General features: G+C 60.6%; 40 protein-coding genes, 1 pseudogene and 1 riboswitch (2 of these 42 cut by a window edge). Of the genes and pseudogenes, 26 read left to right on the plus strand and 15 right to left on the minus strand.

Annotation, left to right across the window (positions count from 1 at the left end):
* The 8 genes and pseudogenes from AC0JZ4_RS19965 to prpB all read left to right on the plus strand — a co-directional run.
* A protein-coding gene (locus tag AC0JZ4_RS19965) for an aminotransferase-like domain-containing protein (RefSeq protein ID WP_471888245.1) crosses the window boundary here: on the plus strand, window positions 1–814 show its 3' portion. It extends 590 nt beyond the left edge of the window; 814 of the gene's 1,404 nt are visible here — the last part of the coding sequence; its start codon lies beyond the left edge, outside the window; its stop codon occupies window positions 812–814.
* 377 nt (window positions 815–1,191) lie between these two features.
* Window positions 1,192–1,527, plus strand: a pseudogene (locus AC0JZ4_RS19970) (MBL fold metallo-hydrolase); the annotation flags it as partial.
* Window positions 1,528–1,886: 359 nt separating this feature from the next.
* Window positions 1,887–2,561 carry a response regulator gene (locus AC0JZ4_RS19975; protein WP_471888246.1) on the plus strand — a complete coding sequence of 225 codons (675 nt, stop codon included), beginning with the start codon at window positions 1,887–1,889 and terminating at the stop codon, window positions 2,559–2,561.
* Entirely contained in the window at window positions 2,558–3,952 is a 1,395-nt protein-coding gene (locus tag AC0JZ4_RS19980) for a sensor histidine kinase (protein ID WP_471888247.1), read from the plus strand. The genes AC0JZ4_RS19975 and AC0JZ4_RS19980 overlap by 4 nt, the downstream gene beginning before the upstream one ends.
* A gap of 79 nt (window positions 3,953–4,031) precedes the next feature.
* Entirely contained in the window at window positions 4,032–5,024 is a 993-nt protein-coding gene (locus AC0JZ4_RS19985; RefSeq protein WP_471888248.1) for a Bug family tripartite tricarboxylate transporter substrate binding protein, read from the plus strand.
* A 10-nt stretch (window positions 5,025–5,034) separates the two neighbouring features.
* A complete protein-coding gene (locus AC0JZ4_RS19990; RefSeq protein WP_471888249.1) occupies window positions 5,035–5,475 on the plus strand; it encodes a tripartite tricarboxylate transporter TctB family protein in 441 nt (146 codons plus the stop codon).
* Complete coding sequence (locus AC0JZ4_RS19995; protein WP_471888250.1) at window positions 5,475–7,004, plus strand: tripartite tricarboxylate transporter permease; 1,530 nt, start codon at window positions 5,475–5,477, stop codon at window positions 7,002–7,004. Before AC0JZ4_RS19990 ends, AC0JZ4_RS19995 begins: the two co-directional genes overlap by 1 nt.
* Window positions 7,005–7,011: 7 nt before the next feature.
* Entirely contained in the window at window positions 7,012–7,923 is a 912-nt protein-coding gene (prpB, locus tag AC0JZ4_RS20000) for a methylisocitrate lyase (protein WP_471888251.1), read from the plus strand.
* A gap of 200 nt (window positions 7,924–8,123) precedes the next feature.
* Here prpB and AC0JZ4_RS20005 read toward each other — a convergent pair whose 3' ends face one another.
* Window positions 8,124–8,849: an SDR family NAD(P)-dependent oxidoreductase gene (locus AC0JZ4_RS20005; RefSeq protein WP_471888252.1), complete on the minus strand. Its 726-nt coding sequence runs from the start codon at window positions 8,847–8,849 to the stop codon at window positions 8,124–8,126.
* Window positions 8,850–8,941: 92 nt separating this feature from the next.
* Complete coding sequence (locus AC0JZ4_RS20010) at window positions 8,942–9,484, minus strand: 2,4'-dihydroxyacetophenone dioxygenase family protein (RefSeq protein ID WP_471888253.1); 543 nt, start codon at window positions 9,482–9,484, stop codon at window positions 8,942–8,944.
* 212 nt (window positions 9,485–9,696) lie between these two features.
* On the opposite strand from AC0JZ4_RS20010, the gene AC0JZ4_RS20015 reads away from it, so the two are divergent.
* The 5 genes from AC0JZ4_RS20015 (at window position 9,697) to AC0JZ4_RS20035 (ending at window position 14,533) form a co-directional block, all read left to right on the plus strand.
* Window positions 9,697–10,413, plus strand: a complete 717-nt coding sequence (locus AC0JZ4_RS20015) for a FadR/GntR family transcriptional regulator (protein WP_471888254.1) — start codon at window positions 9,697–9,699, stop codon at window positions 10,411–10,413.
* Window positions 10,414–10,461: 48 nt separating this feature from the next.
* Complete coding sequence (locus AC0JZ4_RS20020; RefSeq protein ID WP_471888255.1) at window positions 10,462–11,418, plus strand: tripartite tricarboxylate transporter substrate binding protein; 957 nt, start codon at window positions 10,462–10,464, stop codon at window positions 11,416–11,418.
* Window positions 11,419–11,422: 4 nt separating this feature from the next.
* A complete protein-coding gene (locus tag AC0JZ4_RS20025; protein ID WP_471888256.1) occupies window positions 11,423–11,884 on the plus strand; it encodes a tripartite tricarboxylate transporter TctB family protein in 462 nt (153 codons plus the stop codon).
* Window positions 11,881–13,404, plus strand: a complete 1,524-nt coding sequence (locus tag AC0JZ4_RS20030) for a tripartite tricarboxylate transporter permease (protein WP_471888257.1) — start codon at window positions 11,881–11,883, stop codon at window positions 13,402–13,404. Before AC0JZ4_RS20025 ends, AC0JZ4_RS20030 begins: the two co-directional genes overlap by 4 nt.
* A 124-nt stretch (window positions 13,405–13,528) precedes the next feature.
* Window positions 13,529–14,533, plus strand: a complete 1,005-nt coding sequence (locus AC0JZ4_RS20035) for a zinc-dependent alcohol dehydrogenase (RefSeq protein WP_471888258.1) — start codon at window positions 13,529–13,531, stop codon at window positions 14,531–14,533.
* Between the two features lie 193 nt (window positions 14,534–14,726).
* On the opposite strand, the gene AC0JZ4_RS20040 is transcribed toward AC0JZ4_RS20035, so the two are convergent.
* The 5 genes from AC0JZ4_RS20040 to AC0JZ4_RS20060 all read right to left on the minus strand — a co-directional run bounded on the left by AC0JZ4_RS20040 (window position 14,727) and on the right by AC0JZ4_RS20060 (window position 20,423).
* On the minus strand, window positions 14,727–16,328 hold the full coding sequence (locus AC0JZ4_RS20040) for an ABC transporter ATP-binding protein (protein ID WP_471888259.1): 1,602 nt from the start codon (window positions 16,326–16,328) through the stop codon (window positions 14,727–14,729).
* Between the two features lies 1 nt (window position 16,329).
* Window positions 16,330–17,463, minus strand: coding sequence for an ABC transporter permease (locus AC0JZ4_RS20045; protein WP_471888260.1), 1,134 nt, complete (start codon window positions 17,461–17,463; stop codon window positions 16,330–16,332).
* The gene (gene oppB, locus AC0JZ4_RS20050) at window positions 17,456–18,379 is read right to left on the minus strand and encodes an oligopeptide ABC transporter permease OppB (protein ID WP_471888261.1); all 924 of its coding nucleotides are present in this window, start codon (window positions 18,377–18,379) and stop codon (window positions 17,456–17,458) included. Before oppB ends, AC0JZ4_RS20045 begins: the two co-directional genes overlap by 8 nt.
* Window positions 18,380–18,440: 61 nt before the next feature.
* Window positions 18,441–20,039, minus strand: a complete 1,599-nt coding sequence (locus tag AC0JZ4_RS20055) for a peptide ABC transporter substrate-binding protein (RefSeq protein ID WP_471888262.1) — start codon at window positions 20,037–20,039, stop codon at window positions 18,441–18,443.
* 84 nt (window positions 20,040–20,123) lie between these two features.
* Window positions 20,124–20,423: a hypothetical protein gene (locus AC0JZ4_RS20060; RefSeq protein WP_471888263.1), complete on the minus strand. Its 300-nt coding sequence runs from the start codon at window positions 20,421–20,423 to the stop codon at window positions 20,124–20,126.
* 199 nt (window positions 20,424–20,622) lie between these two features.
* Here AC0JZ4_RS20060 and AC0JZ4_RS20065 point away from each other — a divergent pair, with 199 nt between their 5' ends.
* On the plus strand, window positions 20,623–22,266 hold the full coding sequence (locus tag AC0JZ4_RS20065; protein ID WP_471888264.1) for an alpha/beta hydrolase: 1,644 nt from the start codon (window positions 20,623–20,625) through the stop codon (window positions 22,264–22,266).
* 613 nt (window positions 22,267–22,879) lie between these two features.
* Here AC0JZ4_RS20065 and ribB read toward each other — a convergent pair.
* The 6 genes from ribB to AC0JZ4_RS20095 form a co-directional block, all read right to left on the minus strand.
* Window positions 22,880–23,512: a 3,4-dihydroxy-2-butanone-4-phosphate synthase gene (ribB, locus tag AC0JZ4_RS20070; RefSeq protein WP_471888265.1), complete on the minus strand. Its 633-nt coding sequence runs from the start codon at window positions 23,510–23,512 to the stop codon at window positions 22,880–22,882.
* 112 nt (window positions 23,513–23,624) lie between these two features.
* Window positions 23,625–23,768, minus strand: a riboswitch (FMN riboswitch).
* 98 nt (window positions 23,769–23,866) lie between these two features.
* Window positions 23,867–24,676, minus strand: coding sequence for a DeoR/GlpR family DNA-binding transcription regulator (locus tag AC0JZ4_RS20075; protein ID WP_471888266.1), 810 nt, complete (start codon window positions 24,674–24,676; stop codon window positions 23,867–23,869).
* Between the two features lie 90 nt (window positions 24,677–24,766).
* The gene (locus AC0JZ4_RS20080) at window positions 24,767–25,849 is read right to left on the minus strand and encodes an ABC transporter permease (protein ID WP_471888267.1); all 1,083 of its coding nucleotides are present in this window, start codon (window positions 25,847–25,849) and stop codon (window positions 24,767–24,769) included.
* Window positions 25,846–27,405 (minus strand): sugar ABC transporter ATP-binding protein, encoded by a 1,560-nt coding sequence (locus tag AC0JZ4_RS20085; RefSeq protein ID WP_471888268.1) that lies wholly within the window; start codon window positions 27,403–27,405, stop codon window positions 25,846–25,848. Before AC0JZ4_RS20085 ends, AC0JZ4_RS20080 begins: the two co-directional genes overlap by 4 nt.
* Window positions 27,402–28,025 carry a DUF2291 family protein gene (locus tag AC0JZ4_RS20090; RefSeq protein ID WP_471888269.1) on the minus strand — a complete coding sequence of 208 codons (624 nt, stop codon included), beginning with the start codon at window positions 28,023–28,025 and terminating at the stop codon, window positions 27,402–27,404. The genes AC0JZ4_RS20085 and AC0JZ4_RS20090 overlap by 4 nt, the downstream gene beginning before the upstream one ends.
* 69 nt (window positions 28,026–28,094) lie before the next feature.
* The gene (locus AC0JZ4_RS20095; RefSeq protein ID WP_471888270.1) at window positions 28,095–29,036 is read right to left on the minus strand and encodes a substrate-binding domain-containing protein; all 942 of its coding nucleotides are present in this window, start codon (window positions 29,034–29,036) and stop codon (window positions 28,095–28,097) included.
* A gap of 303 nt (window positions 29,037–29,339) precedes the next feature.
* Here AC0JZ4_RS20095 and AC0JZ4_RS20100 point away from each other — a divergent pair, with 303 nt between their 5' ends.
* The 11 genes from AC0JZ4_RS20100 (at window position 29,340) to AC0JZ4_RS20150 (ending at window position 40,522) form a co-directional block, all read left to right on the plus strand.
* A complete protein-coding gene (locus tag AC0JZ4_RS20100; protein ID WP_471888271.1) occupies window positions 29,340–29,474 on the plus strand; it encodes a hypothetical protein in 135 nt (44 codons plus the stop codon).
* 41 nt (window positions 29,475–29,515) lie between these two features.
* Window positions 29,516–30,496: a sugar phosphate isomerase/epimerase family protein gene (locus AC0JZ4_RS20105; RefSeq protein WP_471888272.1), complete on the plus strand. Its 981-nt coding sequence runs from the start codon at window positions 29,516–29,518 to the stop codon at window positions 30,494–30,496.
* 41 nt (window positions 30,497–30,537) lie between these two features.
* Window positions 30,538–31,365, plus strand: a complete 828-nt coding sequence (locus AC0JZ4_RS20110) for a transketolase (RefSeq protein WP_471888273.1) — start codon at window positions 30,538–30,540, stop codon at window positions 31,363–31,365.
* Window positions 31,365–32,327, plus strand: a complete 963-nt coding sequence (locus AC0JZ4_RS20115; protein ID WP_471888274.1) for a transketolase family protein — start codon at window positions 31,365–31,367, stop codon at window positions 32,325–32,327. Before AC0JZ4_RS20110 ends, AC0JZ4_RS20115 begins: the two co-directional genes overlap by 1 nt.
* A complete protein-coding gene (locus tag AC0JZ4_RS20120; protein ID WP_471888275.1) occupies window positions 32,324–33,808 on the plus strand; it encodes an FGGY-family carbohydrate kinase in 1,485 nt (494 codons plus the stop codon). The genes AC0JZ4_RS20115 and AC0JZ4_RS20120 overlap by 4 nt, the downstream gene beginning before the upstream one ends.
* A 53-nt stretch (window positions 33,809–33,861) precedes the next feature.
* Window positions 33,862–34,614, plus strand: a complete 753-nt coding sequence (gene tpiA / locus AC0JZ4_RS20125) for a triose-phosphate isomerase (RefSeq protein ID WP_471888276.1) — start codon at window positions 33,862–33,864, stop codon at window positions 34,612–34,614.
* A 175-nt stretch (window positions 34,615–34,789) separates the two neighbouring features.
* Window positions 34,790–36,043 carry an ABC transporter substrate-binding protein gene (locus tag AC0JZ4_RS20130; RefSeq protein ID WP_471888277.1) on the plus strand — a complete coding sequence of 418 codons (1,254 nt, stop codon included), beginning with the start codon at window positions 34,790–34,792 and terminating at the stop codon, window positions 36,041–36,043.
* A 92-nt stretch (window positions 36,044–36,135) separates the two neighbouring features.
* The gene (locus AC0JZ4_RS20135; protein ID WP_471888278.1) at window positions 36,136–37,035 is read left to right on the plus strand and encodes a carbohydrate ABC transporter permease; all 900 of its coding nucleotides are present in this window, start codon (window positions 36,136–36,138) and stop codon (window positions 37,033–37,035) included.
* Window positions 37,032–37,907 (plus strand): carbohydrate ABC transporter permease, encoded by an 876-nt coding sequence (locus AC0JZ4_RS20140; protein ID WP_471888279.1) that lies wholly within the window; start codon window positions 37,032–37,034, stop codon window positions 37,905–37,907. The genes AC0JZ4_RS20135 and AC0JZ4_RS20140 overlap by 4 nt, the downstream gene beginning before the upstream one ends.
* A gap of 26 nt (window positions 37,908–37,933) precedes the next feature.
* Complete coding sequence (locus tag AC0JZ4_RS20145) at window positions 37,934–39,451, plus strand: DUF5060 domain-containing protein (RefSeq protein WP_471888280.1); 1,518 nt, start codon at window positions 37,934–37,936, stop codon at window positions 39,449–39,451.
* A gap of 12 nt (window positions 39,452–39,463) precedes the next feature.
* A complete protein-coding gene (locus AC0JZ4_RS20150; RefSeq protein ID WP_471888281.1) occupies window positions 39,464–40,522 on the plus strand; it encodes an ABC transporter ATP-binding protein in 1,059 nt (352 codons plus the stop codon).
* Between the two features lie 113 nt (window positions 40,523–40,635).
* Here AC0JZ4_RS20150 and AC0JZ4_RS20155 read toward each other — a convergent pair whose 3' ends face one another.
* On the minus strand, window positions 40,636–41,694 hold the full coding sequence (locus AC0JZ4_RS20155) for a porin (protein ID WP_471888282.1): 1,059 nt from the start codon (window positions 41,692–41,694) through the stop codon (window positions 40,636–40,638).
* Between the two features lie 664 nt (window positions 41,695–42,358).
* Window positions 42,359–43,084: a response regulator gene (locus AC0JZ4_RS20160; RefSeq protein WP_471888283.1), complete on the minus strand. Its 726-nt coding sequence runs from the start codon at window positions 43,082–43,084 to the stop codon at window positions 42,359–42,361.
* 973 nt (window positions 43,085–44,057) lie between these two features.
* On the opposite strand from AC0JZ4_RS20160, the gene AC0JZ4_RS20165 reads away from it, so the two are divergent.
* On the plus strand, window positions 44,058–57,671 hold the 5' portion of the coding sequence (locus tag AC0JZ4_RS20165) for a T1SS-143 repeat domain-containing protein (protein ID WP_471888284.1). 1,344 nt of this gene lie beyond the right edge of the window; only the first 13,614 of its 14,958 coding nucleotides appear in the window; its start codon is at window positions 44,058–44,060; its stop codon lies off the right edge, out of view.

Below are 57,671 nucleotides of genomic sequence, written 5' to 3' on the forward strand. Positions count from 1 at the left end.
CACCTATCCGGGCATGCGCTCGATCGCGGCACAATTGCGTCTGAACCTCGTTGGATTGCCGATGGATGACGAGGGGATCATTCCAGCCGCGTTCGCTGCAGCTTGTGAGGAGAAAAGGCCCAAGGCTCTCTACCTCAACCCGACCCTGCAGAACCCGACAACGCTGACGATCCCAGAACGACGTCGCGAGGAGATATGCGCAGTTGCGCGCAAATATCATGTGCCGTTGGTTGAAGATGATGCCTATGGCTTCATTCCATTGCACAGCCCGCCGCCACTTGCCGCCATGGCGCCGGATCTGACCTGGCATATCGGTGGACTGGCAAAAAGTATCGGTGCAGGCCTTCGCCTCGCTTATGTCGTTGCGCCGGATACAAAGGCGGCCTGGCCGTTTGCCAGTGCCATGCGCGCCAACAATGTCATGGCGTCGCCTCTGTCGGTGGCGCTTGCCACACGCTGGATCGATGACGGAACGGCTGACGGCATATTGCGGTTCATCCGTGCGGAGGCGGCAGCCCGCCAGGCGCTTGTCGCCGAGATCCTGCCCGCGGGCAGTTATCGCTCCGATCCGATCAGCTTCAACATATGGCTTCCGCTTGCAAACGGCTGGACCCGTTCGACCTTCGGCAGCCATATGCACAATGCGGGCATCGGTGTTGTTGCCAGCGATGCGTTCACCGTGGATGGCGTCCCCGAAGAGGCCGTACGTGTTTGTCTGGGCGGCGCGATCCGAAAGCCTGAACTGAAGGCCGCCCTGGAGTTCATGGCCCATGCGCTCGAAAGCGCGCCGGAAATGGCAGGGTCGTTTTTTTAAGCGTGGTTCATGCGCGGACGATGGGGAACAGCACACATGCGGCGATGAAAGAGAATTCTCTGAGCGATCGCTAGCTCGGTGCCGTACATTCCCCGATGCCTAGACCAAATCCCTGATAGGCCGGTTCCAGGCTGGGAAACAGCCTGCGCTCGACAATGATGTCGATGATCTCCGCAGCTTGGTTCTGCATCGTGACCACAAGCTCAGCGTCGATCTGACGCGTTCTCCGGCAGCCATTGATGAGGTCAAACTGAATAGCCCCGAGTTTCGTAGATACCCTCGAGTTAGATTTTCTGCTGCTTCTCAAACTCTACGGGTGACAGCATCTCGTTCCTGACGTGATTACGTTTCGGGCTGCAGAGCGTCTCGATATAGTCGCACACGTCCTAGTGCGCTCCATTCAGGCGATACTGGCACTGCCAAACGAAACCCGTCTGTTCACCGGGCACGATTATTGCCCCGGCGGACGCGAGGTTCTGTGGGAAAGCACGGTTGCGGAGCAGAAAAGGACCAACTCGCATGTGAGCGGCGTGACCCAGGACGAATTCGTGAGGCTGCGCGAAGCGCGGGACCGGACATTGCCGATGCCAAAGCTCATCCTTCATGCCCTGCAGGTGAATATTCGCGGAGGCGAACTGCCCAGTGCGGAACAATGCGGCCGCCGCTATCTCAAGATCCCGCTTGATGCCCTGCCGGGCGCAGTCTGGGGCTGAAGACGTCGAGCGAAAACATCATTGCCGCTCAGGCGATCGCGTCGATAGTGTCAGGATGCTGTCCGGACCGTCTCATCGCCGGAGGCGAACACCTGGCCACAAAGTCGATCGATATCTCTGGCTGCTGAGAGCGCGACCGCTGTCCGAGTGCCCTCGCGGGCTGGACCGCATGACACGGCTCAAGATCGGCAGTCGCGATAATGTATCGAGTTGCTGACTTCAAACCTTGCAGCATCATCCACAGGACGAAAGCCTATCCAATACCTTGACCGATATCACGGCGTTTCCCTTGACTGATGAGGGATCAGAGGAATGATACCGCCAACGCCAGGCGAGGTCTTCTGGCACGGGGAGGTGCAATGAAAATCCTGCTGGTCGAGGACGACGCGGAACTCGCGACGTGGTTGATGAAAGCGCTGAAGCAGCGTTTTGATTTCATGATCGAATGGGCAGATGACGGAGCTGTGGCCGATACCCGCCTGCGGATGGAAGAGTTCGACGTCGTGATACTCGATCTCGGATTGCCGATCATGGATGGTCGATCGGTTCTGTCCTCGATGCGGTCGCGAGACGATTCCACTCCCACCTTGATCCTGACGGCCAGGGATACGCTGACCGAGCGGATTGGTAGCCTACACGAAGGTGCGGATGACTTTCTGGCGAAACCATTCGCGGTTGAGGAATTGGAAGCTCGGCTGGTGGCTCTCGTAAGACGGTCGCATGGCCGCCAGGCAGGGACCTTTTCCTGCGGGGGGCTTGTTTATTCTCCGTCGGACCAGAAGTTCACGCTTGAGGATTGCGCCCTCGAACTTACACCCCGTGAGCACGCGATGCTGCGGGTCATGATCCAGCATGCGGGCGAACCGATGTCCAAACAGAAGATCATGGACCGGATGTTTTCCTACGACGCCGATATCCACTTGGAGGCTATCGAGGTCATTGCCCATCGACTGCGGAAGAAGTTATCCGGAGCCGTTCAGATAAGGACGCTGCGCGGAATAGGCTACGTTCTCGAGGAAGCGAGCCAGCCATGAAGCCGGAGGCGGAACATAGCGGACGTCGATTGGCGGTGACGATCGGTTACTGGATTTTCCCTGCGATCATCACTGCAATGGCGTCGACGCTATGGTTCAGTGCCACCACCATCCAGGAACTCGCTGATAGCGCTTACGACCGCTCGCTTGCGGGCGCCGTAAGAGCGATCGATGCGAATATTTCGACCGAGAGCGGCGGTGTCGGTGTGGAGCTGCCCTATCACCTGTTCAACTTCTTTCAGCTGACCGCTCAGGGCATGGTCTATTTCAACATCTCAACCAGCGACAATCTCGTCCAGATCGGCGACATGCTGCTGCCCAAGACACCAGGGCTGGAGAGTGGTGAACTCAGGTTTCACGATGGCACCTATTTCGGGGAGAGCATTCGGATAGGAGCGCTCAAGCGTCCGCTCGACCCGTCTCGGCCCGATGGCGTGCAGATCACCATTCAGGTGGCCGAAACCAAAGTCTCGCGCATGTCGTTTCAGAATGAACTGATGGGCCGCGCCATTCTCCGCGACATTCTCGTGGTTCTTATCCTTGGCGTGCTGATCGCATTCGGCGTGTTCCAAGCATTGAAGCCGCTAAACCGGCTGAAAGAGGCCATCGATGCGCGTGAGCCCGACGACCTGAAGCCCGTCGCCGTTGCCTCTCTGCCGATCGAAGTTCGCCCCCTGGTACAGGCCATGAACGGAATTATGCAGCGCACCGCGGAAGAGGCAACGCAGCAGCGTCGTTTCCTCGATGATGCGTCGCACCAGCTTCGTACTCCGATGACGATCCTGAGGACACAGATCGAGTACGCTCTCCGTCAGAACGCGCTCGATGACGTGCGGGTCACGCTTTTATCGTCCCAGGGCGTGCTGGAACGTTCGATCCGAACGACGAACCAGCTTCTTGCTCTCGCCAAGGCCCGTACGGCGCAGGGCACGGAAATCTATCCGCAAGAGCGGCTCGTTCTGTCGGAAATGATCGCTGATACGATCCGGATGATCTGGCCCCGCATCAGGAGCAGGAAGATGGACTGCGTCTTCGAAGCTGCTGAGCCGGAGCTGGCGGTACGTGCGAACGAAGGTTTCTTACGTGAAGCGCTGGTCAACATCATGGACAACGCCGTTCAATATGCACCCGAAGGCTCGCTTGTCACGATCACTCTCGCCTCAGAAGGCGGCTTGGCGATAATGGAGATCGTCGATGAGGGGCCGGGAATGGCCGAGGACGACATCCTGCACGCCGGAACCCGTTTCAGAAGTGGATCAAAGACAGGCAGCGGGCTCGGCCTTGCCATCGCTCTCACTGTCGCCAGAGCGAATGGCGGCACGATGACGGTCCGCAACCGCGAAGAGCGCCCCGGCTTGATTGTAAGGATTTCCCTGCCTGTCATCCATTGAAAGCTGATTGAAAGCTTGGCTACGATATATTCGACTCCTGCAGATTGGAGGTCTGCATTATCTTTTGGAGGAGAAATCAATGTCATTCATTTCACGCGCTGCCGTTACGGTAGCCGCGGCCTCGTGTATTTTCGGGGCTTCGTCGTCGATTGCGCTTGCCGAACCCAAGAACCCGGAATGCGTCGCTCCGGCGCAGCCTGGCGGCGGCTTCGATATCACCTGCAAACTGGCGCAGGCCAGTTTGAAGCAATCCGGTGCGGTCAAGTCACAGGTTCGCGTCTCCTATATGCCGGGCGGAATCGGCGCCGTTGCTTACAACGCAATCGTCGGTCAGCGGCGGGCAGAGCCGGGCACGATCGTGGCATTCTCTGCCGGATCGTTGCTGAACATCGCCCAGGGCAAGTTCGGTGCCTATACCGAGAAGGACGTGCGCTGGGTGGCCAGCGTCGGCACCGACTACGGTGCCGTCGTCGTTCCCGCCGATAGCCCCTACAAATCGCTGGGGGACCTCATGAATGCGATCAAGCAGGATGTGGGTTCGGTGATCATCGGAGCAGGTGGTACCATTGGAAGCCAGGACTGGATGAAGGCGGCAATGGCGGCACGCGCCGCCGGCATTGATTACAAGACGATGCGTTTCGTGGCGTTCGAGGGCGGCGGCGACTGCGCGACCGCGCTTCAGGGCGGGCATGTCAACGTCTGCATGAACGATGTCGGAGACAGCCAGGCCGCCATCGATGGCGGTGCGCCGCTCAAGCTGCTCGCCATTTTCTCGGAAGAACGCTTGCCCGGCAAGCTCGCGGAAACGCCGACAGCGAAGGAGCAGGGGTTCGACATTCTTTGGCCGATCGTCCGTGGCTTCTATGTCGGGCCGGAAGTTTCCGATGCGGACTACGAATGGTGGACCAATGCCTTCGAGACCACGATGAAGTCTCCCGATTACGCTGCGGCTCTCCAGCAACGAAATCTCTTCCCGCTCCCGATGACAGGTGCGGAGACGACAGCATTCGTCGAAAAGCAGGTAGGGGCCTACAAGACGCTCGCTGCCGACTTTGGGCTCGTGACTAAGTAAGGCTTATCAAATGAACACGGACCGCATTCTTGGTGCGGCCGCAATCGCGGTCGCGACGATCCTGCTCGTCTATGGCTACGGCTTGGAGGCGCCTTTTGCCTACGAGCCTGTCGGGCCTCGGGCATTCCCCTTAATCGCAGCGGCCATCATCGCCGTCTGTGGAGTGTTCCTGGTGATCAAGCCGGGTGCGGCCGATGTATCCGAAACACCGATGCCCGGCAGAGCCATAATCGCTCTGTCGGGGTCGCTCCTGGCTTACTCCCTTCTGTTCCAGCCTCTTGGGTTCGTCATTTCGACGACGGTCCTCATGATCCCCATCGCCATGATCTTCGGTGCGAAGTGGTGGCAAGGGGCTTTGACCGGAGGCGTTCTCGCCGTGTCCTCGTTCCTGCTCTTCGACCGCGTACTTGATGTTGTGCTTCCTGTAGGACCATTCGGGGGTATCGTCTGATGGAAACTCTCGGATATCTGATGCATGGGTTCGGCGTCGCATTGACGCCAACCAATCTGCTGCTGGCGTCGCTCGGGGCGATCGTCGGCACAATGGTCGGCGTTCTGCCGGGGCTGGGTCCCATCAACGCGGTCGCGATGCTTGTCCCGGTCGTGTTCGCGCTCGGCCTTCCGCCGGAAAGCTCGCTTATTCTCATGGCGGCCATCTACATCGGCTCCGAATATGGCGGCCGTATCAGCGCCATTCTCCTGAATGTCCCAGGAGAGGCATCCGCTGTTATGACCGCGATCGAAGGCTATCCGCTGGCACGGCAGGGGAAGGCGGGCATCGCATTGTCGCTTTCGGCGTGGACCTCGTTTGTCGGTTCGGCGATAGCGACAATCGGAATCGTGATCGCCGCGCCCATACTCGCCAGTTGGGCGCTGGCGTTCGGTCCGGTCGAGTATGTCGCCCTCATGGTCTTCGCCTTCGCGTGCCTTACAGGTCTGCTGACGGATCAACCCGTGAAAGCAATGCTGGCGATCGCGCTCGGTCTCGCCATTTCCACGATCGGGATCGATGCGAATTCCGGTGTCTACCGTTATACTTTCGGGTCCCCGAATTTGGTCGACGGGGTTCAGTTCGCCACTGTCGTGATCGGCCTTTTTGCCATCAGTGAACTGCTGATCATGCTTGAATCGATGCATGGCGGGGCGGCCGTACGCATCCAGCAGATGGGACGTGCACTCTTCAACCGCAGCGAAATGCGACTGACCAACGCGGCAACGCTGCGCGGTTCGCTCATCGGGTTCTTCGTCGGGATTCTACCGGGCGCCGGCGGCACGGTTGCTTCGGCGCTTGCCTATACGACGGAAAAGCGGGTCGTCGAAAAAAGCGATCCGGAAGGAAGCCGTTTCGGCAAGGGCGACATGCGTGGACTGGCTTCCGTTGAAGCCGCGAACAATAGTGCTTCCAACAGCAACTTCATCCCGATGCTGACCCTTGGCATTCCGAGTTCTGGCACGACGGCAATCATGCTGGGGGTCTTGACCCTCTACAATTTGACGCCCGGCCCGGCACTGTTCAGATCACAGCCAGATCTCGTTTGGGGCCTGATCGCCTCGCTGTTTATCGGCAACTTCATCCTGCTGGCGATCAACATCCCTCTGGTCGGCGTCTTTGCCCGCATGCTGTCCGTACCGGCATGGGTATTGGTTCCGTTCATCGTGGTGGTCAGCGCGATCGGCGTCTACTCCGGAAAGTCGACGACGTTCGAACTCGTCCTCATGGTCGGGCTTGGGATCGGAGCTTATTTCCTGCGCCGTCTCGGCGTCCCGATGGCGCCGTTGATCCTCGGGCTCGTACTAGGCAAGATACTCGAGCAAAGCCTTCGGCGGGCTCTTTCCCTGTCCGCCGGCGATATCGGCATCCTTTGGTCCAGCCCGATTTCCATCATCCTCTGGGGGATGGCCGCCGCCGTGTTTCTTGTCCCGCTTCTTCTGCCGAAATTTCAGCGCTGGCGCAGTGCAATGATCGCTGAAGAGGAGTGAACAGACCATGCCCTATCTCTTGCCATCCGATGACGAGGCGGTGTCTGCGGCTATCCGGTTTCGAGAAATGCTGGCCAAGCCCGAAATCGTAAGAATGCCCGGAGCGCACAATGGCTTGTCGGCCCTCCAGGCGAAAGCTGCCGGGTTTGAGGCGCTCTATCTGTCTGGTGCGGCCATGAGCGCATCGATGGGATTGCCCGATCTCGGGATCCTGACGATCGAAGACGTCCTGTTCTTTACCCGCCAGGTCGTCAGGTCGTCAGGCCTCCCCGTGCTCGTTGACGGGGATACCGGCTTCGGCGAGGCGCTCAATGTCATGAATACCGTACGCAGGCTTGAAGAAGCGGGTGCCGCGGCGATCCAGATCGAAGACCAGGTGCTGCCCAAAAAGTGCGGACACCTGAATGACAAGAAGCTGGCCAGCCCAGAGGATATGGCCGCAAAAGTGGCCGCCGCGTCTCGGGCAAGGCGATCCCTGGTTATCGTTGCGCGCACGGATGCGGCAGGTGACGAGGGCATCGAAAAGGCAATCGACCGCGCGAAGATCTACGTTAAGGCGGGCGCTGATGTGATCTTCCCTGAAGCACTGACGACGCAGGATATGTTCGAGGAGTTCGCCGCTGCCATGAAGGGCGTGCCGCTCCTGGCAAACATGACCGAGTACGGCCGCTCGCCTTCAATGACGGCCTTACAACTTCAGGAAATCGGCTATCGGATCGTCATATGGCCTGTCTCGTCATTGCGTGTTGCCAACAAGGCGCAGCAGGAACTCTTTGACGATCTGGCAAGCAACGGTACCACGAAGGCTTCGACAGCGCGGATGCAGACGCGAGCGGAACTCTATGACCTGATCGATCTTGCCGGCTACGAAGCGCTTGACGCAAGCATCGTGGCGAGCCGCCTGCCCAGCACAGGGTAGGCGCGCAGCGCGACGTTGGGAAAAGATCGAAGAGATATGGAGTAATCGCCCGGCGCGGGCGAATGACCGTCACTGCGGTGGTTATACAGGCTCAAGAACTGGCGGCGTATTGCGACGAAATACGACCGCCGGCCACGAGCTATCTCGCAGCCGTCGCTCTCGTTTCAGCTGTCATCGCATGGATAGATCGTGTCCCCATCCTAGCTTATCAGATAGCCGCCATCCACCGGCAGGACGGTGCCGGTGACGAAGGATGCGGCCGGGCTGCACAGGAAGGCGACCGTTCCGGCGATGTCCTCCGGCTTGCCCCAGCGTGCGAGCGGCGTGCGGTCGAGGATGGGTTTCGAGCGTGCCGGGTCTTCCTGCAGAGCCCTGGTCAGGGGGGTGGCGATCCAGCCTGGTGCGACTGCGTTGACCCGGATGCCTTCCTGGGCATAGGCGATCGCAAGCGATTTCGTCAGCTGCGCCACCCCGCCCTTGCTCGCGCTATAGGCGGGTACGAGGCCGCCGCCGAAGAAGGAGAGCATGGAGGCCGTGTTGACGATGCAGCCAGCAGTCTGCGCCAATTTGGCGCGTGCAGCCGTGCAGACACGCATCGTGCCGGTCAGATTGATCGAGAGCACCTTCTCGAACACATCGAGCTGATGTTCCTCCACACGGCGGATGACGCCGGCGCAATTGACCACGATGTCTAGACGGTCGAGGCCCGTTATCAGCGCCGAAACGGCCGCATCGTCGCAGACGTCCAGTTCGCGCGCTTCAATCTTCAGTCCGGCAGGAGCGGTGAAGGCGTCTGCGCCAAGTCCGGCGGCGATGACGTCTGCGCCGAGTTCGGCCAGGTGCGTCGCAATTGCAGCGCCGATCCCGGTCGTGGCGCCTGTGACCAGCGCCGTTTTTCCGGAGAACAGATCCGATTGGAATGTCATTTGAAAAATCTCGTGTGATGAAGCTGTCGTTGCGTAGAATGCGCCGCCGGGCGGATGGCGAACGGTCGCCCCGCTCCGACGGTGCGTGACGATCAGCGGATGAACTGGTCTGCGTAATCGGCCCCGAGACCGATCTTCTCGTAATGGGCGCGGCACATTTCGATCTTGGTGAAGACGTCCTCGTAGCCGTTGTTATTGCCCCAGGGATCGACGTAGTACATGCAGCCGTTCACCTGGAAATAGGTGATCATTTCCTCGACGCCCTCGTCGACGACGAGCGTATGCGTCTCGCCGGGCGGCTCGAATGCGTAGGATCCCTCGGTCGCGACCCAGTCATGCTCCAGGTAGCGCCAGCTGCCCTTCAGCACAAAGGCATGAACCGGACCCGGATGGCGGTGGCGGCTGAGCACGCCGGACTTGCGAACCTTCAGAAGGTTCATCCAGTAGCCGGATGAGCGGTTCAGACACAGCGGCCGGAACCAGACGTTTTCCGACTGCGGCACCCAGACGCGGTCATCCGTCGGAATGGCATGCGGCACGACGAGATCGGGAAGGATGCCGTCCGGCTGCGGCTTCTGATAAGGCATGCGGCGGATTCGCTCAGCCTCGATTTGCTCTGGCGACAGGTTGTCCATGGTCTCCTCCTTGTTTTAATCAGCCCCGCGGCAAAGTCGGCACAGGAGCTTCACGTGATCGTTAGAAGCCTAATAAATTAAGGGAAAACATAGGCTTGAGATCTCCCCATCTCAGGCTTTTCCTCATCGGAATGGCAAAGCCTAACACATTAAAACTTGACAATCATCAGATGAATGTAAAAAATCATCGTATAAATGGGAGGGAAGATCTGATGTCTGGAGCCGCGCGGATACGTCGCTCGGATAATGTTCTCGATCGACTTGGGGGCGATATCGCCGCCGGGCGGTTCGAGCCTGGGCATACGATCCCGATCGAGAGCGAGCTTATGGTGCTCTACGGTGTCGGGCGTTCATCGGTGCGCGAGGCGATTTCGACGCTATCCGGCCTCGGCATGGTCACGACTGCACCGCGTCGCGGCACGACGGTGACCGACAGGAGCGAATGGAACACGCTGAGCCGCGACGTGCTGCGCTGGTTGATGGACAGCAAGGTCATGACGCCCGGTATTCTTGAGGCGATAGACGAGGCGCGCCGCGTATTCGAACCCGCTTCGGCCGGTCTTGTCGCTCGCCGCGCGACGCGTCTGCAACTCATCGATATCGAGACGGCCTATGCCAGGATGGAGGATGCGGCGCTGCGCGGTGACGCCGAGGCGGCAGTGCTCGCCGACCGGGAGTTCCATCTCGCCATCCTGAAAGCGACCGGCAACCCGATCCTGCAGGCTTTCGACAGCGCCATAGACAGCATTCTGGGCCTGCTGTTCGGCGTCACTGCCAACCACATGGAGAATTTCCGCGCCAATCTCGGCAATCACCTCGCAGTGCTCGAGGCGATCCGCAGCCATGACGCGGCAGCTGCCGAAAAGGCGATGCTGGATACCATCCAGTTCACGACCGAGAAGATGAGGGTCGCGAAACTGATCGAATAGACGCAAGGCATAGAGGAGGAGAAACCAGTGCCAGTATTGAAATGTCTTATGATGACTACCGCCGTGATGGGGATGTCGGCGGGTGCGGCTTTTGCCGACTATCCGGAAAAGGCGATCACGCTGATCGTTCCATGGGCTGCCGGCGGCGGCACGGATGCGGTTGCACGCGTGCTTGCAGGCGGGATGGAGAAGGAACTCGGCGTTTCGGTGAATGTCGTCAACAAGCCGGGCGGCAGTTCCGTCGTCGGCCATTCGGAAATGCTGACGACCAAGCCCGATGGCTACACGCTCGGCTTTGCCACGGCCGAACTGGCGACTTTCTACTGGGCTGGCCAGAGCCAGTACAAGGCGACCGACTTCAACCCGATCGCACTCGTCAATTTCGATTCCGGCGCGTTCCATGTTGCCACCGCCGGCGAGTGGAAAGACGTCAAGTCGGCGCTCGAAGAGATCAAGTCCAAGCCGAACGGTACCTATACCGTAACCGGCACAGGCACAGGCGCTGCCTATCACCTCGCTTTCGCGGGCTTCCTCAAGGCTAACGGTGTCGATCCGCTCGCCGTGACGCTCGTCCCGTCGCAGGGTGCGGCGCCGGGCTTCCAGGAACTGGCAGCCGGCGGTGCGAACGTCGTCCTGTCTTCCCTGCCGGAAGGGATCGCGATGATGCAGGCCGGCAAGACCACGCCGCTCGCCGTCTTCGCCGGCACGCGCATATCTGCCTTCCCGGATGTCCCGACGTCGCAGGAAGCGACCGGCGTCGCCTTCACCGGTGGCACCTGGCGCGGCGTCGTCGGCCCGCAGAACCTGCCGGACGACGTGAAGAAGAAGCTGTCGGATGCCGTCGTGAAGGTGGCAAATTCGGACGATTTCACCAAGTTCATGAACGAGAAGGGCTTTGGCATGCAGGTGCTGGATTCCGAGGGGTTCGGTGGCTTCCTGGCCGACCAGTACACCCAGGTCGGTACCATCATGAACGATCTCGGCATCGCTCAGCGCAAGGAGTAGCATCATGCGCCTGCCAGATTTCTGGACGGGCCTGGCATTTGCGATCCTCGGCATAAGCATCGCATACCTGGCCCAGGGATTTCACGTCCCGGCAGGCGCAGCATCCCCAAGACTTCTTCCGACAATCATCGGAAGCGTGATGGCCGTCCTCGGCGGCCTGATCGCGCTGCGCGGCTGGCGCAGCGCAGGGGATGTCGCACTGCCTGAATGGATCTCGTCACCCCGTCAGATCGCCCTGATCGCCTTTATCCCGGTTGCCCTGATTGCTTATGGCCTCCTGGCACCGGTGGTCGGTTCGATCGTCATGGCGATGATCATCGTGACCATTCACTGCCTCATCTACGGGGTACGTCCGCTGACGGCACTGATCGTCGGAGTGGTCTCCGGTGTGGTGATCTCCGTTCTTTTCAGCCATGCCCTCGGCATACCCCTTCCGCAAGGCATTCTGGAGGAGATGATCGGATGAGCGCTTTTCTCGATGGCCTTGGCCTGGTGATGCAGGCCGACGTGCTGATTACCATTTTCGTTTCCGCAATCTTCGGCCTGTTCGTCGGGATGATCCCCGGCCTCAGCGCCACGATGGCGGTCGCGCTTCTCGTGCCGGTGACCTTTACCCTGTCACCGGTTGCAGCGCTTGCGACGATCATTACCTGTTCGGGGATGGCAATGTTTGCCGGCGATATTCCCGGCGCGTTCCTGCGCATTCCGGGAACACCGGCATCTGCCGCCTACACGAATGACATGCATGAACTCACCAAGAAGGGCCGTCTCGACGAGGCGCTCGGCATGTCGGTCATCGCATCCGTCATCGGCGGCATCATGGGGACGATCGTGCTGATGTTCGGCGCTCCGCTGCTCGCCGACTTCGCGATGAACTTTTCGAGCTACGAATATTTCTGGCTCGCACTGCTTGGGCTTTCCTGCGCCACGCTGGTGGCCGGCGACGACGCCTTGAAGGGATGGGTCTCGTTGATGGCCGGCCTGTTCCTGGCCGTTATCGGTCTGGATTTCGTCACCGGTATCCAGCGCTACACGTTCGGTGTAATGAACCTGCAGGGTGGTATCAGCTTTATTGCCGTGATGATCGGCGCTTTCGCCTTGGCCGAGATATTGAGGAAGGCAGCGAGCTTCGACGGCAAGAACCTCGATACCTCGATCAAGGTCAAGGGGCGCCTCTACCCGTCCAATGCGCTTCTGTGGCGGGAGCGAAAGCATATCGTCCGCGGTGGCTTTTTGGGCACGCTGATTGGCGTGCTGCCCGGTGCGGGAGCGGATATTGCCGCCTGGGTGACCTATGCGGTTTCGAAACGTTTTGCGCGCAATCCGGAGCTTTTCGGCAAGGGCTCGCCGGAAGGCGTGGCGGGTGCCGGGTCGGCGAACAATGCTGCCGTCTCGGGCGCCTATGTGCCGACGCTGGTCTTCGGCATTCCGGGGGATTCGATTACCGCGATCGTCGTCGGCGTGATGATCCTCAAGGGCATCCAGCCCGGTCCGCTGGTCTTCGTCAATTCGGCGGACATGGTCAACGCGATCTACATCATCTTCCTGCTCGCCAATATCATCCTGATCCCGCTTGGCATTGCGTCCATCTATCTCGGCCGGTTCGTCATCTCTGTCAGGGAAGCCATTCTCTACCCGCTGATCCTGTTGCTCTGCATCTACGGTGCCTATGCCGTCAGCAACAACATCTTCGAGCTCTGGGTGGTTCTGGCAATCGGAATTATCGTCTGGATCATGCAGGCGAACGAGTATCCGGTGGCGCCGCTGATCCTCGGGCTAGTTCTCGGTCAGGTCGTGGAGCAGAACTTCATGTCCTCGATAATCAAGGCGAACGGCAATTACATCAACTTCTTCAATCGTCCGATCTCCGGCACGCTTGGAGTGGTGACGCTGATCGTCTGGACCTATCCGCTGATCGCGGCATTGATGAAATGGCGCTCGGCATCGTCGGGCAAAGAAACCGAAACGTCTTCGGCGCCCAACTGAGACGACGCCATGGGCATGCCCGGCTTCGGGCATGCTTCTTTTCCGCGCGTGCAGCCGTGTTCCATCGGACCGCTGTCTGCCCGATCGCGGATAGCTTATTCAACGAAAATTGCGAGCAAAAGTGATGAAGGCAATCGTCTATAGCGGTGCAGGCCAGCTCGTCGTCGAAGATCTGGAAAGGCCTCAGGGTGAAGGGGTGTTGGTCGAGGTTGAAGCCTGTGGCATCTGCGGCACCGACCTGACGATCTTTGCCGGCAAGCATCCGCGCTCCAGAGCCCCGCTGGTCATCGGCCACGAATTCGTCGGCCGCGTGAGCGAGCCGGTGCCGGAGGCGGGCCTTGCCGCCGGAGCCCGTGTCACCTGCTTCCCGCTCTATTCCTGTGGCCATTGCGAGGCCTGTACCTCCGGCCTCGAACATGTCTGCGAGACGCTCCGCCTCGTTGGTATCGACGGGCCGGGCGGCATGGCCGAGGCAGTCAGGCTGGCGCCTGACCTGCTTTATCCGGTTCCGGACGACCTTGCGGCAATCGTCGCGGCGCAGGCAGAACCCGTAGCGGTCTGCGTCCACGCGGCGAATGTCGGCGGCATAAGGGGAGGGGAGGCCGTCGCCATCATTGGAGCTGGGCCGATCGGTATCACTCTGGCGATCCTTCTGCGCCACCGTGGTGCCTCGCAGATCGTCGTCTCGGACACAAACCAGGATCGCTTGGCCGCTGCACGCGATCTCGGCTTCACGACCGTGACGGCCGGAGAAACGCTGACCGGCGCGCTGGAAGCGCGATCCGGTTTCGACGTCGTCTTCGAATGCGCCGGTGTCGCTCCAGCGGTAACGGCGGCCATCGCCAGTGCCAGGGTCGGGGGAAAGATTGTCATCGTCTCGATCCATAAGGCGCCGCAGCCGGTAGACCTTCAGGCGCTCTCCTTCCGAGAGCTGCAGATACTCGGCACGCGAGTTTATACTCGGCAGGAATTCACAGAGGCGATCTCGCTGCTTCCCGCAATGGCCGAAAGCCTGAGCAAACTCGTATCATCGGTCGTGCCGCTCGCTCAAGCTCAACACGCGTTCGAGAAACTCGTCAGTGGCGCGCCTGACCTGAAGATCATCATTGATATGCACCGTACCGCTTAGCGAAGTGGCATCATGTAGCAATCGTGGCTTCAGTCCGTGATGCTCAGGCATATTCAAACGTCAACATGGTCATTCTTGACCGAAGCCCTGGAAATCGACACCCATGTTGACGTTCCGGGTCGGCGATTCAGTCAGACCGCGGACAGGGCTTTTGCAAGCCCCGCCGTAATCAGGTCCCCGAGGAGGGGGCCTATCAGACGCTGAACGCTGCGCCGATCAGGGCCTTGGTGTAATCGGCCTGCGGGGCGTCGAAGATCGCGTCCGTCTCGCCCTGTTCGACGATCTCGCCGTTCTTCATGACGATCACATAGTCGGAGATCGCTTTGATCACAGAAAGGTCGTGGCTGATGAAGACATAGGAGAGGTTGTGATCGGCCTGCAGCTTGCGCAGAAGGTCGATGACCTGGCCCTGGACCGACCGGTCGAGCGCCGAGGTCGGTTCGTCGAGAATGACGACCTGAGGCTTTAGGATCATCGCGCGGGCAATCGCGATGCGCTGGCGCTGGCCGCCGGAAAACTCGTGCGGATAGCGGTTGCGGGCTGCAGGATCGAGGCCGACCTCGGTCAACGCCGCGATGGCACGGCGGTCGCGGTCGGCCTTGCTGAGGCCCGGTTCATGGACGAGCAGGCCCTCGGTGATGATCTCGCCGACCGTCTGGCGCGGCGAGAGCGAGCCATAGGGATCCTGAAAGACGAGCTGCATTTCCTTGCGCAGCGAGCGCATGCGCTTGCGGTCGTGGCGGGAGATGTCCTCCTTGCCGAAGCGGTAGGCGCCGTCGCTCGGGAGCAGGCGCAGAAGCGCGCGGCCGAGGGTGGACTTGCCGGAGCCGGATTCTCCGACGACGCCGATCGTCTGGCCCTCGTGCAGCCTGACCGTGACGCCATCGACGGCGCGGAAGGTCTTCGGCCCCTTGGAGAACAGGCCCTTGCCGATCTGGAAATCGACCGTGACGTCGCGGCCTTCGAGAATGATTGGCGCGTCGTCGGCCGGCGGGGCCTTGCGGCCATGCGGTTCGGCGTCGATCAGCATGCGGGTATAGGACGAGGTCGGGTTCTCGAAGATCTGCTCCGTCGTGCCCTGTTCGACCACTTCGCCGCGGCGCATGACGACGACGCGTTCGGCAAAGTGGCGCACGATGCCGAGATCGTGGGTGATCAGCACTATGGCCATGCCGAAACGTTCCTGCAGCGAACGCAGGAGTTTCAAGATCTGCGCCTGGATCGTCACGTCAAGGGCTGTGGTCGGCTCGTCGGCGATCAGCACGTCCGGCTCGTTGGCGAGCGCCATGGCGATCATGACGCGCTGGCGCTGGCCGCCGGAGAGTTCGTGCGGATAGCTGTCGATGCGACGGGCCGGATCGGGAATGCCGACAAGTTCCAGGAGTTCCAGCACACGGGCGCGGGCTGCGGCCTTCGAGCCGCCGCGGTGGTAGAGGATCGGTTCGGCAATCTGGCGACCGATCGGATACAGCGGATCGAGCGAGGTCATCGGCTCCTGGAAGATCATGGTGATCCTGGCGCCGCGGACCTTGTTCAGTTCCGATTTCGGCAGGCCGACAAGTTGCTTGCCGCGATAGCTGGCCGAGCCGGTGACGGTGCCGTTCTTCGCAAGCAGGCCCATGATGCCCATCATCGTCTGGCTCTTGCCGGAGCCCGATTCACCGACGACGGCCAGCGTTTCGCCCGCCTTGATGTCGAATCCAATGCCCTTCACCGCATTGACGGTGCCGTCGGGTGTCGAGAAATCGACCTTCAGATCGCGGATGGAGAGGATGTTTTCGTCTGTTCCGGTCATGTCAGCGATCCTTCGGGTCGAGTGCGTCGCGCAGGCCATCGCCGATGAAGTTGAGCGAGAAGAGCGTTGCCACGAAGAAGATGGACGGGAAGATCAGAAGCCAGGGGGCCGACTGGATGTTGCTTGCCCCTTCCGAGATCAGCGCGCCCCAGCTCGTCAGCGGCGCCTGGACGCCCAGTCCGAGGAAGGAGAGGAAGCTTTCCAGAAGGATGACCTTCGGCACGACGACCGTGACGAAGACGATGACCGGGCCGATCGTGTTGGGGATGATGTGACGGCGGATGATCTGCCAGTCTGAGAGGCCGAGCGCCTGTGCGGCGCCGACGAATTCACGGCGTTTGAGCGCCAGTGTCTGGCCGCGCACGATGCGGGCCATGTCCAGCCATTCGACCGCGCCGATGACGAGGAAGATCAGGATGAAGGAGCGGCCGAAGAAGACGACGAGCACTACGACGAGGAAGACGAAGGGCAGCGAATAGAGGATCTCGACAAAGCGCATCATGACGTTGTCGACGCGGCCGCCGAGATAGCCGGATGTCGCGCCGTAGAGCACGCCTATGCCGAGCGAGACGAGGCTGGCGAGAAGGCCGACGGCGATCGAGATCTGGCCGCCGAGCATGACGCGGGCGAGCATGTCGCGGCCGTTCGGATCGGTGCCGAAGAAGAAGTATTCGCGGCTGACCTGGCCTTCGACCTTCAGCACGCGACCGTCGTTTTCGGTGGCGACGACTTGCGTGCCGTCGAACTCGTTGGCGCGGTCGAAATAGCGGGTGGCGCGCGGATCGATCGGATCGTCGGCGCTCAGCGTCGCGGTAAACGTCTGGCCCTCGACGTTGAATTCGTCGAGATTGACGCGGGCGCGGGTGGCCACGCCGCGCATGGCGCCTTCGAGCGAGGCTTCGTCGGGGCGTGCCTCAAGGCTCGGGCCCACCGTCACATAGGAGGAGTAGACCTGGTCATAGCTGTGCGGCACGAAGAACGGACCGATATAGGAAAACAGCGCGATGAAGGCCATCATGAAGCAGCCGGCCATCGCGGCCCGGTTGCGACGGAAGCGCATGGCGGCGAGCTGGAAGAGGCTGCGGCTTTTGGTTTCCGGTTGAGTTGGCCCGGTATTGGTTGCGATATCAGTCATGGCGGACCCTCGGATCGAGCAGGCCGTAGAGAAGATCGACCAGAAGATTGAAAACGATGACGAAGATGGCGATCAGCACGACCGTGCCCATGACCAGCGTATAGTCACGGTTCAATGCGCCGAGGACGAAATAGCGGCCGATGCCGGGAATGGTGAAGATCGTCTCGACCACGGCCGAACCGGTCATCAGCGCCGCGGCACAGGGGGCGAGATAGGAGACGACCGGCAGCATGGCGCCGCGCATGGCGTGGGTGACGACGACGATGCGCGCCGGCAGGCCATAGGCGCGGGCGGTGCGGATATGGTCGGCATGCAGCGCCTCGATCATCGAACCGCGGGTGAGGCGGGCGAAGACGGCCAGCTGCGGCAGCGCAAGCGCGATCATCGGCAGGAGCAGATAGGAGAAGGATCCGTCACCCCAGCCGCCGGCGGGCAGGAGCGAGAGGAGAATGGCGAAGACCAGCGTCAGCACCGGGCCGACGACGAAATTCGGAATGGTGGTGCCGACGGTGGCGAGCGACATGATGGAGAAGTCGAGCACGCTGTTCTGGCGCAATGCGGCGATCGTGCCCAGCGTGACGCCGCCAATCAGAGCCAGCAGCAGCGCATAGAAACCGAGCTCGATCGAATAGGGCAGGCCCTTGCCGATCAGTTCCGCAACCGTGTTGTCCTTGTAGATGTAGCTTGGGCCGAAATCACCCTGAACGGCATTGGTGATGTAGGTCACGTATTGCCGCCACAAGGGCTGGTCCAGCTGGTAGGTCCGCATGATGTTCTCCATCGTCGCGGGCGGGAGCGGACGTTCCAGGTTGAAGGGGCCGCCTGGAGCAAAGCGCATCAGGAAGAAGGAAATTGTGACGACGATAAACAGTGTCGGCACGGCGCTCGCAAGGCGGCGCAGGACAAAAGCCAGCATGTAGGGTGTCTCCTGCAAAACGGCGCCCGCGGGTGCGCGGGCGCCATCTCATCAAGTCGGATTATTCGGAAACGCTGAGGAAGCGGCTGAGGTGCTCGTTGGCCGCATTGTCCGCCCAGCCCGAAACGCGGTTGGAGACCAGCCACAGATCGGCTTGGGTCAGGAACGGGGCAACCGGCTGATCGCGCGACAGAAGCGCTTCGGCTTCATGCAGAAGCTTGGAGCGGGCTTCAGGGTTTTCTTCGGCATAGGACTTCTGCATCAGAGCGTCGAATTCCGGATTGTTGTATTTGCCGTAGTTGAAGGTCTTGTTGGTCGACAGGCTGAGCGCCAGGAAGTTTTCGGCGTCGGCATAGTCGGCCACCCAGCCGGCGCGGGCGACATTGAACTTGCCGCCTTCCTGCAGGTAGGCGTAATGCGACGAGACGTCGAGATTGGTCATCGTCACGTTGGCGCCGAAGGTGTTTTTCCACATGTCGGCGACGGCGGTGGCGACGCGCTCGTGGTTCGGGTTGGTGTTGTAGCGGATCTCGATATTGAGCGGCTTGCCGCCTTCACCGTAACCGGCTTCCTTCATCAGTTCGATCGCCTTGTCCTCGCGGTCGAGCTGGGACATGTCGGCAAACGAGGCCTTGGACGGTTCGCCATAGGTCGCCATGCCCGGCGGGACGATCGAGTAGGCCGGGATCTGCGAGCCGCTGTAGATTTCCTTTGCAAGGAAATCACGGTCGACGGCCATGGAAAGCGCGTTGCGGACGCGCACGTCGTCATAGGGGGCCTGGCTGCTGTCGAAGGCGTAGTAATAGGTGGCGAGCGTCGGGGAGACGCGGACCTGATCCTTATAGGCGGCGCGCAGGCGCTCCAGCTGGTCGGCCGAGAAGTTGAAGACGAGGTCCATTTCGTTGGCCTCGAAGCGGCGCACAGAAGCGGCCTGATCGTCGATCGGGTAGAAGATCACCTTGTCGAGCTTGGTGTTGGCTGCATCCCAGTGGTTTTCGTTCTTGACGACGACGAGGCTGTCGTTCGGGACGTGGCTTTCAAGCTTGAAGGCGCCGTTCGACACCATCGTGCCCGGCTTGACGAAATCCGCACCGTTCTTTTCGACGCTCGCCTTGGAAACCGGCAGGGCCGTCTGGTGGGCGAGCAGTTCGAGGAAGAAGGGGGTGGGGCGCTCGAGCGTGACTTCCAGCGTCTTGTCGTCGACGGCCTTGACGCCGAGCGTGGCGACCTCGGCCTTGCCGTTGTTGATCGCTTCGGCATTCTTGATCGGGTAGAGAATATTGGCGTATTTGGCCGCCGTCTTCGGATCTTCTACGCGCTTGAAGGAAAACTCGAAGTCCTGTGCAGTAACGGGCGTGCCGTCGGACCATTTCGCATTTTCGCGCAGCTTAAACGTGTAAGTCGTTCCGTCTTCCGACAGTGTCCAGCTTTCGGCAGCGCCCGGGATAATCTTGCCGGCGGCGTCGTAAATCGTCAGGCCTTCGTAGAGATCCTTCAGAATGAAGGCTTCGATATTGATCGACGTCTGTGCCTGATCGAGCGTCTGCGGCTCGCCGGCATTGCCGCGGTGGAGCACAGCCTCGGCAAAGGCAGGGGCTGCGGAGAAGAGAACGGAGCTCAGAAGAGCGGCCGCCGAGAGACGAAGAAGACGAGAAGACATAACCATTATCCTTTCCCAGTTTATCCGGTCAGTTGCAGGAATGAATGCCAGCATGGCCTGTAATGCAAGGGTTTTCTCGCATTTTCATTCCTGGCGCGCCATGTTGGCGTCATGTCGGATCGCAATGGTTGTATTTGGTCTTTCTGTTTGAGTCCGCTGTTCCGGCGTTCTTTCGAGGAGGCGAATGGAGGCCGGCGGCTGTTGAACCGACATCTTGCGCGCGGCAATGAAACTGCGGCGAATGTTGTTCTTCATGGCACACGCACGTGGCGCAATTTTGTTGCGTGGTGCCGGCTTTGATCCGGCTATGGCGCGGATCTCGCATTGCCACACGGATGCACGCAAGGCGAGTGTGCTCCGCCCGCCCGCGCCACTCTGGAACATGTGGATATCCCGTTCGCGACACGGGGTTTGGCGTGCGGAATGGCATGTCTGCTTGTTGGTCGAACAAGGCCGCAGTGATGACTGCGTGAGGGCCGCCACTTGACCTTGGCGGAGCGTTTTGCCTCATTATGGAAGATATTGGCGGTGCCATCCGCAGTGAGGCGGCAGGCGGCGCGCGTTTTCGGATGTGGGATCGATATTGGTTTTGAGATTTTTCCAGACCCTGTCCGCTGTTGGTATCCTGCTGGCGCTGCTTTTCTTCGCCGCGTCACTGACGCCGAGCCTGATGCCGCGGTCGTGGCTGGTGCAGGGGCTGTTGTCCGGCACGACGGCGGCAGTCGGCTATCTGATCGGCGTGGCCGTCGGCTGGCTGTGGCGCTATCTGGAGCTGCCGTGGCTGGAACGACAGGCGGTGCCCATCCGGGTGTTCACGCTGATCTCCGCCGTCATTATTGCCGCGGTCTTTCTCTGGCATGCGGTGGGTTGGCAGAATTCGATCCGTGTCCTGTGGCAGATGGAACCGGCCGACAGCGCCGATCCGTTCCGGCTGGCATTGACGGCCGCGGCGGTGTTTCTATTGCTCGTCGGGCTGGGGCGGCTCTTTCATCTGGCAGCGAGCCGTTTTTCCGACTTTCTCGACACCTATGTGCCGCGGCGTGTCTCCAACGTCATCGGTGCAGCGCTTGCTGTGGCGCTGTTCTGGCTGGCGGGCGAGGGGCTGGTGCTGAGGTTGGCGCTTGACGCAGCCGACAGCTCCTTCCAGAAGGCTGACGCGCTGCTCGATGCGGATATTCCCGCTCCGAGCGCGCCGGAAATGGAGGGTAGCCCCGCTTCGCTCGTCTCATGGGAGGGGCTTGGCCGGCAAGGACGCCATTACGTTGCCACCGGCCCGAAGGCCGACGCGATCGGTGCATTCTGGGGCGAGGCGGCGCAAAATCCGGTGCGCGTCTATGTCGGGCTCAACAATGCCGAGACGGTGGAGGCGCGCGCCGCACTAGCGCTGGCGGAGCTGAAACGGCAGGGCGGGTTCGAGCGCAAAGTGCTGGTGGTGATCGCGCCGACCGGCACGGGGTGGATCGACCCGGCAGCGGTCGACAGTCTCGAATACCTGCAGCGTGGCGACGTCGCCAGCGTGGCGCTGCAATACTCCTATCTGACGAGCTGGCTTTCGTTGCTGGTCGAGCCGGAAAACGGACTGGATGCGGCGCGCGCGCTGTTCCACGAGGTTTATTCCCACTGGAAGACGCTGCCGGAAGACGCGCGGCCGCGGCTTTATCTGCACGGGCTTAGTCTCGGGGCGCTGAATTCGCAGATGGCGACGGATATCTATGACGTGGTCGGCGATCCGTTCGACGGAGCGCTGTGGAGCGGGCCGCCGTTTCGCAGTGAACGCTGGAATGCGATCAAGGCGATGCGCGAGGTCGGCTCGCCGGCATGGCTGCCGCGTTTTCGCGACGGATCGGTGGTGCGGTTTTCAAATCAGGTAACGGATCCTTCGAACGGTTACGGCGCATGGGGGGCGATCCGGATCGTCTATCTGCAATATGCGAGCGACGCCGTGACCTTCTTCGAGCCATCATCCTTCTGGCGCGAACCCGAATGGCTGCAAGGCGAGCGTGGGCCGGATGTGTCGGCAAGCTTTACCTGGCTGCCGGTCATCAGCGGCTTGCAGCTTACCTTCGACATGATGATCGCCACATCTTCACCGATCGGCTACGGCCATGTCTACGCGCCGGAACATTACCTCGATGCGTGGATGGCGCTGATGGATGTGGAAGGGGTGACTGCAGAGCGGATGGGCGCGCTGAAAGCTCTGCTCCGTCAGGAGGTCAGCGAGGACTGATGGCATTTGCGAGCGGATGAGCGGGAACGTCCATGCGAGAGCAACGAGACGGACCGGGAGACGTGAGGCGGTGTCCCGGCAACCATCCCTCATCGCCGCGAGTTGGCCGTCTCCCGCAAGGAAGTGCGCAGGAGCAGAAATCGATCCGATTCCGTACGCTGTCAGATCGGAACGAAAAAGCTCGCCAAAAACGAAATCCGCCGAGTTCCAGCCGAACCTGTCTTGCGTGTGCATCGAAAACGCATGGGGCTTGGTCGGCGGAGGCTGCTTGGGCGTCCCATGCAAGGATCGGCACACCCTCTTTTCAGCAATGGTGCCATACTGTGAACGCCAATGCAGGGGCCGATAGCATTACGATGCCTCCATCATAATGCTTTGAAACGGCGCCCGGAAGGCGATCCCAGACGCCCGCTTTGCGAAAGCGGAAGACCCGATTTTACAGCGTGATGCGCAGGCCATAATGGTCAGTTACATCGCGCGGGGGCAACTCGGTTCGGAACCACCAGCAAGATGCCGCCGATTTGCTGGCGGTCATCAACCCGTTCAAATCCGAGGCGGTTGGACGGCCGCATCGGTTTGAATTGAACCCCAGGTTATGGAGAGGCCGCCTGGATCAGGCGGCCTTGGTCTCGGTGCCTGACTTCTGCATCAGATACGCGACCAGATCCTCGATCGTGATCACCAGCAGTCCATGTTCCTCGGCGAATTTCTCCAGCTCCGGAAGCCGGGCCATGGTTCCGTCGTCTTTGGCGATTTCGCATATGACGCCCGCCTGTCGCTTGCCAGCAAGACGGCAAAGATCGACGGCCGCTTCCGTGTGGCCCGGGCGGCCGAGGACACCCTCTGGGTTCGCGCGCAGCGGAAAGATGTGGCCGGGGCGGGCGAAGTCGTCCGGGCGGGCTTCAGGGGCGACGAGAGCCTTGACGGTTGCGGCGCGGTCAGCCGCCGAAATGCCGGTCGACGTGCCGGGGATGTAGTCGACGGAAACGGTGAAGGCCGTTTTCATCGATTCCGTGTTGTTCGGCACCATCAGCGGGATATCGAGCTCGTCGAGGCGATCCTGCTCCATGGCGACGCAGATCAGGCCGCGCGCCTTGTTCATCATGAACGCGATCTTTTCGGCCGTCGCATCTTCGGCTGCAAAGATCAGATCGCCTTCGTTCTCGCGGTTCTGATCGTCAACAGCCACCACCATCTCTCCACGAGCGATGGCGTCGATTGCATCTTCAATTCTGGAAATCGGCATTTACAAGTCTTTCAAGGGTTAAGCCGGTTAAGGCTGTTGCATCGGCTTTCACCGACAAAACTTTCCCTTGGGCGAACAAGCGCCACGGGCAGCCCGGTCAAGGGCCGCCGCGGGTTGGTCTCTTTCATCCGGACTATGACCGTCGGCTCCGGCATCTCACCGGATCTGCTGACCTTCCTTTTTAGGAAGCGCTCGCGGGCTCCGGGGAAATCCCGATACCGCCGGTGGGGAGTTACACCCCGCCCTGAGAACGAAGGAAATGTATTTCAATCCTTGCTGTAAATGCAACAGCTAAACATTCCCGAATAGTGCGGAATGCCAGATAAATGTTGCGGGTGCGAACGGTCCGGCGGTTTATTTTGCTATGAGAAGTTCAATGCCGCGCTTCTCGAATTCCTTGGCATCGCGATCGGAAATTCCGTCGTCGGTGATGAAGGAGTTGATCACATCCAGCGATCCGAGACGGGTGAAGGACGAGCGGTTGATCTTGGTGGAGTCTGCCACGAGATAGACATGCGCTGCCGCCTTGATCATCGCTTCCTTCAATTGCAGGTCGGCGAAACTCGGGTACGTGAGGCCCGCATCGAGTGCCACGCCGGCGGTGGCGAGAAACAGTTTTCCTGCAAAGATGTTGCGGAAATACTCGACCGACTTGTCGCCGGAAAGCGAGAGGGTCGGCGACTTGAACTGGCCGCCCGGCATGTGGACGGCAAACGTTGGCACCGATCCCAGGATCACGGCGATGTTGAGCGCGTTGGTGATCAATGTCAGGTCGCGGCGGTTGGTCAGGCGTGTGGCGATTTCCGTCGTCGTCGTTCCCGCATCGAGGATCAGCGTTTCGCCATCCCGAACAAGGCTTGCGGCAAGGGCGCCGATGCGGCGCTTCTTGTCCATGTTCTCCTGATGGTGGAGCGTCATGGTGCCGGATTGCGGTGCTACGGAATTGAGATAGGCGCCGCCATGCTCGCGGGTGATGAAGCCCTCGTTTTCCAGCCGTTCGAGATCCTGCCGGATCGTCGCTTCCGAGACGTGAAAGGCAGCGGCCAGCTCGCGGACGCGGGCCGAACCTTCCTCCTGAAGCCATTCGAGAATACGTCGACGTCGCGGCTCGGATAAAAGCCCGATCATCGATTCCGACGCATATAGCTCGTCTTTCGCTTCCATGTGGTCCTGCCTGATCCCGGAAATCGCAATCAATCGAAACCGATCGATTCTCCTTCCACCCTTACAGCATGCATTTGTGGCATCAAATGCTCAATTGGCATTCTGCTGCAACACGACGCGTGCCTGAAGTTTCTGTTGCAACTGGTCCACTACGACGGCCGCGATGATGACCAGACCCTTGATCACCGTCTGCCAGAATGAGGACACGCCCATCATGATCAATCCGTCCGCCAGGATGCCGATGACGAATGCGCCGACGATCGTACCGGCAATGCGGCCGCGGCCGCCCGACATGGAAGTGCCCCCGAGCACGGCTGCGGCAATGGCGTTCAATTCGAAGGTTTCGCCGGTCGCCGGATGGCTCGCCTGCAGCTGGGACGAGATGATCAGCCCGACGAGTGCGGCGCAAAGGCCCGAGAACATATAGACGAACAGCTTGATGCGATCGACGCGCACGCCGGAAAGGGCGGCCCCTCGTTCGTTGCCGCCGACCGCATAAATGTGCCGGCCCAGCGGCGTGCGGGTGGCGAGATAGGCCGCGATCAAGGCGACGACGACCATGATCCAGACCGAGATGGGAAGGCCCAGGAACGTGCCCGAGCCGATAATGCGGAACGTATCGGATCCGTATTCGGGACTGCCCGAAAGGTTCGGAAACGTGCGGCCTTCGGAAAATAGCAGGGCTGCGCCGCGGGCGACATAAAGCGTGCCGAGCGTGGCGATGAACGGGGCGACATTGAGCTTGGTTATCAATAACCCGTTTATCCAGCCTATGAAGATGCCGGCGACCATGACGATCAGGCAGATTTCGATCGTGTTGAACTGGATGCTGTAGGCAATGCCGATGAAGCCCAAGTCGATGCCGTAGAGCACCAGATAGCCGGCCACCATGGCGCACAGACCGACAATCGAGCCGACCGAAAGGTCGATGCCGCCGGCGATGATGACGAAGGTCATGCCGATCGCAAGCAGGGCGTTCAGTGCCACATGCTTGGAAATGATCACCATGTTGCCGGTCGACAGAAAGTTCGGGGCGGCAAAGGCGAAGAAGGCGAAGACCAGGATCAAGGCCACGAAGGTGCGCATGTGCAACAGCAGCAGCAGCGCCGATGTGCGGGATCGGTGGCCTCCGATGACGGTTTTGACGTTGCCTGCGGCGTCGATGCTGCTCATGATAGTTCAACCCTGTTGAGATTGGGCGTTGCCGCCGAGACGACGTCGGCTGCGTTGGCGCCGGCCGGAAATTGTCCGGTCAGCCGGCCGTTCGCCATGACGAGAATACGATCGGAGAGCGCGAGAACCTCTTCCAGATCAGACGTTACGAAAAGAATGCCCAGGCCATCTTCCGCGAGCTTGCGCATGGTGCGAAAAATTTCGGCCTTGGCGCCGATGTCGATGCCACGCGACGGCTCGTCCATCAAAAGGATCTTCGGCTTCGTCATCAGCGCCTTGCCGATGACGACCTTCTGCTGGTTGCCGCCGGACAGGCTGGAGACGGGGTGTTCGAGGCTGGCGATCTTGATCGCCATCCGCTTGACGAACTCCGCAGCCCTGGCGGCCTCCGCCTTGAGGCTCAGGTGAAAGCCTCGGGTGAAATCGGCGAGCGACGACATGGTCAGGTTTTCGCGGATCGTCATGATCTGCACCAGCCCGTCGCGCTTGCGGTCTTCCGGGATCAGCGCCAGGCCGCGGCGAATGCGTCCGGCGACGCTTTTCTCCTTCAACGGCTTGCCGCCGACGAAAAGCTTGCCGGAGGAGTTCGGATGCTGCGCCATGATGCATTCGAGCAGCTCGGAGCGCCCCGCACCCATCAGCCCATACAGGCCGACGATCTCGCCTTGCCGGATCGACAGGGACATGTGATCGACGGCATAGCCGCCGGCCGGGCTCGGCAGGCAGATGTTCTCCACCCGGAACACCTCGTCGCCCAGATCGTGCTCACCCGTCTTCGGGAACTCCTTCGAGGCGCTGCCGATCATGTTGGCGACGATCCAGGGAATGTCGACGCCCTGCATAGAGCGGGATCCAGTGATCACTCCGTCGCGCAATACGGTGATATAATCACCGATGCGGATAAGTTCTTCCAGCCGGTGCGAGATGTAGACGATGCCGACGCCTTGTTTTTTCAGGTCGCCGATGACACGGAAGAGGACTTCGACTTCGGTTGCCGAAAGCGCCGAGGTCGGCTCGTCAAGGATCAGGATACGGGCGTTCTCTGCCAGCGCCTTGGCGATTTCGACGATCTGCTGCTGGCCTATCCGCAGGTTTCCGAGTGGTGTGTCCGGCTCGATATCCTGCTCCAGCCGTTTCATCAGCGCGCGCGCCGCAGCGGTCTGCGCCTGCCTGTCGATATGGATGCCGCCGCGCGTCTTCTCGTGGCCGACAAAGATGTTTTCCGCCACGGTCAGGTTCGGAAACAGATTGAGCTCCTGAAACACGATGCCGACGCCATGTCGGGCGGCATCGGACTTGTCGGCAAACACCACCTCTTCGCCATCGAGTTCGATCGTGCCGCCATTCAGCTGTTCGACGCCGGCGATGATCTTCATCAGGGTCGATTTGCCGGCGCCGTTTTCGCCGACGAGCACGTTGACCGCGCCAAGTCGAAGGTCGAAATCGACGTTCTTCAGGGCCTGCGTGCCGGGATAGATCTTTGATCCGTTGCGGATTGTGAGGCCGATCGGGTGCGGCTCGCCTGCCGGTTGCCCGGTCAAATTTTGTCCCGTCATGGCGCCACCTCGATGGAGACGGGCATGACGAGCGGCTTTTCGCTGGCCGAGCGGATCACCACTGCGCCAAGGAAAGTGACGCGCTTGCCCTTCAGGCTCACGTCGGTGCCGGGAAGCTTTGATACCGCCTTGTCGTTCAACGCCCGGCCAAGCCGTGCGTATTCGATCTGATCGCGGAATGTGGAGAAATCATAGAGCGCGGTGGTGTCGCGAAGCGCCGTTCCCCTGATCACCGGTCCGAGCTGCAGCGTCGCATCGGCGGTACCGTCGCCATCGATATCGAATTCGGCAACCGCTGCCCTGGAGGCGCGGTTTTCGTCGATCACGGTGCCGGTTCCCTTGACCGGGAAATTCCAGCCGCCGCCGGCGCCGCCGACGCGTACCCCGTGCGCCTGGCCAGCCTTGTCCAGTCCGGCGCGGATTGCGTCGCGCAGGCTTGCCAGATCGACGGCCTTCTCGCTGAGCGCCGGCACAAGCTTGGCGTCGAATGTCGTGTCCACGAGCTCGGCGATCGGATCAGCAGACGTGCCGCCGGCCTCGCCTGTGTCGGTCTTGACCAGTTTGCAGCCGGAAAGGGACGCGGCAAGCACGCTTGCCACCAAAAGGGTGGTGATTTTCATCGGTATCCGCACTTTCTTGAAAGCCAGAACCACTCGGGAGACAAGGCCTCCCGAGTGGCGGTCGCGGTATCACTGTGCGAGCGCGAATGTCTCGAGCTTGCCCGCATTGTCGGCATTGATGAGAATGCAATCCATCAGCTGCTTCTCTTCAAGGCCGGTGGAGCCGGTCTTGATGAACTTGTCGGCCTGCTCGACGGCATTCTGTGCCTGCTGGTATGCGGGCTGCAGAACGGTCGCCTTGATGCCACCCTTCTTGATCGAGTCACGCACGTCGTTGGAGCCGTCGAAGCCGACGACGATCACATCCTTGCGGCCGGCTGCTTCCAGCGCGGCATAGGCGCCCATCGCCATCGTGTCATTGCCGGAGATCACGCCCTTGATGTCGGGATGCGCCTGCAGCATCGATTCCATCACCGTATAGGCTTCGGTCTGCGACCAGTTGGCGGTCTGCTTGGCCACCAGTTTCATCTCCGAATACTGGTCGATGACGTCGTGGTAGCCCTGCGAACGGATGCCGGCATTGGTGTCGGATTCCTTGCCGAGCAGCTCGGCATAGGTACCCTGCTCGCCCATCAGCTTGACGAACTCCTCCGCGCCGAGCTGGGCGCCCTGGTAGTTGTTCGACACGATCTGGGAGACGGCGACGCCTGTCGTGGTGATCTCGCGATCGATCAGGAAGGACGGAATGCCTTTGTCCTTGGCCTTCTGGACCGCCGCGACGGATGCATCCGCGCCGGCATTGTCGAGGATGATGGCCTTCACGCCGGCGGCGATCGCACTGTCGAACAGCTCGTTCTGCTTGTTGGCGTCGTCATCGTGGACGAGCACCATCGTCGCGTAGCCCAATTCCTTCGCTTTCGCCGCCGCGCCATCGGCCTCGGCTTTGAAGAAGGGGTTGTCGTGGCTCGGTGTAATGATTGCAATCGTGTCGGCGGCAAGTGCCGCACCGGACATCGCACCGGCAATACCGATGGCGACGACGGACATCAGAAGACGCTTCGTCAGTTTCATGAGGACCTCCCGTTGAGAAAACCACCCTCCAGTGGCTTATCGACGGCAACTATCGATCACTTTCGTTTGTTGTCAATATGTTTTTGAACGTGGCCGTTTCACAAGTCGATGACTGAACTTTCCTCCGGTTTATGCTGCGTTGCGGTATTTTCTTCGCGGTCGCAGCGACGATAAGGGCGAGAAAGCGCTTGAATGGCGCTGCGACTTATGGCACTTGTTCTGCGAAACGAAAGAGATCGAAAGTATTCAAAAGTTCATCTTGGTCTTTTGATGCTGGTCGCCACGTCTCGGGAGGAGCGGAGCGTGTCGGTTCGTTCGGGAGCTACGGTGTTCCTTGCCGGCGGGCTCGGTGATGTCGCCTGCATCCGCGGTCGTGACCTTGCCGTCTGCGAGCGGGTGCTTCCGAAAGGCAGAAGGAAAGCGTCGCTGCGGGCATGAACAGGCACCGCGCAGGATATTCGCATATCAGGAGGAAACCAATGGCTAAACAACTTTTCGGCGCCGGCATCTGGCACTTCGCCACCTATCTCGACCGCTATGCAACCGATGGCTACGGTACGCCGCGCAGCGTCATAGAGGCGATCGATCTGGCAGGTCAGGTCAAGGATCTGTCGGTCGTCGACATCAACTATCCCTTCTTCGGTGGTGACTTTTCCAACGCTCAGGTGAAGGCGGCTCTGGATCGGAACAATCTCGGCGTCATCGGCATCACGCCGGAAATCTACACCCGCGAATTCGTCAAGGGCTCGTTCACCAATCCGGATGCGGGCGTGCGTCGCCGTACCCATGAACTGGTGACGGAAGCCTGCGATCAGGTCCGCTATTTCGGCGCGGATTATGTCAAGCTGTGGCCGGGGCAGGATGGCTGGGACTATCCGTTCCAGGTCGATTACGGCACGCTCTGGAAGCATTCGCTCGATGGCGTCGGCCAGCTCGCCAGCGAAAATCCCGATCTGAAATTCGTCATCGAATACAAGCCGCGCGAGCCGCGCGTGCGCATGAGCTTCGGCTCGGTCGCCCGCACCCTGCTTGGAATTGAGAAGATCGGCCTGCCGAATGTTGGCATCCTGCTCGACTTCGGCCACGCCATCATGGGCGGTGAATCCGCTGCCGACAGTGCCCAGCTGGCGATCGATTACGGCCGCCTGTTCGGCATGGATGTCAACGATAACTACCGATCCTGGGATGACGATCTCGTCGCCGGCAGCCTGCATCCGATCGAACTCTTCGAGTTCTTCTACACGCTTCGCAAGAACAAGTGGGAAGGCGTGTGGCAGCTCGACCAGTTCCCCTTCCGTGAAGACAGCATCGCCACCGCCAATCACGCGATCGATTTCCTCAAGGCTGCCGAAAAGGGGCTCGATGCGCTGGATGTCGAAGCGTTGACGGAGGCGCAGAGCCGTCATGATGCGATCGGCGCGCTGAAGATCGCACAGAAGGCCCTGTTCGGCGCCATGTGAGGCTCCGGCGCGGCAATAGCCAGCTTTGGCAATGAAAGGCCATGACAATGTTGAAGAATGATATCGTCGAAACGATCAGCGAGAAGGCGCTGTGGATGCGCCGCAGGGCCTTTACCATGGTCTTCAATGCGCAGCTCGGTCATCCGGGTGGGGATTTTTCGGCGATCGACATCATCGCGACGCTCTATTTCGGCGTGATGCGCTACGATCCGAAGAAGCCCGATATGGCCGATCGCGATCGCTTCATCATGTCCAAGGGCCATGCCACCGGGGCGCTCTACACGGCGCTCTGTGCCGCCGGCTACTATCCCGAAGACTGGCTCGCCACCTATATGCAGCCGAAGTCGATGCTGAACGGACATCCGAACCGCAATTATCTTCCCGGCGTTGAGACCAATACCGGACCGCTCGGCCACGGCATGCCGGTCGGTCTCGGTATTGCCATCGCCGGCCAGCTGACGGGGAGCGATTATCGAACCTTCGTTCTGACCGGCGACGGCGAGCTGCAGGAAGGCTCCAACTGGGAGGCGGCGATGACGGCCGGCAATCGCCGTCTCGGGAAATTCACCCTGATCGTCGACCGCAATCGGCTGCAGCAGGGCATGGGCACGGAAGAGACCAATGGCCTCGATCCGCTCGACGACAAGTTCCGCGCCTTCGGCTGGGATGTCGAAGTAGTAGACGGCCATGACGTTTCGGCTCTTGTAACCGTGCTGTCGGAGCCGCCGGGCGGACGCTCGAAACCGCTTTGCGTCATCGCCAACACTGTCAAGGGCAAGGGCGTGTCCTTCATGGAGAACAAGGCCTCCTGGCACCATGGCGTGCCGAATGCCGAACAATACGATACCGCCATGGAGGAACTGGTCTGATGGCTGCTCCCGCTGCAAAACAGGAAGGTTTCCACGACTGCCGCGACGCCTGGGCGCGCGCGATCGAGGCGCTTGCCGAGGATGACCCGCGCATCGTCGCCGTCGTTAATGATTCCGTCGGTTCCTCCAAGCTCGGCGGCTTCCAGAAGAAGTTTCCCGATCGCCTCGTCAATGTCGGCATCGCCGAGCAGAACATGGTCGGCGTCGGCGCAGGCCTTGCCAATGGCGGCCGCATTCCCTTCGTCTCGGCCGCATCCTGCTTTCTCACAGGCCGTGCGCTGGAACAGGTGAAGGCGGATATCGCCTATGCCAATTTCAACGTGAAGCTCGTCGGCCAATCCTCCGGTGTCGCCTATGGCGAACTCGGCCCGACCCATCACTCAATCGAGGATTTCGCCTGGCTGCGGCCGCTGAGCAATATCAAGGTCGTCGCGCCGGCGGATGCCTGGGAAACGGCCGAGGCGGTCAAATGGGCCGCAGCCTATGACGGCCCGGTCTATATTCGCCTGAGCCGCATGCCGGTGCCGGATCTCGCCATCGAAAACCGCAGGTTCCAGCCGGGCAAGGCAGAGCTTGTCCGCGAAGGGGGCGATGTGACGCTGATTGCCTGCGGCACCATGGTTCACCTGGCGGCGCAGGCGGCACGCGAACTCGAGGCCGGGGGCATCTCGGCCCGCGTTCTCAACATGGCGACGATAAATCCGATCGATGAGGCGGCGATCTCGCTTGCCGCCAGCGAGACCGGCGCGATCGTCACGATCGAGGAGGCCAATATCCATGGCGGCCTCGGCGGGGCGGTGGCGGAGCACACCTCGGCGACCACGCCTGTGCCTGTGGAACGCATGGGCTTTCCGGGCTTCGTCCCGACCGGCTCCGTCGAGTGGCTGTTCGATCATTTCGGTCTCACCTCCGCCGGTATCGCAAGAACGGCGCGCAAGGCGATCGGGCGCAAGCGCGGATGACGGGTACTCGGGGAGGAGGAGCCGTCATTGCCATCGACCAGGGGACGACCAATACCAAGGCGATCCTGGTCGCGGCCTCGGGCGAGATCATCGCCAAGGCGTCGGCGCCGTTGAAATCGAACTATCCCCGGCCAGGCTGGGCCGAGCAGTCGGCGGACGCTATCTGGGAAAGCGTCCAGTCCGTCATTGCAGAGATCGCAAGAGGTCGGGAGCAGGATATTGCGGGGCTGGCGATCGCCAACCAGCGCGAGACGCTCGTCGTCTGGGACGCAGAGACAGGAGCGCCGATCGCGCCTGCGATCCTGTGGCAATGCCGGCGCACCGCCAAGGCCTGCGAGGCGATGATTGCTGCGGGTGCCGATCCCCAGGTCGTCGAAGCAACCGGGCTTTCCATAAATGCACTTTTTCCCGCATCCAAGCTTGCCTGGGTCATGGCAAACGTACCGCAAGCCACTAAGCTCGCATCAGAAGGCCGGCTGCGGGCAGGCACGGTGGATAGCTGGCTGCTTTACAAGCTGACCGGGGGCCGTGTTTTCGCAACCGACCATTCCAATGCGTCGCGCACGCAGCTTTTCAACACCGAGACGCTGCGATGGGATGATGCGCTCTGCGCTCTCTTCGGCGTGCCGTCATCCGCTCTGCCGGACGTGCGCGCCTCCAGCAGCCGCTTCGGCGAGGTTGCTTCAGGAACGACCGCGCTTGCCGCCGGTGTGCCGATCCTTGCGATGATGGGCGATAGCCATGCAGCGCTTTACGGTCACGGCGTGCGTGCGCCGGGGCTGGTGAAGGCGACCTATGGCACGGGGTCTTCGCTGATGACGCTCACGCCGCAGCGGGTTCTTTCGCGCAACGGTCTCTCCAGCACGATCGCCTGGAGCGACGAAGGCGGGGTGGCTTATGCGCTTGAGGGCAATATCACGGTTTCCGCCCAGGCCGCCGCGTTCGCGGCCGAGATACTCGGCTTGGGCGATGTGGGCGCTTTGTCCGCACTGGCGCAGACCGTATCCGATAGCGGCGGCGTTACGTTCGTGCCGGCCCTTGCCGGTCTCGGCGCACCGCACTGGAACGACAATGTGACGGGCACGATCTCGGGCATGACGCTGGCCACCACCCGCGCCCACATCGCCCGCGCGACGCTTGAGGCGATCGTGCTGCAGATCACCGATGTGTTCAGCGCCATGGAGAAGGATATCGACGGTACGCTGCAAGGCCTGCTGGCGGATGGCGGTGCGTCATCCAACGATGCGCTCATGCAGTTGCAGGCCGACATTCTCGATCGTCCGGTGAGCCGCAGCGGTCAGGCGGAAGTCGGGGCAATCGGGGTGGCTGCCATGGCACGCCAAAGCCTGCATGGTCCGGTATCGCTCATCGACGGATCACGAGCGAAATTCGAGCCTGCCGGTCATGCGTCGACCGAGGCCTGGCGCTCGGATGTGACACGCAACTGGCACGCCCTGCTGGCGCGCCTGACTGCGGATTGAAAGACAACATACGGCCCCGGCGGAGGAGCCGTGGCCTGAAGGGAGGACGTCTCATGGGATCAGCAATCAGGCCGCTCGTTGCCGGCAACTGGAAGATGAACGGCATGCGCGACAGTCTTGCGCGGATACAGGAAGTGGCGGCCAGCCGGGTCCTTGCAAGGGAAAGCGTCGAGGCGCTGATCTGCGTTCCCGCGACGCTCATTCATTCCGCGGCCACGATGACTGCCGGATCGCCATTGCGGATCGGCGCGCAGAACTGCCATCATGAAGAGGAGGGCGCCTTCACCGGAGATATTTCGGCGGCCATGATCGCCGACAGCCTCGGCAGTCACGCCATTGTCGGGCACTCGGAGCGACGGCTTGGGTATCGGGAATGCGACGCGACTGTGCGTGCCAAGGCGATTGCCGCGCACAAGGCGGGACTCACCGCGATCATCTGTATCGGAGAGACGGAAGAAGAGCGTGCAGGGCAGCTTACGCTCGATGTGCTCGGTCGCCAGCTGGCCGGATCGTTGCCCGACGGCGCCAGTTCTGCGGACATGATCATCGCCTACGAACCTGTCTGGGCAATCGGCACGGGCCGTGTGCCGTCAATCACGGATATTGCGACAACCCACGCATTCATTCGCTCCGAACTTTCCGCTCGCTTCAACGGCGATGGTGGTCGTATCCGCATACTCTATGGCGGCTCGGTCAAGCCCTCCAACGCAGCGGAAATTCTCGAGATAGACCATGTGAACGGGGCGTTGGTCGGTGGCGCGAGCCTGAAGGTCGAAGACTATCTGGCCATTTGTGCCGCCGCTTGAATAGAGGCCGCCGGAGGATGGTAGCCTTCCGACTGCTTCTGCGGGCATTGGAGGGTGATGAAGTTTTCGATATAATTAAGCTGAAATCAAAGGCATTCGAAAAGATTTGACATGAAACGAAAATGCTTTGATAGTTCTCGATGAGGGCTTGAAACGATCTTTGGGAGGAGATCAGATGAAAACTTTCGCAAGGCTTATGGCTGCATCCGCGCTTACGGCATCGTCGCTGGCGGCAGGTGCAACGGTAGCTCAGGCAGAGGACTTGACCGTCTGGACGATCAGCTATTCAGCTGAATCCCAGGTCAAGGCACTGCAGACGGCGGCCGAAAATTTTGAAAAATCCCATCCGGGCGTCAATGTCGAGATCGTCATGCGCGGCGTCGACGAGCACAAGACGGCCCTGCGGGTCGCGGCCGGTTCCGACAGGGGGCCGGACGTCTATATGAGCTGGGCCGGACTGGGGCTCGGCGGTGAATATGTGAAGGCGGGCCTGAGCAAGGACATCACTGCCGATTACGCAAAATACGGCTGGAACGACCGTCTTACAGCACCCTCGCTGGCATTTTCCAGGAGCTATGGCTCCGGCCAGCATGGCGTGCCGTTCCGCTTCTCGGGCGAAGGTCTCTATTACAACAAGGCGATGTTCGAAAAGGCTGGCATCACAGCAGAGCCGAAGACCTATGAGGAACTCGTCGAGGCAGCCAAGAAGCTGAAGGAAGCGGGAATTCCGGCTTTCACATTCGGCGGCTCGGTCAACTGGCATCTGATGCGCCTGATGGACGAGATCCTCGAGACGAGTTGCGGCGCAGAGGTGCATGACCAGCTGAAGGCGATGACCGCCGACTGGAGCACGACCGAATGCGCCACCAAGGCTTTCGGCGAAATGCAGATGTGGGGGCAGAACTACATCCTGTCGCCATTCATGGGGGTCGATCAGAAGCAGTCCTTCACCCTGTTCCTCGCCAAGCGGGCGGCGATGATGCTCGAGGGCGACTGGCTGGTCTCGCAGATCAAGGAGGGCGGCAATGTCGACGACTACGACGTCTTCCCGTTCCCCAACGGCACCGGCCGCCTCTATGGCTTTGCCGAATATTTCTACATCTCGTCGAAGACCAGCAAGGCGGAGCTTGCGGCGGAATTCATCAACTCGTTCACATCTACCGAATTCCAGACGGAAATTGCCGGCACGTTCGGCGCACTTTCCGTCAACAAGGACGTGAAGCTGAAGGACGATGCCTCCGCCATGCACAAGGAATGGACCCAGATCTTTGCCGATGCGAAGGGGACCTTCGTCAACGGCGACCAGGCCTTTCCGCTCGACGTGACGACCGAGTATTTCCGCGTCATCAACGATGTTGCGGCTGCCAGGATCGAACCGCAGGCTGCTGCGGCTGCGATGCAGACATTCATCGGCAACCGCAAGAAGTAAGTCGGACGACGAGCCGATCTCTCCGCGGCGTTCGTGCCGCGGAGACCCGTCGACCTGCGTGACAGGTCAGGATCCGGACAAGCGGGTTTCCAATGTTCAATTCGAAAATCATGCAGTCCTCGCGGACGCAAGCCCTGATGCTGATCGGCCCGGCGCTTGTCGTCTATGCCACCTTCGCGATCTGGCCGATGATCGAGGTGGTCTTCCTGAGCTTCCAGCGATGGAACGGCCTCGATCCGAACAGGGAGTGGGTGGGGCTTGCCAACTACCGCTACATTCTGACCAACGACCCTGTCTTCTGGGTGGCGTTGCGCAATACCGTCACCTGGACGATCCTCGCCGTCATCTTTCCGCCGACGATCGGCCTGCTTCTGGCGCTTGGCCTCAATGAGCGGCTGTTCGGCCGCGTTCCGATGCGGGCGATCTACTATCTTCCCGTCATCATCGCGCCGATCGCGGTCGCGACCATGTGGCGGTGGATGTATGATCCGTTCTTCGGCCTGTTCAACCAGGTTCTCACCAATCTCGGCTTACAGGCCTGGATCAGTGACTGGCTCGGCGACCGCGAGATCGCCCTCTACTCCATGTTCGTCGCCTATACATGGCAGTATGTCGGTTTCTCGATGGTGCTGTTCCTGGCCGGCCTGCAAAGCGTCGATCGCTCGCTCGTCGAGGCCGCGCGCATCGACGGTGCCAACCGTGTTCAGGTGTTCCGGCATGTGACGCTGCCGGCGCTCAAGGTGACGCTGGCAATCGTCCTCGTGCTTTCGACGATCTCGTCGCTGAAGGCTTTCGACATCGTCTACGGCATGACCGGTGGCGGGCCGGCACAATCCACCCAGATGCTGGCGCTGTGGGCCTTCATGCAATCGATGCAGATCTTCGACTTCGGCAGGGGATCGGCGATTTCCGTCATCCTGCTTCTGGTCACCCTGACGATCGTCGTTCCCTACCTGCGCTGGTCGCAGCGCGATGAAGGAGCAAGCGAATGACCATCATAGCCGGCCGACACGATGACCAATCCCTGCAGCTGAAGCCACGCCGGGATCCGTTTCTCATCCTCCTCTGGATCGTGCTTGTCAGTTTCGCGCTGGTGTGGATCGCTCCGGTTGTCCTGATCGTCTTCACGGCACTCAAGTCGAATGCCGAGGTCATGGCGACGAGCGCATTCACCCCGCCGGAGGCAATCGCCTGGAACAACTTCTCCGGTGCCTGGGCGCGTGGCAATTTCGAGACGACATTCAAGAACAGCGTCATCATCACCGTCATCAAGGTACCGCTCGGACTGATGATCTCGGCGATGGCGGCCTACGCGCTGGCAAGGATCAGGCTGCGCTTCGGCAAGCTTCTGCTCGTGTTCTTCCTGTTCGGCGCGATGATCCCGTTCCAGGTGATGCTTGCCCCGATCTTCACGCTGGTGAACGGTTTTGGCCTGATCGATACCTATCCCGGTGTTATCCTGCCCTATCTCGCCTTCGGCGTGCCCTATCAGGTCTTCATCCTGCACGGCTTCTTCAAGGCGGTGCCGAAGGAGTTGTCGGAAGCGGCACTGATCGACGGGGCGTCGCATGTCACGGTCTTCCGCCGGATTTTCCTGCCGATCTCACTTCCGGTTCTGGCGGCGCTGCTGATCCTCGATTTCGTTTCCACCTGGAACGAATTCGCCATGGCGCTGGTGCTGCTGCAGGATCGCCACATGTGGACGCTTCCGCTGGGTCTCATGTCTTTCCAGGGGCAGTTTTCGACAGACTATGGCCAGCTTAACGCGGCTATCGCCATGACCGTCTTCCCGGCGATCCTCGTCTACATGATCTTCCAGAGATACTTCGTCAGCGGGCTGACATCGGGTGCCGTAAAAGGCTGAAATCCATCGATATTGAGGAGTTGGAAATGACAGAAAAAGTAAGCCTTTGGGACGTTTTCGAGTTTGCCGCCATAGGTCCCGCCGACGGTAATCCCTATCTCGACGTCACCTTCGCCGCGACGTTCTCGCTGGGCAATCGCGAGGTAACGGTTCCCGGTTTCTACGATGGCGACGGCACCTACAAGGTTCGCTTCTGCCCGGATACGCAAGGAGAGTGGCGGTTCGTCACGACCTCCAGCGACAAGGCGCTTGCCGGCCTCGAAGGCGGCTTGACGGTCGGCGCCGCAAAGGCTGGCGTCCACGGTCCGGTGCGGGTGCGCAACCAGTTCCACTTCGCCTATGCCGACGGCAAGCCCTATCTGCCCTTCGGAACGACCTGCTACGCCTGGACGCACCAGACGCGTGAACTTCAGGAGCAGACATTCAGGACTCTCGCCGACGCGCCGTTCAACAAAGTCCGCATGGGCGTCTTCCCGAAGGATTACATCTACAATACCAACGAGCCGCTTCACGATGTTTACGAGAAGCGTGCAGATGGCAGCCACGATATGGACCGGCCGAATTTCGAATGCTTCCGGCATTTCGAAACGCAGATCGCGCGTTTGGCGGATATGGGCATCGAGGCCGACATCATCCTTTTCCACCCCTATGACCGCTGGGGGTATTGCACGATGACGGAGGAGCAGGATTTCCGCTATCTCCGCTATATCGTTGCCCGCATCGCTGCCTATCGGAACGTCTGGTGGTCGCTCGCCAACGAATACGATTTTCTTCTCGACACAAAGCCGATGGAACGCTGGGACCGGTTCTTCCACCTCATCGAGGAAGGCGATCCGCTTCGCCATCCGAAATCTATCCACAACGGCGATGTCGACAAGAACTACGACCACCGCAAGTCGTGGGTCGATCACGTCTGCATCCAGAACTGGGACGTCAAGAAAACGCTCGACTGGCGCGCGGCTTACGGCAAGCCGGTCATCAACGATGAGCCGGAATACGAGGGCAATATCCCGAAGGAGTGGGGCAATATCGATGGCCACGAGCTGATCCACCGCTATTGGCTGACACTGTGCCGCGGCGGATATATCGGCCATGGCGAGACCTTCCTGGATGCCGCCGACGAACTCTGGTGGGCAAAGGGCGGCGTGCTGCATGGCGAAGCGCCGGCGCGGATCGCATTCCTGCGCAAGATCTTCGAGGAGGATGCCGTCAATGGCCTCACGCCGATGCTGGAGCGCGGAACCACTTACAAGCGTGTCTCTGCCGTTAAGGATGGCGATGTCCGCTACATCTATTTCGGCGAGCATCAGCCGGTCGAGTGGGCGCTTGGCCTGCCGGAAGAGGATGGCGACTGGGAGATCGATCTCATCGACGTCTGGAACATGAGCATCACGCCGCTTAAAAAGGGGCCGCTGCCGAAGGTTCACCCGCAACGCATTACCGGCGGCTCCCACATCACCAACCAGTTTGCCGCCGCATTCGGGCTTCAGCTGCCCGGCAAGCCCTATTTGGCCGTGCGCATACGCCCCGCCAAGACGCAGTAGAAAGGATTCATCATGGCGACGGTTCAGGTCTCCGATCTGCGCAAGAGTTTCGGCGCATTCGAGGTGGTCAAGGGAGTTTCGATCGACATCCGGGATGGGGAATTCCTCATCCTCGTCGGGCCGTCCGGTTGCGGAAAGTCAACGCTTTTGCGGATGATTGCCGGACTGGAGGACATATCCGGCGGGCGTATCGATATCGGCGGGCGTGTCGTCAACGCGCTCTCGCCGAAGGAGCGCAACATCGCCATGGTCTTCCAGAATTACGCGCTCTATCCGCAGATGACGGTGGCCCAGAACATGGGCTTCTCGCTGGAAATCTCCGGCATGAAAAAGGCCGAGATCGACAAGAAGGTTGGTGATGCCTCCGAAATTCTCGGGCTGACGCCGCTCCTCAAGCGCAAGCCATCGCAGTTGTCCGGCGGTCAGCGCCAGCGTGTTGCCATGGGCAGAGCGATCGTCCGCGATCCGGACGTCTTTCTGTTCGACGAGCCGCTCTCGAACCTCGATGCGAAACTGCGCGTACAAATGCGGGCGGAAATCAAGGCACTGCACCAGCGGCTCGGCTCGACTATCGTCTACGTGACCCACGACCAGGTCGAGGCGATGACCATGGCCGATCGTATCGTCGTTCTGCGCGGGGGTTCTGTTGAGCAGATCGGCACGCCGCTCGAACTCTACGACCGCCCTGAAAACATGTTCGTTGCCGGGTTTCTCGGGTCTCCATCGATGAATTTTCTGCGTGGCAGGCTGGAGGGGCGATCACTGCTGCTTGCCGGCGGCGAGCGTCTTGCACTGCCGTCCCTGCCAAAAGGCGGCGATGCCGGCGAGGTGGTTGTGGGCATTCGCCCGCAGGGATTTGCCGTCGGCACGCAGGATGGGGCCAAGGCAACGATCAAGGTGGTCGAACCGACCGGTGCCGACACGCATGTCCTGGCCGAGCTCGGTGGGACCGAAATAACCTGTGTCGTCAATGACCGGGTGGATTTCGCTCCCGGCCAGGAGGTCCGGTTGTCCGTCGCATCGGCCCAGGTCCACTATTTCGATCCGACGAGCGAGAGGGCGCTCGATTGATGCCCTTGGGTCTGATCTTATGTCCGTTCCTTCGGCAACAGAAGGTGTGGGCGCGCAATACAGAAAAGCCCGGCATTGTTGCCGGGCTTTCCGTTCAGACCTGAATGTTCAGATCAGAAGCTGCGCTGCAGGCGGAGGAAACCGTCCCACTTATCGGTATCGGCAGAGCCGGTGTCGATGTCGGTGTAGTTGACGGTAGCCTTGGCTGTCAGGTTGGTGGTAACGCGGTAGTCCGCGGTTACGCCGACGCGCCATGCATCGCCACCGTCGAATTCACCACGGCTGTCGAGAACGATGTTATCGAAATACTGGGCGCCGGGGCTGATGCTGAACTTGTCGGTGATGTTGAATTCATATTCGGCACCAACGGTCCATTCGGATGCATCGTAGTAACGGTTCTGACCGAAAGCGTAGGCTGCGAAGATGCCGAGCGTACCCGGACCCAGGTCAGCGTTGATGGTCGAAGCCAGGGCCGCGTTTTCGTTGTCGAAGTCGTAGCCTGCGAAGAAGTCTACAGCTACGCCGCCGAACTTGCCTGCGATGACGCCGTTGATGCCGATTTCGTCAGCATTGCCTGCCGAATCGGTCTTCCAGCCGTCCTGCGAGTCGAAAGCGTCGACCTGACCGTAGACGGAGAATGCGCCGCCGTCATAGGTATAACGGATAGAGTTGTTGATCGTGTTTGCACCTTCGCCGCCGTTATCGAACGGAGCAGCGTCGTGCATGACGGTTTCGCCGGACAGACCGATATCGAAGTAGTTATAGAAATAACCAGCGCGGAAGCCGCCGAGTTCGATGAACGTTTCGTTCAGGCTGAACTCTTCTTCGCGGTTCGATTCTGCGCGAAGCGTGATCAGCGAGCGAAGTGCGCCGAGCTCGGTGTCGGTGCGTGCGTCGAAGTAGACCTGGGCGCGGGTGTTGGTGCGGTAGCCGGCGTCGTCACCGGAAAGGTCGTCGTCGCTGCGGCCGTCGGCCTGAAGACGGATGTAACCGCCGACGCGCAGGCAGGTTTCGGTGCCTGGAATGTAGAAGTAGCCCGTGCCGAATGCGTCGCAAACGCGAACATATTCCATCGGCTCCGGTTCAGCGGCAACGATTGCGTCAGCAGCCTGGGCGCCGGACACGGCTACCAGGGCGGCAGCAGAGCCAAAAAGAACGCTCTTGATGTTCATTGAAATCTCCAATCAGACGATGGGCGTCAGCCGCATCCATAAAATTACCGAAGTTCAGTCCGGTGAGAAGAAATTAGTCTCGCGGGCCGGCGTACAAAAGATCAGGTAACGCTCGTTCATCGAAAACACAGGGCGGCACGCGCCGAGCTGTTGCATCTAATCCTCGGTTTGTAACGATGCGTAATCGTCGGGTAACCGAAAAGTATCGAAACGAGCCCTGTGGTGGTTGCGGCGACGATCAAACCCGCCAAAGGCCGGACGCTTCTCAAGACTTCGTGCAGGAATGACGATTCGATGGGTCGAGGGATAATGCGATTGGAGACGATGGAACGCAGGGCGTCTTCACGTAGGGCTTAGTCTGACCAGGGAGGGAATGCCGCTTGCGACCGTTTGGGATAGGTTCACTTAAGCAGAAAGGAAGTGGCAGACTTCGGAAGGAGCGTGCTGTTTTCAATCAGGCAAGACAAGAGGCGGATGCTTCTTTGGCATCGCTCGCCAAGGGAAGTTGCAAGTGTGGCCGACCCAGATCTCCCCGGCTCGCGGCCATGCAGGGCGGACATTCTCTCTATACACCGCTGATGGAGATCGGTGAGGGAGGAAGGGGGCGAAGCGGTGATCGCACCCCCACGGTATTCTTGCTAATCCGCCTTGCCTTCCAACGGTTTCAGCTATCGGCGGTGACGTCACATACGAGGGAATAGCCGCCGCCACGGACCGTCATGATAAGCTCTGGGCGGGCAGGGTCGCGCTCAATCTTGCGGCGCAGCCGGCTGACCTGGTTGTCGATCGCGCGATCGAACGGGCCGGACGTCCGGCCACTGACCGCTTCGAGCAGCCGGTCACGCGACAAGACCGTACGGGGCCTTTCCAGAAAGGCGAGAAGAAGCTGGAAATCGGTGGATGTCAGGACAATATTCGCCTGACTTTCGTCCTGAAGCTGCCTTTGGTCGATATTGAGTATCCACTTGCCGAACCGCAGACATTTTCCGTTATACAATCCGCCGTGGCTCGGCAAAATCGGTTCGGCACGCCGTAGGATCGCCTTGACCCGAGCCAAGACTTCGCGCGGATTGAAGGGTTTGCAAATGTAATCGTCGGCGCCGAGTTCCAGCCCGACGATGCGGTCCGTATCCTCGGCGATCGCGCTCATCATGATGATCGGGGTCTTTGCCGTCGAGCGGATACGCTGGCATATCGACAGGCCGTCTTCGCCCGGCATCATGGCATCCAGTATGATCAGGTCGAAATCGTGCTCGACCATCAGGCGATCCATCGATGCTCCGCTATCGGCGATTGCCGCCCTCATCGCATTGCGCTCGAGATAGCGTTTCAGGGCATCGCGGACTTCCGCATTGTGATCGACGATCAGGATATTCGGCGGTAGGTGCATGTATTTTTCTATCTGTTGTCGCGAAGAAGCGTGCGGACGCCATGCAAGGCGTACACATCTCATCAGACGTGGCGCACTACTCCGCCCCGGAGGGTTTTCTCCAGTCGGCTTGTCAGTGTCCAGGATCTGCTGTCGGCAAATATCGGAATTGGATCAGGTAGGGGGCATCGGGTTACCAGGACGGCGGAGCGGCTAGCTCCGGATCAGTGCCTTAGCTGTTATACAATAACGACAATATCCAAGTGTTCGTCACTCAAGGCAACTCAAAAATCCGTTAACGATAGTTGTTCGGTGTGGTCCATACGCGGGGAGGCGAATGGAAGCGAAGCGCAGCTGGAGCGTTCTGACTGGAGGTCAAATGAACGAATATGGGCCAGCTGCGCTTCGATGGCGGCTCTTCACGAGAGGTGGTTCTCTCGGCCGTGAAGGCCGCCATTTAGGTGTTGATCCGGCCCGCCGGGCGGTGCGGTCAACCAGTAGGAATGCTGATCTGGGTCATTCTGCCATCCGTTATAGTGAGGAATTGTCGCTGAATTATCCCGGCAGCACCCGCATAACGTATCAATGTGTCGCAAGCGCCGCCTCTGCGACGTCCCGATACAATTTCGGTTGATTGATATGAATTTTCGCGTGGATGCCTGCGCAAAATTGATCCGAGCATGGTGCCGCGAGCTACAGAGAACTGCCCCGGTCATCGCTTTCATGTCATCGAAGAGGTCGTTGGTACGGTCGATATTGCCGCGAATGTGAAGGCATAAGGCAGAGATTCGCACGGCTGAAACGGATGGCGATAAGTTTCAACGCTTATTTTTGGTGAATACTGCAAGTAATTTGCGGATGGCACGCCGACGTTAACTGTCTTTAAATAAATGGTGGGAACCGCATAACCGAGTATATCTCAAAGGTTAACGAAATATTGCGTTTTTGACAGCGGTGGCGCTCCTTGTCCCAAATTCATTCTGGGGGTTCCTTTATGTCCATCGAAGATCTGCGCGTATCCGCCGCAACCGAAGAGACGGCAGCTGACCATTTCGATTCCGAGATCGCCGACGCAATCGCGCTGCCGGATGCCGACCGTCGCCTGGATGCCGGTGCGATCCAGGTCGCCCAGGCTGCCCCGACAGGCGATCGGCTGCCAGCCGGGATCGAGACATCACAGCTGACCGAGAGCGCACCTGCCATCACCGAAATCACCCCGGATGCGGCGAATGTCGTGCGTCTGGCGGCCACCACGTCGATCGACGACATTCGCATCGAGGGTGCCAATCTCGTTCTCGTCCAGGCGGACGGCACCGAGATCGTCATCGTCAATGGCGCGGCGCGGGTGCCGACCATCCTGCTCGGCGATGTCGAGCTGCCGCAGCAGACCTTCATCGCGGCCCTGGAAGGCAATGGCATCAATGTCGCCGCGGGTCCCGATGGTTCCTACTCGGCGAGCTCTGCGCCCGGCAGCTCCGGCGGCGATTTCGACGATACGATCAGTGCGAGCCAGAATGATCCGATCGCACTGGCTGATCTTCTCGGCGACACGTCCTTCGACGATGAGACCGTCTTTGGCGAACAGGATACTGGCAAGGACGTACCGGTTGCCTTTTCGTCCGCTTTCGGCGCAGTGCTCGCCGAACAGGCGGATGCGGATGGGGTGTTCGAGCAGTCGAGCTTTTCCGGCCGCCTCAATTTCATCAGCGGTTCGCAAGACGGCCGCGTCGTCTCGGTCACGCTGAACTCGGCGCTGACATCCGGCGGCGTCGCTGTACTGACCGAAATGACCGTTGGCGCAGGCGCGAATGGTCCCACTGTGACACTGACCGGTACCACGGCCGATGGCCAGGTTGTGTTCGTTCTGGAAGTTACCAACACGCTGACGGGTGAATTTACCTTCACGCTCCTGAAGGCGCTCGACCATCCCGCCGCCGTTACCACAGGTGCGGGCGATCTGCTCGGATTGCAGTTTGGCTACACCGTCATCGACAGCGATGGCGACCCGTCCTCCTCGACCTTCAGCCTGCAGATCGCCGATGACGGCCCGGCAACCACCGATGCCTCCCAGTCGGCGGTGCAGGACGAGGCTCTGGTCGGCGGCAATGTCGATAGCGAAAATGCGACGGCGACGCTCGCCAATGTCTCGCTGAACATCGATTGGGGCGCAGACAGCGCCAATGCCGGCGGCACCAATGACCGCTCTCTCGTCTTCACCAATGCCAATGTCACCGTCACGGGCGCCTATGGCGTAGCCCTGACGTCCGAAGGCCTTGCCGTGAGCACGATCGTACTCGCGGATGGCACGCTGGTCGGTTATACCGGTGCTGCACCAAGCTCTGCCAATGCCGAAAACGTCGTCTTTCATGCGACGTTGTCCGACGCCGGCAATGGTTCCTACTCGTTCACGCTGGTCAAGCCGCTCGATCATGCTGCAGGTGACGGCGCGACCGGGCAAGCTGCGCTCAGCCTGACCTTTGGCTATACCGCGACCGATTCCGACGGCGACAGCGCTTCCAACCAGTTCATCATCAATGTGGCCGACGACACGCTGGCCTTCATGCCTTCGCAGGGCGCGACGGTTTCGGAAGACGACCTTCCGAACGGCAATGTCGATGGCGGCGATCCGGAAGAGGAAGGCAATCCGGGAACCGAAGTGCCGGTCCTGTTGCGCGCTCCTGCCGTATCGGCGGCAAACGCGACGACCGGCGGCAGCCTGGGTATCCTCTGGGGCGTCGACGATGGAAATGCACAGGGCAATGCCGGCCTGAGCGCCAACGGAGCGAACGATCGTGGTGTTGGTTTCACGCTCGCGGATGTCGATGCGCTTTATGCCCAGGAACTGACCTCGGACGGGATCAGCCTTTTCTATGTTGTCTCCGAAAACGGCACGGTTCTGACGGCCCACAAGGGCAGCGAAACCGGTGAACCCGTCTTCACCGTCAATCTTTCCGACGATAGCGACAACGGCTCCTACACATTCGAGCTGCAGGGCAATCTCGACCATGTGCCGAGCCAGGGTGACACGGCGCTCGACATCGAATTCGCCTTCACGGCGCGCGATTCCGATGGCGATGTCGGCCACGCGTCCTTCACCGTGACCGTTGCCGATGATCGCCCGGTGATTGGTGAGGCGGAAGAAGGCAACCTCGACGAGGAGAATGTTCCCGGGCTCAACGGTAATGCCGGAGACACCTATGCGGAAGGCGAAGGCTCCGAAGGCCCTGCTGCCCGCAACTCTGCTATTGGCAGTGTCAGCGGTTCGCTCGGCGTTTCCTGGGGCGCGGACGACAACAATACGGGCGATGCCCAGCGCTCGCTGTCCTTCAACGGCTATGATGCCGACGTTGTCGACGGCGTCAGCACCTACCGGCCGGTGAGTATCGATTCCGAAGTGCCGCTTACCGCCGGAGGACAGAACGTCTTCTATTATGCGACCGAGATCGAAGGTGTTCCGACACTCGTCGGCTTTACCGGCTCCGATCCGCAGGTGGAAGCAAACTGGGTCTTCACCGTCACGCTCGACGATACGACCGATACGGGCACCTATACGTTCACGCTGTTGAAGGCGATCGACCATCGCATCGAGAATCAAGAAGGCGATGATAGCGTTCGTTTCGACTTCGACTTCATTGCCACAGACTCCGATGGCGACAGTGAAGAGGGCAGTTTCAAGGTCAATGTCAATGACGACGCGCCGGTTCGCGGCGAGGAGGAGGTTGGCACCGCCAGCGATGACGGGCTGGATGCCGGACCGGCATCGGCCGCGATCGCCGAAGGCGGTCTCAGCATCAGCTGGGGTTCGGATTCCTACGACGACGAAACCATCACCGAGGGCACCGGCAATCGCTCTGTCGGCTTTGCGGGAAGCGCGATCACAGTTGAAGGCGCCTATGTTGAAGGCGGATTGACCTCGCTTGGTAGGAACGTCTCGACCGCGATCGTCGACGGCGTGCTGATCGGTTATGTCGGGCAACGGCCGACCGTCGATAACACGGTCTTCAAGGTGACGCTGTCCGACGACGGCAATGGTTCCTACCGGTTCGAGTTGGTTAAGCCGCTCGATCACGCCGCGGGCGAAGGTACGGGCTCGCTGTCCCTGACGTTCAACTATACGGCAACGGATTCGGACGGCGATGCAATCGACGGCCAGTTTACCGTCAATGTTGCCGATGACGTTGCGACCATCGGCACGCCTTATGCCGGCGGCGTGGTGGAAGAGGAACAGCGCGAGGTTGCCGGTATCGGCAACGAGGATCGCGATGGCCGCGGTGACCGCGACACAAACCGGGACGAGGATCGCACGAGCCATATCGCCGGCGGCACGCTGGCTATCGATTGGGGTGCAGACAGCGCCAACGACCGCAACGGCCAACCGGGCGACCGCTCGGTGCAGTTCACCACGGAGGGGGTCGCAGCCCTTGAAGCGCAGGCGCTGACCTCGGATGGTGCCGAGATCCGTTACACGACCATCACCGTCAACGGCCAGCCGACGCTGGTCGGCTATACCGGAGACATCGAGCCGACCTCGCTGCCGCGCAATGCGGGTGCTGCCGTAAACGCCAACATCGTGTTCACTGTTGCGCTGTCCGATCGCGGCAATGGCACCTACGGCTTCACGCTGTTCGATACGATCGACCATCCGGGTTCCGTATCGGGCGAAGACAGCCTGACCCTCAGCTTCCAGTTTACGGCGACCGACAGCGACGGCGACGTGACCCCGGCGGCGAATTTCTCGGTCAGCATCATCGATGACACCCCGATCGCGATCGGTACGATCCTCGATCGCTTCGTCGAGGAAGAGGAGCTGTTCGGCGGCAACGAGGACAATCGGCCGGGCGGCATCGCCCCCGATGCGGATGGCGACTATCCTTTCCTTGGCCAGCAGAACCCGACAACGGACAAGACCGGTGGCCCGCTCAACATCGCCTGGGGCGGTGACGACGGCAATGTCAGGGCGAACGGCGGCTTCACCGGTACGCAGGTCGCCGGCGACCGGTCGGTCGTGTTTGCAGCGCAGGCTGGAACGAGCGCCGCGGTCGTCGATGCGAGCGCTTTCGTTGCCGTCAAGAGCGGCAACAACCTGCTCGCCCTGTCGGAACTGACGTCTGCCGGCAAGGCGCTGGTATTCACGCTTTCCGCCAATGGCACGATCCTGACGGCGCATGCGGGCGGTGCTGACGGGGACGTGGTCTTCACCGTCAAACTCTCGGATACCGGAGCCGGCTCCTACAGCTTCGATCTGGATGGCGTTCTCGACCATCCGGTCAAGGCCTCGGGTGCGGCCAATGAGGATGTTCTGTCCTTCACCTTCAAGTTCACGGCGCGTGACGGCGACGGCGATATTGCCGTCAACGACTTCACCGTCGGGATCATCGACGACAGCCCGATCGCCCAGAAGGGCGAGACCTCGACGGCCGAGGATGAGGCGGTCCGTGGCGGCAACCAGGAGACCGAAAGCCCGGTCAACCTCTCGGCAATTGCCACAGGCAAGCTGAACATCAAGTGGGGTGCCGATGCCGCCGATGACGAGACAATTGTCTCTGGTCCGGGCAACCGGTCGGTCGCTTTCACCAATGCAAGTGTCCAAGTGACGGATGCTGCCGGATCGGCTTTGACGTCGCTCGGCAAAGTCGTCAATACCGCGCTCATCAATGGCGTGCTGGTCGGCTATACCGGCGACAGTGCTCCGGGATCGATCTCGGCCCCGAATGTCGTCTTCCACGTTTCCCTGTCTGATGACGGCAAGGGCTCCTATTCCTTCACGCTGGTGAAGCCGCTCGATCATGCGGCAGGCCATGGCGAGGATACGCTTGCGCTGAAGTTCGGCTATACCGCCACCGACAGCGATGGCGACACGGCCAGCAATTTCTTTACCGTCAAGATTGCCGATGACGTCGCCGAAATCGGCACGCCGTTTGCGGGCGGTGTCGTCGAGGAGGAAGATCTTCCCGGTGGCAATGAAGACACAACCGGCAATGGCGATGAGGACCGTTCTGGCTTCTTTGGTCTTTGGTTCGACGACAACACAATCGAGAAGACCGGCGGCACGCTCGCCATTTCCTGGGGTGCCGACAATCTGGACAACGACGCACCCGGTGCCGTTATCGACAGATCGGTGCAGTTCACCACAGATGGCATTGCTGCGCTTGAAGCGCAGGGCCTGACATCCGATGGCGATGTCATCAATTACAAGGTGATCACCGTCAATGGCCAGCCGACGCTGCTCGGCTATACCGGCGCCGCGCCGATGGCGCTTCCCGAGAACGCTGCAGCGGCTGCCGCTGCGGGTATCGTCTTTACGGTAACGCTTTCGGACAATGATAACGGTTCCTATAAGTTCACGCTTTTCGAGACGCTTGACCACAAGCCGGTCGGCGCCGGCAGCACACCGGTGCAGGGCGAAGACGCCCTGACGCTGAATTTCCAGTTCACCGCCACCGACAGCGATGGCGACGTGACCGATCCGGCGATCTTTACCGTCAAGGTGATCGACGATATGCCGATCGCCGGTGGTGTCCGCGATCGCTATGTCGAGGAAGAGGCGCTTGCCGGTGGCAACGAAGACATCCAGCCGGTCGGCGTCGAGCTGATCGGCGCGATTGCCAACGGTATCGATTTCATCACCGACAAGGTGGGAGCTTCGCTGAACATCGGCTGGGGTACCGACAGCGGCAACAAAAACGTCAACGGCGGATACACCGGCACCCAGGTGGCCGGCGACCGCTCGATCGTCTTTACCGCCGGAACAGGGGCGGTGCGGGTTCTTGAGACGGCCGATGTCACCAATATGCTGAGCGTCCGTGGCGATGCCGGTCCCGTTTCTCTGGCAAACCTCACGTCTGGTGGCGAGGCACTTGTCTACACCTTGTCGGCCAATGGTACCGTGCTGACGGCTAAGACCGCCTCCGGCCTCAGCGTCTTCACTGTGACGCTGTCGGATGCGCAATCCGGCCGTTACGATTTCGAACTGCAGGGCGTGCTCGACCATCCGGTCAAGGCATCTGGTGCCGACCGCGAAGACGTGCTGTCGCTGACGTTCAAGTTCACGGCCCGCGACGGCGACGGTGACAAGGTCGACAGCAATTTCACCGTCAAGGTCATCGACGACAGCCCGATCGCGCAGACCGGCGATGCCTCAAAGGTCGAGGATGAGGCCGTCAATCACGGCAACAACGAGGATGACGGGCTTTCGGCGAAGGTCGAGAACGTCTCGTTGAACATCAAGTGGGGCGCGGATGCCGCCAATGATGGCAACGGCCAGCCGGGCGACCGCTCGGTCGTGTTCTCCAATGCTTCGGTTGCTGTTTCCGGCCAGGATGGTGCTGTCCTGACCTCGCTCGGTAAGCAGGTTCATACGGTGTTGATCGGCGACAACATGCTGGTCGGCTATACCGGCAACATTGCTCCGACGAACTTCGATCCCGCTCAGCCCGCCTCCAACATCGTGTTCTTTGCTAAGGTTTCGGATGCGAGCCATGGTGCGTACTCCTTCACCCTGGTGAAGCCGCTCGACCATGACAACACGCCCGCCAACACGGAAAACACGCTGTCGCTGCGCTTCAGCTACACCGCGACGGATTCCGACGGCGACAGGGCATCGAGCACGTTCACCGTCAATGTCGTCGACGACAAGCCGGAAATCGGCGATGCGCCGGCCTTGCGAACTGTGTTTGAGGATGGCGCAAAGAGCCTTTCCGACGTGGCTCTCTCGGTGAGCTGGGGCAGCGATGACGCCAATGCAGGCGGCAGCAATGATCGCAGCCTGCATTTCTCCAAGGCACTCGCCGGCCAGAATGTCAGCATTTCCAGCCAGGCCGGCTCGCTGCAGGGTATGACTTCCAATGGGTTCGCCGTGCAGTTCGCCTTCATCGGCGCCTATCTGGTCGGATATCTCGGCGACACCGTACCTTCGAGCGCCAATGACGCCACGAAGGTCGTCTTCAACGTATCGCTCTCGGATCTCGACAAGGGCAGCTACAGCTTCAACCTGTTGCAGCCGCTCGACCATCTGTCCCCGGTCGATGGCGTCGCCTATCTGGACCTCGTCTTCACCTATGCGGCGACGGATTCCGATGGCGACACCAGTGCCGAGCAGACATTCGTCGTGCGTGTCGATGCGGCCGGTGAGATCGGTTCGATCGATTATTCGGCATTAACGAGCGGCGTTTTCGTCAATCTCGATGACGAGACGCAGACGACGCAGGGACAGACGGTTCTCGGCGACCGCGCGACCGATCGCGCCGGAGCCAATGTCGTCGGTATCGACGGCATGACCGGCATCAACGATGCCAAGGGCGGCTCGGGCGACGACGTTCTGATCGGTGGCGACGAGGCGAACAGGCTCACCGGCAATGCCGGCAACGACTATCTTGATGGCGGCCTCGGCGCCGATATTCTCGATGGCGGTGAAGGCAACGATACTTTCATTCTCGGCGCGGACGTGATCGGCTCGGGCACCCGCGCCGTAACCCTCGGCGACGGAAGCGTCGTCAATGTCAGTATCGCGGGTCTGGCCGGCACCGCCGACATTGTGATCGGCGGCAACGGTTCCGATACGATCCAGCTTCAGCGAGATGGCCAGGCCGGTTTCGTCGCAGATTACGCGACGGCTCCCGGTTACATGTCGGGTGTCGAAAAGATCATCGGCACGGATGGCGACGACGTCATCCTTCTTGCCGCCAACCCGACGGCGAACGGCACGATCGAGATCCATGGCGGTGCCGGCAAGGATGTGATCGCCGGCTCCAACAACGGCGACAAACTCTATGGTGAAAACGGTAACGACCTGATTTCCGGCCTTGGCGGCGATGATTTCATCAGCGGCGGCAATGGTGACGACACCGTTTATGGCGGTGAGGGCAATGACCGCATCAATGGCGACTGGGGCAAGGACACGCTCTACGGCGATGCCGGCAACGACACGATCTATGGCGGCGGCTACGATGATCTCATTGACGGCGGCGCTGGTGATGACATCCTGCACGGCGATCAAGGCAATGACACGCTGGTCGGTGGGGCCGGCAAGAACCAGCTTTTCGGCGGCGAGGGTATCGACACCGTCGATTACTCCGGCAGCGGCGAAGCGGTCTATGTTCAGCTTGGTTCCGGCTGGGCATCGACCAGAGCCAATGAGGCGCTCTACGACTATGATGGGCTGCGCGCACGCGTCCTCGCCAACACGGTCGACAACGACAAGCTCAACAGTATCGAAAACATCACCGGCTCGCAGTTTGACGATATCCTGAACGGCAGCGCCGGCGACAACGATATCAAGGGTGGCGGTGGCCGCGACTGGATCGAGGGCGGCGCCGGCAACGACACGCTCTTTGGCGAGGACGGCAACGACACGCTGCGTGGCGGTACAGGAGACGACGTTCTCGATGGCGGCGCCGGCAACGATACGCTGGTCGGCGGCACGGGCAAGAACAAGCTCGACGGTGGCGACGGGATCGATACGGTCGATTACTCGGGCGATGCGGCTGGAATCTATGTCCAGCTCGGCTCCGGCTGGGCCACATCGCGCACGGTGTCCGACAACTTCGTATACGAGGATCTCAGGACGCTTGTCGAAAACGACCAGGTTGACAACGACAAGCTGAAGAACGTCGAAAATGTGACCGGCACCAGGTTTGCCGACATTATCAACGGCAATGGCGGCGACAATGTCATCAGAGCCGGCGACGGCGGCGACTGGATCCAGAGCGGCGCCGGCAACGACACCGTTTATGGCGAAGCCGGCGACGACATGCTGATCGGCGGCGCGGGCGACGACATGCTCGATGGTGGCGAAGGCAATGACACGCTGCGCGGTGGGCTCGGCAATGACTTGCTGAAGGGCGGCGCAAATTCCGCCGTAAGCTTCAGCTCGACGGCCGCTTCCAACGCCGCGGCTGCCATTCTGACGTCCGCCAAGGGCGGCGATACGGCGGACTATTCGGACGTTGCAACCGGCGTCGTTGCCAATATCGGCACCAACAACCCGATGTGGCCGACATCTATTGCTGCCGGTACGGCAACCGACGCTACAGGCGGCTCCGCCGTCGGCACCGACACGCTGACCGGCATCGAAAACCTGACGGGTGGTTCGGGCAGTGACATTCTCGTCGGCAATGACGAGAGCAACATCCTCATCGGCGGCGCCGGTTCCGACACGCTGATCGGCGGCGGCGGCAACGACCTGCTCGTCGGTGGCGACGACAATGTCGCCGACGGTCTTTATGCCGGCGCAGGCGATGACGTGCTGATCCTCGGAAACGGTGGCGGCACCGCGAAGGGCGAAGGCGGCAACGACCTGATCTTCGGCGGAAACGGCAATGACTGGCTTTATGGCGAGGATGACGGCAACCAGAACCCGGCAGATGCCGGCGACGACATCATCTTCGGCGGTGGCGGCAACGACTATATTCAGGGCAATGCCGGCAACGACACGCTGGATGGCGAAGATGGCGACGACACCATCTTCGGCGGTACCGGCAACGACATCCTGCGTGGGGGTGCGGGTAATGACTATCTCGACGGCGGCGAAGGTGTTGATCGCCTGGCAGGCGGAAGCGGCACCAACACGCTGATCGGTGGCGCCGACAGCGACCAGTTCTTTGCCACCGGTGGCAATGATACTATCTGGGGTAACCTGGTCGGTGAAAAGGGAGCCACCGCCGGCGAAAACGACATGGTTGTCTATTACGGCGCCGGCTCGAATTTCGTTATCACCCGCCTAGGCGATGGCGGCTGGCAGGTGCTGGATACCCGTAGCAGCGATATCGACAAGCTCTACGGCATCGAGACGATCAACTTCGATGGCGGGGAGATCGAGATCGACCTGCGCCTTGCGGTTCAGCTGTTCGACGGCCAGGCTCTGCTCGGCACGTTCGAAACGATCACCGCCGCGAATGCGGCGGCTGTTGCCGGCAACCGTATCGAACTGGTCGGCGATGTGAGCGGCCAGACGGCGGAAATTACCAAGAACAACCTGACGATCGTTGCCGATACTGAGAACGGCAGCAACCAAGATATCGTCCTGACGCTCAACGGAGTTTCGAAACTCACGCTGGAAGGCAGTGCCTCGATCGAGGTTATCGGCGATGCCGGCGGCAACGAGATCACCGGCAATGATGGCGGCAACACGCTGGACGGTGGTGCCGGTGGCGACATCCTGCGCGGCGGTGCGGGTGACGACCATCTCGACGGCGGTGACGGCGTTGATCGCCTGGCTGGCGGCCGCGGCACCAACACGATGATCGGCGGTGCCGGCAGCGACCAGTTCTTCGCCACGGGCGGCAATGACACGGTCTGGGGCGACACTGTCGGCGACAAGGGTGTCACGCCCGGTGAAAACGACACGGTTGTCTACTACGGCGCCCGCTCGAATTTCGTCATCACCCGCATGGGGGACGAGGGCTGGCAGGTTGTGGATACCCGCACCGGCGATACGGACAAGCTCTATGGCGTCGAGACGATCAATTTCGATGGTGGGGAGATCGAGATCGACCTGCGCCTTGCGGTTCAGCTGTTCGACGACGAAACCCTGCTCGGCACGTTCACGACGATCGCTGCTGCGAATGAGGCAGCCTCTGTCGGCAACCGTATCGAACTGGTCGGCAATGTAAGCGGCCAGACGGCGGAAATCACCAAGGACAACCTGACGGTCGTCGGCGGTGCCGCAAATACCGGTATCGTTCTGACGCTCATCGGCTCTGCCAATGACATCACGCTTGAAGGTGAGGCGATGATCGACGTTGTCGGCAATGGTTTCAGCAACAGCATTCAGGGCAATGATGCGGCCAACGTCCTGACCTCTGGTGGTGGCAGCGATACGCTGCACGGCGGCAAGGGCGATGATACCTTTATTGTCAGCGCCGATATTGCCGACGCTTCCGGCGAGGGAAGCCGTAATTTCAAGATCGGCGACGGCACGACGACGCAGGTTTCGGTCGGACATCGCTCCGGTGAAGGCGACAGCCTCGATGGCGGCGAAGGTATCGACACGGTGAAATTCGAGGCTGCCTCAGGCGCTTCGGGCTTCATCTTCGATCGCTACAATGCCGGCGGCGTGCTGACGAGTGTCGAGCGGTTCATCGGAACTGACGGCGGCGACATGATCCTGCTGCCGGAAGGCTATGGCAGCAGCGAAACGGCGCGCATTTATATCGACGGCGGCGCCGGCGACGATGTGCTGCAGGGCTCGAATGCACAGGGAGACGAAATCCTGGGCGGTGAAGGCAACGACCTGATTTCCGGTCTTGGCGGCGACGACATTCTGGATGGCGGCGCCGGTGACGACGAAATCTGGGGCGGCGAGGGTGCCGATATCATCCGCGGCGGTCTCGGTGCCGATACGCTCCACGGCGGTGCCGGAGACGACCGGATCGGTGGCAAGGAAGGCAATGACGTCATCTACGGCGGCACGGGCAATGACCGGATCTGGGGCGACGAGGGAGACGACACGATCATCTGGAAGGCCGGCGATGGCCATGATGTCGTCAACGGCAGCAACGTAAACGTCGGCCGGACCGGAACCGACACGTTCATCGCCAACGGCAACGCCGAAGACGAGGCGTTCCGTGTCGAGACCAAGGCTGCCTATCTGGCCCGTACAGGCGGCAGCCTGTTCGACAGCGGCAGCGAGATCGTGGTTTCGCGCGGAATGGACGTTGCCAGCGAGCTTCGTAATATCGACGAGATTGAAATTCATGGCGGTGCCGGCAGCGACACGTTCGTCATGAGCGGTGACTTTTCGAGCACCGATCTCGACGCCAGCACGATCCATATCGATGGCGGCGCCGGGAACGACATCATCGATGCTTCCGGAATCACCAGCAACCACCGCGTCGTCGCCGAGGGCGGCGAAGGCGATGACACACTGCGCGGCGGCGCCGGGAACGACATTCTCGATGGCGGGGCCGGTATCGATACCGTCGATTACGGCCGTGACACCCAGGGCGTGTATGTCCAGCTGGCCGCTGGCTGGGCAACAACGCGGGCGATTGGTCAGCAATATTCAACAAGATACGCTGAGCTTGAGGCCGATGTACTTGCCGGTACGATTAAGAACGATCGGCTTGTCGGTATCGAAAACGTGACGGGGACGGATTTCAACGACCTCATCAACGGCAATGGCGCAGATAACGTCATCCTTGGTGGTGATGGTGCTGACTACATTATCGGCGGCGCCGGCAATGACACACTGCACGGCGAAAATGGCAATGACGTGCTCGTCGGTGGGACTGGTAATGACACCCTGATCGGTGGCGAAGGCAACGACACGCTGAACGGCGGTGCAGGCAACGACATCCTCGATGGCGGCGATGGCATCGACACGGCGGACTTCTCCGGTGACGCAGAGGCCGTCTACGTCCATCTCGATCAGGGATGGTCGATGAAACAGACTGACAGAACGGGATGGGCTAACATCGTTGCGGGCATCGAGAATGGCTCGATTGCCCACGACAAGCTGCGCGATATCGAGAACATTACCGGATCTGGCCTCGACGACAGCATTACCGGTGACCGTAATGCCAACGTTATCGATGGTGGTGCCGGAAACGACTATCTGGTCGGTCTCGGCGGTGACGATACGATCGTCGGCGGTCTCGGTAATGATCGGCTGTTCGGCGGTGAGGGCAATGACACGTTACGTGGTGGTACCGGCAACGATACGCTGAATGGCGGCGCGGGTAACGACATTCTCGATGGCGGCGATGGCATCGACACGGCGGACTTCTCCGGCGACGCCGAGGCTGTTTATGTCCATCTCGACCAAGGATGGTCCATGAGCCAGGCCGATAGAACGGGATGGGCTAATATCGTCGCGGGCATCGAAAATGGCTCTATTGACCATGACAAGCTGCTCGATATCGAAAACATCACCGGGTCGGCCCTCGACGACAGCATTACCGGTGATCGCAATGCCAACGTCATCGATGGCGGTGCCGGAAACGACTATCTGGTCGGCCTCGGTGGTGACGATACGATTGTCGGCGGTCTCGGTGATGATCGGCTGTTCGGTGGAGTGGGTAACGATAAGCTGGTTGGTGGTGAGGGTAACGACGCGTTGGATGGCGGCGCTGGTTTCGATACCGCCGTTTATGACAACGCTCATGCCAACTACACGGTTGCCGATGTCCGCCTGAACGGCTTTGTCAGCAGTTTCGTTTCCGTCACCGAGACCGTCGTTAACGGCGTGAACGAAGGTACGGACACGCTGAGCAATGTCGAGGCGATCAGGTTCGGCAACATGACGCTCGACCTGACCGACAATGTGCAGCTGTTCGACAGCAGCGACCGCCTGATCGGCACGTTCGACAAGATCCAGGACGCGATCAATGCCTCCGGCTCTGTCGCCGGTGCGGTGAAGGTCGTGGTTGCGGCGGGAACCTATAACGAGAACCTCGTCATCGACCGTGACAATCTCACGTTAGTTTCGCGAGATGGAGCGGGTGCGACGTTCATCAACGGTGTGCAGTCGGGCTCGGAACGGGGAGCTATTGAGCTCAAGACCGGCGCCGACCGCATTACGATCGGCGGGGTGGACAACGGCTTCACCATTCGTGGGCTGGATGGCTCGGCGACAGGTGAGAAGGCAGCGATCTATATAGATGGCCGGCAC

It is taken from the genome of [Rhizobium] kunmingense (genome assembly GCF_977018605.1).

Bases quoted from the DNA above. Each gene is read 5' to 3' on its own strand.
- AC0JZ4_RS19975 (WP_471888246.1), top strand. From the start codon at position 1,887: ATGAAAATCCTGCTGGTCGAGGACGACGCGGAACTCGCGACGTGGTTG.
- AC0JZ4_RS19980 (WP_471888247.1), top strand. From the start codon at position 2,558: ATGAAGCCGGAGGCGGAACATAGCGGACGTCGATTGGCGGTGACGATC.
- AC0JZ4_RS19985 (WP_471888248.1), top strand. From the start codon at position 4,032: ATGTCATTCATTTCACGCGCTGCCGTTACGGTAGCCGCGGCCTCGTGT.
- AC0JZ4_RS19990 (WP_471888249.1), top strand. From the start codon at position 5,035: ATGAACACGGACCGCATTCTTGGTGCGGCCGCAATCGCGGTCGCGACG.
- AC0JZ4_RS19995 (WP_471888250.1), top strand. From the start codon at position 5,475: ATGGAAACTCTCGGATATCTGATGCATGGGTTCGGCGTCGCATTGACG.
- prpB (WP_471888251.1), top strand. From the start codon at position 7,012: ATGCCCTATCTCTTGCCATCCGATGACGAGGCGGTGTCTGCGGCTATC.
- AC0JZ4_RS20005 (WP_471888252.1), bottom strand. From the start codon at position 8,849: ATGACATTCCAATCGGATCTGTTCTCCGGAAAAACGGCGCTGGTCACA.
- AC0JZ4_RS20010 (WP_471888253.1), bottom strand. From the start codon at position 9,484: ATGGACAACCTGTCGCCAGAGCAAATCGAGGCTGAGCGAATCCGCCGC.
- AC0JZ4_RS20015 (WP_471888254.1), top strand. From the start codon at position 9,697: ATGTCTGGAGCCGCGCGGATACGTCGCTCGGATAATGTTCTCGATCGA.
- AC0JZ4_RS20020 (WP_471888255.1), top strand. From the start codon at position 10,462: ATGATGACTACCGCCGTGATGGGGATGTCGGCGGGTGCGGCTTTTGCC.
- AC0JZ4_RS20025 (WP_471888256.1), top strand. From the start codon at position 11,423: ATGCGCCTGCCAGATTTCTGGACGGGCCTGGCATTTGCGATCCTCGGC.
- AC0JZ4_RS20030 (WP_471888257.1), top strand. From the start codon at position 11,881: ATGAGCGCTTTTCTCGATGGCCTTGGCCTGGTGATGCAGGCCGACGTG.
- AC0JZ4_RS20035 (WP_471888258.1), top strand. From the start codon at position 13,529: ATGAAGGCAATCGTCTATAGCGGTGCAGGCCAGCTCGTCGTCGAAGAT.
- AC0JZ4_RS20040 (WP_471888259.1), bottom strand. From the start codon at position 16,328: ATGACCGGAACAGACGAAAACATCCTCTCCATCCGCGATCTGAAGGTC.
- AC0JZ4_RS20045 (WP_471888260.1), bottom strand. From the start codon at position 17,463: ATGACTGATATCGCAACCAATACCGGGCCAACTCAACCGGAAACCAAA.
- oppB (WP_471888261.1), bottom strand. From the start codon at position 18,379: ATGCTGGCTTTTGTCCTGCGCCGCCTTGCGAGCGCCGTGCCGACACTG.
- AC0JZ4_RS20055 (WP_471888262.1), bottom strand. From the start codon at position 20,039: ATGTCTTCTCGTCTTCTTCGTCTCTCGGCGGCCGCTCTTCTGAGCTCC.
- AC0JZ4_RS20060 (WP_471888263.1), bottom strand. From the start codon at position 20,423: ATGTTCCAGAGTGGCGCGGGCGGGCGGAGCACACTCGCCTTGCGTGCA.
- ribB (WP_471888265.1), bottom strand. From the start codon at position 23,512: ATGCCGATTTCCAGAATTGAAGATGCAATCGACGCCATCGCTCGTGGA.
- AC0JZ4_RS20075 (WP_471888266.1), bottom strand. From the start codon at position 24,676: ATGGAAGCGAAAGACGAGCTATATGCGTCGGAATCGATGATCGGGCTT.
- AC0JZ4_RS20080 (WP_471888267.1), bottom strand. From the start codon at position 25,849: ATGAGCAGCATCGACGCCGCAGGCAACGTCAAAACCGTCATCGGAGGC.
- AC0JZ4_RS20085 (WP_471888268.1), bottom strand. From the start codon at position 27,405: ATGACGGGACAAAATTTGACCGGGCAACCGGCAGGCGAGCCGCACCCG.
- AC0JZ4_RS20090 (WP_471888269.1), bottom strand. From the start codon at position 28,025: ATGAAAATCACCACCCTTTTGGTGGCAAGCGTGCTTGCCGCGTCCCTT.
- AC0JZ4_RS20095 (WP_471888270.1), bottom strand. From the start codon at position 29,036: ATGAAACTGACGAAGCGTCTTCTGATGTCCGTCGTCGCCATCGGTATT.
- AC0JZ4_RS20105 (WP_471888272.1), top strand. From the start codon at position 29,516: ATGGCTAAACAACTTTTCGGCGCCGGCATCTGGCACTTCGCCACCTAT.
- AC0JZ4_RS20110 (WP_471888273.1), top strand. From the start codon at position 30,538: ATGACAATGTTGAAGAATGATATCGTCGAAACGATCAGCGAGAAGGCG.
- AC0JZ4_RS20115 (WP_471888274.1), top strand. From the start codon at position 31,365: ATGGCTGCTCCCGCTGCAAAACAGGAAGGTTTCCACGACTGCCGCGAC.
- AC0JZ4_RS20120 (WP_471888275.1), top strand. From the start codon at position 32,324: ATGACGGGTACTCGGGGAGGAGGAGCCGTCATTGCCATCGACCAGGGG.
- tpiA (WP_471888276.1), top strand. From the start codon at position 33,862: ATGGGATCAGCAATCAGGCCGCTCGTTGCCGGCAACTGGAAGATGAAC.
- AC0JZ4_RS20130 (WP_471888277.1), top strand. From the start codon at position 34,790: ATGAAAACTTTCGCAAGGCTTATGGCTGCATCCGCGCTTACGGCATCG.
- AC0JZ4_RS20135 (WP_471888278.1), top strand. From the start codon at position 36,136: ATGTTCAATTCGAAAATCATGCAGTCCTCGCGGACGCAAGCCCTGATG.
- AC0JZ4_RS20140 (WP_471888279.1), top strand. From the start codon at position 37,032: ATGACCATCATAGCCGGCCGACACGATGACCAATCCCTGCAGCTGAAG.
- AC0JZ4_RS20145 (WP_471888280.1), top strand. From the start codon at position 37,934: ATGACAGAAAAAGTAAGCCTTTGGGACGTTTTCGAGTTTGCCGCCATA.
- AC0JZ4_RS20150 (WP_471888281.1), top strand. From the start codon at position 39,464: ATGGCGACGGTTCAGGTCTCCGATCTGCGCAAGAGTTTCGGCGCATTC.
- AC0JZ4_RS20155 (WP_471888282.1), bottom strand. From the start codon at position 41,694: ATGAACATCAAGAGCGTTCTTTTTGGCTCTGCTGCCGCCCTGGTAGCC.
- AC0JZ4_RS20160 (WP_471888283.1), bottom strand. From the start codon at position 43,084: ATGCACCTACCGCCGAATATCCTGATCGTCGATCACAATGCGGAAGTC.